The sequence below is a fragment of the Trichocoleus sp. FACHB-90 genome (genome assembly GCF_014695505.1).
GTDB lineage: Bacteria > Cyanobacteriota > Cyanobacteriia > Cyanobacteriales > FACHB-T130 > Funiculus > Funiculus sociatus.
The window spans coordinates 1-57,168 of sequence record NZ_JACJOK010000031.1 but is presented as its reverse complement, the minus strand read 5'-3'; the positions used below and the strand labels follow the sequence as shown (position 1 = coordinate 57,168).

General features: G+C 46.0%; 55 protein-coding genes and 4 pseudogenes (1 of these 59 only partly in view). 37 read left to right on the top strand and 22 right to left on the bottom strand.

Annotation, left to right across the window (positions count from 1 at the left end):
* Both H6F74_RS09495 and H6F74_RS09490 read left to right on the top strand, forming a co-directional pair.
* Positions 1-520, top strand: partial view of a hypothetical protein gene (locus H6F74_RS09495; RefSeq protein WP_199301031.1) — the final stretch only. The gene continues 554 nt to the left of window position 1, outside the view; the window shows 520 of its 1,074 coding nt (coding positions 555-1,074); the start codon falls outside the window, past its left edge; its stop codon occupies positions 518-520.
* A gap of 224 nt (positions 521-744) precedes the next feature.
* Positions 745-1,287 (top strand): hypothetical protein, encoded by a 543-nt coding sequence (locus tag H6F74_RS09490; RefSeq protein WP_206756298.1) that lies wholly within the window; start codon positions 745-747, stop codon positions 1,285-1,287.
* 395 nt (positions 1,288-1,682) lie between these two features.
* On the opposite strand, the gene H6F74_RS09485 is transcribed toward H6F74_RS09490, so the two are convergent.
* The 4 genes from H6F74_RS09485 to H6F74_RS09470 form a co-directional block, all read right to left on the bottom strand.
* Positions 1,683-2,423, bottom strand: a complete 741-nt coding sequence (locus tag H6F74_RS09485) for an alternative oxidase (protein WP_190439655.1) — start codon at positions 2,421-2,423, stop codon at positions 1,683-1,685.
* A gap of 353 nt (positions 2,424-2,776) precedes the next feature.
* Complete coding sequence (locus tag H6F74_RS09480; RefSeq protein WP_190439654.1) at positions 2,777-3,262, bottom strand: hypothetical protein; 486 nt, start codon at positions 3,260-3,262, stop codon at positions 2,777-2,779.
* 64 nt (positions 3,263-3,326) lie between these two features.
* Positions 3,327-3,674, bottom strand: a complete 348-nt coding sequence (locus tag H6F74_RS09475; RefSeq protein WP_190439653.1) for a cupin domain-containing protein — start codon at positions 3,672-3,674, stop codon at positions 3,327-3,329.
* Between the two features lie 134 nt (positions 3,675-3,808).
* Complete coding sequence (locus tag H6F74_RS09470) at positions 3,809-4,588, bottom strand: class I SAM-dependent methyltransferase (RefSeq protein ID WP_190439651.1); 780 nt, start codon at positions 4,586-4,588, stop codon at positions 3,809-3,811.
* 343 nt (positions 4,589-4,931) lie between these two features.
* On the opposite strand from H6F74_RS09470, the gene H6F74_RS09465 reads away from it, so the two are divergent.
* The 4 genes from H6F74_RS09465 to H6F74_RS09450 all read left to right on the top strand — a co-directional run bounded on the left by H6F74_RS09465 (position 4,932) and on the right by H6F74_RS09450 (position 9,409).
* Positions 4,932-5,507, top strand: coding sequence for a hypothetical protein (locus H6F74_RS09465; RefSeq protein ID WP_242021956.1), 576 nt, complete (start codon positions 4,932-4,934; stop codon positions 5,505-5,507).
* Positions 5,508-5,565: 58 nt separating this feature from the next.
* Complete coding sequence (locus H6F74_RS09460; protein WP_190439648.1) at positions 5,566-7,578, top strand: family 10 glycosylhydrolase; 2,013 nt, start codon at positions 5,566-5,568, stop codon at positions 7,576-7,578.
* A 429-nt stretch (positions 7,579-8,007) separates the two neighbouring features.
* A complete protein-coding gene (locus tag H6F74_RS09455; protein ID WP_190439645.1) occupies positions 8,008-8,790 on the top strand; it encodes an alpha/beta hydrolase in 783 nt (260 codons plus the stop codon).
* A 130-nt stretch (positions 8,791-8,920) separates the two neighbouring features.
* Positions 8,921-9,409: a hypothetical protein gene (locus tag H6F74_RS09450; protein WP_190439642.1), complete on the top strand. Its 489-nt coding sequence runs from the start codon at positions 8,921-8,923 to the stop codon at positions 9,407-9,409.
* Positions 9,410-9,599: 190 nt separating this feature from the next.
* On the opposite strand, the gene H6F74_RS09445 is transcribed toward H6F74_RS09450, so the two are convergent.
* Together H6F74_RS09445 and H6F74_RS09440 are read right to left on the bottom strand one after the other, a co-directional pair.
* Positions 9,600-10,067 carry a DUF4829 domain-containing protein gene (locus H6F74_RS09445; RefSeq protein ID WP_190439639.1) on the bottom strand — a complete coding sequence of 156 codons (468 nt, stop codon included), beginning with the start codon at positions 10,065-10,067 and terminating at the stop codon, positions 9,600-9,602.
* Positions 10,068-10,225: 158 nt separating this feature from the next.
* Positions 10,226-10,468: a hypothetical protein gene (locus tag H6F74_RS09440; RefSeq protein WP_190439709.1), complete on the bottom strand. Its 243-nt coding sequence runs from the start codon at positions 10,466-10,468 to the stop codon at positions 10,226-10,228.
* 661 nt (positions 10,469-11,129) lie between these two features.
* Here H6F74_RS09440 and H6F74_RS09435 point away from each other — a divergent pair.
* On the top strand, positions 11,130-11,870 hold the full coding sequence (locus H6F74_RS09435) for a MerR family transcriptional regulator (RefSeq protein WP_347269494.1): 741 nt from the start codon (positions 11,130-11,132) through the stop codon (positions 11,868-11,870).
* Positions 11,871-11,934: 64 nt separating this feature from the next.
* On the opposite strand, the gene H6F74_RS09430 is transcribed toward H6F74_RS09435, so the two are convergent.
* Positions 11,935-13,113: an MFS transporter gene (locus H6F74_RS09430; protein WP_190439636.1), complete on the bottom strand. Its 1,179-nt coding sequence runs from the start codon at positions 13,111-13,113 to the stop codon at positions 11,935-11,937.
* Positions 13,114-13,537: 424 nt separating this feature from the next.
* Between H6F74_RS09430 and H6F74_RS09425 the strand changes: the two genes are divergently transcribed.
* The 4 genes from H6F74_RS09425 to H6F74_RS09410 all read left to right on the top strand — a co-directional run bounded on the left by H6F74_RS09425 (position 13,538) and on the right by H6F74_RS09410 (position 17,497).
* Positions 13,538-16,021 (top strand): BsuBI/PstI family type II restriction endonuclease, encoded by a 2,484-nt coding sequence (locus H6F74_RS09425; RefSeq protein ID WP_190439633.1) that lies wholly within the window; start codon positions 13,538-13,540, stop codon positions 16,019-16,021.
* Positions 16,022-16,136: 115 nt separating this feature from the next.
* Positions 16,137-16,481 (top strand): metalloregulator ArsR/SmtB family transcription factor, encoded by a 345-nt coding sequence (locus tag H6F74_RS09420; RefSeq protein WP_190439622.1) that lies wholly within the window; start codon positions 16,137-16,139, stop codon positions 16,479-16,481.
* Entirely contained in the window at positions 16,471-16,968 is a 498-nt protein-coding gene (locus H6F74_RS09415) for an SRPBCC domain-containing protein (protein ID WP_190439619.1), read from the top strand. The genes H6F74_RS09420 and H6F74_RS09415 overlap by 11 nt, the downstream gene beginning before the upstream one ends.
* A 121-nt stretch (positions 16,969-17,089) precedes the next feature.
* Positions 17,090-17,497 (top strand): VOC family protein, encoded by a 408-nt coding sequence (locus H6F74_RS09410; RefSeq protein WP_190439609.1) that lies wholly within the window; start codon positions 17,090-17,092, stop codon positions 17,495-17,497.
* Positions 17,498-17,520: 23 nt separating this feature from the next.
* Here H6F74_RS09410 and H6F74_RS09405 read toward each other — a convergent pair whose 3' ends face one another.
* Entirely contained in the window at positions 17,521-18,078 is a 558-nt protein-coding gene (locus tag H6F74_RS09405; protein ID WP_242021953.1) for a sodium-independent anion transporter, read from the bottom strand.
* Between the two features lie 167 nt (positions 18,079-18,245).
* Here H6F74_RS09405 and H6F74_RS09400 point away from each other — a divergent pair, with 167 nt between their 5' ends.
* The 3 genes and pseudogenes from H6F74_RS09400 to H6F74_RS09390 all read left to right on the top strand — a co-directional run.
* Positions 18,246-20,645 carry an MASE1 domain-containing protein gene (locus tag H6F74_RS09400; RefSeq protein WP_190439608.1) on the top strand — a complete coding sequence of 800 codons (2,400 nt, stop codon included), beginning with the start codon at positions 18,246-18,248 and terminating at the stop codon, positions 20,643-20,645.
* A 58-nt stretch (positions 20,646-20,703) separates the two neighbouring features.
* Positions 20,704-22,020: a response regulator gene (locus tag H6F74_RS09395; RefSeq protein WP_190439607.1), complete on the top strand. Its 1,317-nt coding sequence runs from the start codon at positions 20,704-20,706 to the stop codon at positions 22,018-22,020.
* Between the two features lie 111 nt (positions 22,021-22,131).
* Positions 22,132-22,575 (top strand): annotated as a pseudogene (locus H6F74_RS09390) (class I SAM-dependent methyltransferase); the annotation flags it as partial.
* A gap of 42 nt (positions 22,576-22,617) precedes the next feature.
* Here the strand turns inward: H6F74_RS09390 and H6F74_RS09385 are convergent.
* Both H6F74_RS09385 and H6F74_RS09380 read right to left on the bottom strand, forming a co-directional pair.
* Positions 22,618-22,761, bottom strand: coding sequence for a hypothetical protein (locus H6F74_RS09385; RefSeq protein WP_190439606.1), 144 nt, complete (start codon positions 22,759-22,761; stop codon positions 22,618-22,620).
* Positions 22,758-23,375 (bottom strand): TetR/AcrR family transcriptional regulator, encoded by a 618-nt coding sequence (locus H6F74_RS09380; RefSeq protein WP_190439605.1) that lies wholly within the window; start codon positions 23,373-23,375, stop codon positions 22,758-22,760. Before H6F74_RS09380 ends, H6F74_RS09385 begins: the two co-directional genes overlap by 4 nt.
* Positions 23,376-23,544: 169 nt before the next feature.
* On the opposite strand from H6F74_RS09380, the gene H6F74_RS09375 reads away from it, so the two are divergent.
* From H6F74_RS09375 to H6F74_RS30465, 4 genes are read left to right on the top strand one after another with little or no spacing between them, the layout of a single operon-like run.
* Complete coding sequence (locus H6F74_RS09375; protein ID WP_199301033.1) at positions 23,545-24,738, top strand: ABC exporter membrane fusion protein; 1,194 nt, start codon at positions 23,545-23,547, stop codon at positions 24,736-24,738.
* Positions 24,735-25,907, top strand: a complete 1,173-nt coding sequence (gene devC / locus H6F74_RS09370) for an ABC transporter permease DevC (RefSeq protein ID WP_190439602.1) — start codon at positions 24,735-24,737, stop codon at positions 25,905-25,907. The genes H6F74_RS09375 and devC overlap by 4 nt, the downstream gene beginning before the upstream one ends.
* Before the next feature lie 9 nt (positions 25,908-25,916).
* Positions 25,917-26,624 carry a DevA family ABC transporter ATP-binding protein gene (locus H6F74_RS09365; protein ID WP_190439599.1) on the top strand — a complete coding sequence of 236 codons (708 nt, stop codon included), beginning with the start codon at positions 25,917-25,919 and terminating at the stop codon, positions 26,622-26,624.
* A 30-nt stretch (positions 26,625-26,654) separates the two neighbouring features.
* Entirely contained in the window at positions 26,655-26,789 is a 135-nt protein-coding gene (locus H6F74_RS30465) for a hypothetical protein (protein WP_277875786.1), read from the top strand.
* Positions 26,790-26,930: 141 nt separating this feature from the next.
* Here the strand turns inward: H6F74_RS30465 and H6F74_RS09360 are convergent, their stop codons facing one another.
* The gene (locus tag H6F74_RS09360) at positions 26,931-28,061 is read right to left on the bottom strand and encodes a WD40 repeat domain-containing protein (protein WP_190439595.1); all 1,131 of its coding nucleotides are present in this window, start codon (positions 28,059-28,061) and stop codon (positions 26,931-26,933) included.
* Positions 28,062-28,611: 550 nt separating this feature from the next.
* On the opposite strand from H6F74_RS09360, the gene H6F74_RS09355 reads away from it, so the two are divergent.
* Complete coding sequence (locus H6F74_RS09355) at positions 28,612-30,492, top strand: ABC transporter ATP-binding protein (RefSeq protein WP_199301029.1); 1,881 nt, start codon at positions 28,612-28,614, stop codon at positions 30,490-30,492.
* A 40-nt stretch (positions 30,493-30,532) separates the two neighbouring features.
* Here H6F74_RS09355 and H6F74_RS09350 read toward each other — a convergent pair whose 3' ends face one another.
* Positions 30,533-31,435 (bottom strand): AraC family transcriptional regulator, encoded by a 903-nt coding sequence (locus H6F74_RS09350; RefSeq protein WP_190439592.1) that lies wholly within the window; start codon positions 31,433-31,435, stop codon positions 30,533-30,535.
* Positions 31,436-31,636: 201 nt separating this feature from the next.
* On the opposite strand from H6F74_RS09350, the gene H6F74_RS09345 reads away from it, so the two are divergent.
* From H6F74_RS09345 to H6F74_RS09335, 3 genes are read left to right on the top strand one after another with little or no spacing between them, the layout of a single operon-like run.
* Positions 31,637-32,140, top strand: a complete 504-nt coding sequence (locus tag H6F74_RS09345) for an MAPEG family protein (RefSeq protein ID WP_190439589.1) — start codon at positions 31,637-31,639, stop codon at positions 32,138-32,140.
* Positions 32,141-32,174: 34 nt separating this feature from the next.
* Positions 32,175-32,885, top strand: coding sequence for a DUF4336 domain-containing protein (locus H6F74_RS09340; RefSeq protein ID WP_190439586.1), 711 nt, complete (start codon positions 32,175-32,177; stop codon positions 32,883-32,885).
* Between the two features lie 19 nt (positions 32,886-32,904).
* Positions 32,905-33,570, top strand: coding sequence for an SDR family oxidoreductase (locus H6F74_RS09335; protein WP_190439583.1), 666 nt, complete (start codon positions 32,905-32,907; stop codon positions 33,568-33,570).
* An 84-nt stretch (positions 33,571-33,654) separates the two neighbouring features.
* Here H6F74_RS09335 and H6F74_RS09330 read toward each other — a convergent pair whose 3' ends face one another.
* Positions 33,655-33,867, bottom strand: a complete 213-nt coding sequence (locus H6F74_RS09330) for a hypothetical protein (protein WP_206756297.1) — start codon at positions 33,865-33,867, stop codon at positions 33,655-33,657.
* Between the two features lie 107 nt (positions 33,868-33,974).
* Here H6F74_RS09330 and H6F74_RS09325 point away from each other — a divergent pair, with 107 nt between their 5' ends.
* From H6F74_RS09325 to H6F74_RS09315, 3 genes are all read left to right on the top strand, one after another.
* Positions 33,975-35,093, top strand: a complete 1,119-nt coding sequence (locus H6F74_RS09325) for an AAA family ATPase (protein ID WP_190439576.1) — start codon at positions 33,975-33,977, stop codon at positions 35,091-35,093.
* Complete coding sequence (locus H6F74_RS09320) at positions 35,080-35,640, top strand: hypothetical protein (protein ID WP_190439571.1); 561 nt, start codon at positions 35,080-35,082, stop codon at positions 35,638-35,640. The genes H6F74_RS09325 and H6F74_RS09320 overlap by 14 nt, the downstream gene beginning before the upstream one ends.
* Positions 35,641-35,867: 227 nt before the next feature.
* On the top strand, positions 35,868-37,061 hold the full coding sequence (locus H6F74_RS09315; protein WP_190439568.1) for a GUN4 domain-containing protein: 1,194 nt from the start codon (positions 35,868-35,870) through the stop codon (positions 37,059-37,061).
* A 202-nt stretch (positions 37,062-37,263) separates the two neighbouring features.
* Here the strand turns inward: H6F74_RS09315 and H6F74_RS09310 are convergent, their stop codons facing one another.
* Positions 37,264-37,848, bottom strand: coding sequence for an alpha-ketoglutarate-dependent dioxygenase AlkB (locus H6F74_RS09310; protein WP_190439565.1), 585 nt, complete (start codon positions 37,846-37,848; stop codon positions 37,264-37,266).
* Positions 37,849-38,144: 296 nt separating this feature from the next.
* Between H6F74_RS09310 and H6F74_RS09305 the strand changes: the two genes are divergently transcribed.
* From H6F74_RS09305 to H6F74_RS09290, 4 genes are all read left to right on the top strand, one after another.
* Positions 38,145-38,990 carry an aldo/keto reductase gene (locus H6F74_RS09305; protein WP_347269495.1) on the top strand — a complete coding sequence of 282 codons (846 nt, stop codon included), beginning with the start codon at positions 38,145-38,147 and terminating at the stop codon, positions 38,988-38,990.
* A 314-nt stretch (positions 38,991-39,304) separates the two neighbouring features.
* Positions 39,305-42,835, top strand: coding sequence for a class I SAM-dependent DNA methyltransferase (locus H6F74_RS09300; protein WP_190439563.1), 3,531 nt, complete (start codon positions 39,305-39,307; stop codon positions 42,833-42,835).
* A 178-nt stretch (positions 42,836-43,013) separates the two neighbouring features.
* Positions 43,014-43,610, top strand: a complete 597-nt coding sequence (locus H6F74_RS09295) for a Uma2 family endonuclease (RefSeq protein WP_190439560.1) — start codon at positions 43,014-43,016, stop codon at positions 43,608-43,610.
* Positions 43,611-43,760: 150 nt separating this feature from the next.
* Positions 43,761-45,005, top strand: a complete 1,245-nt coding sequence (locus H6F74_RS09290) for a family 1 glycosylhydrolase (protein ID WP_190439557.1) — start codon at positions 43,761-43,763, stop codon at positions 45,003-45,005.
* Between the two features lie 18 nt (positions 45,006-45,023).
* Here the strand turns inward: H6F74_RS09290 and arfB (H6F74_RS09285) are convergent.
* Positions 45,024-45,341, bottom strand: a pseudogene (arfB, locus tag H6F74_RS09285) (alternative ribosome rescue aminoacyl-tRNA hydrolase ArfB); the annotation flags it as partial.
* A 279-nt stretch (positions 45,342-45,620) separates the two neighbouring features.
* Between arfB (H6F74_RS09285) and H6F74_RS09280 the strand changes: the two are divergent.
* Positions 45,621-46,370, top strand: coding sequence for an alpha/beta hydrolase (locus tag H6F74_RS09280; RefSeq protein ID WP_190439554.1), 750 nt, complete (start codon positions 45,621-45,623; stop codon positions 46,368-46,370).
* 5 nt (positions 46,371-46,375) lie between these two features.
* Positions 46,376-46,969 carry a TetR/AcrR family transcriptional regulator gene (locus H6F74_RS09275; protein ID WP_190439551.1) on the top strand — a complete coding sequence of 198 codons (594 nt, stop codon included), beginning with the start codon at positions 46,376-46,378 and terminating at the stop codon, positions 46,967-46,969.
* Between the two features lie 14 nt (positions 46,970-46,983).
* On the opposite strand, the gene arfB (H6F74_RS09270) is transcribed toward H6F74_RS09275, so the two are convergent.
* Both arfB (H6F74_RS09270) and H6F74_RS09265 read right to left on the bottom strand, forming a co-directional pair.
* On the bottom strand, positions 46,984-47,400 hold the full coding sequence (gene arfB / locus H6F74_RS09270) for an alternative ribosome rescue aminoacyl-tRNA hydrolase ArfB (protein ID WP_190439548.1): 417 nt from the start codon (positions 47,398-47,400) through the stop codon (positions 46,984-46,986).
* A gap of 123 nt (positions 47,401-47,523) precedes the next feature.
* On the bottom strand, positions 47,524-48,714 hold the full coding sequence (locus H6F74_RS09265; protein ID WP_190439544.1) for an RNA-guided endonuclease TnpB family protein: 1,191 nt from the start codon (positions 48,712-48,714) through the stop codon (positions 47,524-47,526).
* A gap of 222 nt (positions 48,715-48,936) precedes the next feature.
* On the opposite strand from H6F74_RS09265, the gene H6F74_RS09260 reads away from it, so the two are divergent.
* Entirely contained in the window at positions 48,937-49,686 is a 750-nt protein-coding gene (locus tag H6F74_RS09260) for a L,D-transpeptidase (protein ID WP_190439542.1), read from the top strand.
* Between the two features lie 70 nt (positions 49,687-49,756).
* On the opposite strand, the gene H6F74_RS09255 is transcribed toward H6F74_RS09260, so the two are convergent.
* Entirely contained in the window at positions 49,757-49,957 is a 201-nt protein-coding gene (locus H6F74_RS09255; RefSeq protein ID WP_190439539.1) for a hypothetical protein, read from the bottom strand.
* 155 nt (positions 49,958-50,112) lie between these two features.
* On the opposite strand from H6F74_RS09255, the gene H6F74_RS09250 reads away from it, so the two are divergent.
* From H6F74_RS09250 to H6F74_RS09230, 5 genes are all read left to right on the top strand, one after another.
* Complete coding sequence (locus tag H6F74_RS09250) at positions 50,113-51,843, top strand: ABC transporter ATP-binding protein/permease (RefSeq protein ID WP_190439536.1); 1,731 nt, start codon at positions 50,113-50,115, stop codon at positions 51,841-51,843.
* 173 nt (positions 51,844-52,016) lie between these two features.
* The gene (locus tag H6F74_RS09245) at positions 52,017-52,292 is read left to right on the top strand and encodes a hypothetical protein (RefSeq protein WP_190439534.1); all 276 of its coding nucleotides are present in this window, start codon (positions 52,017-52,019) and stop codon (positions 52,290-52,292) included.
* Positions 52,293-52,416: 124 nt separating this feature from the next.
* Positions 52,417-52,683, top strand: coding sequence for a Precorrin-3B methylase (locus tag H6F74_RS09240; protein ID WP_190439531.1), 267 nt, complete (start codon positions 52,417-52,419; stop codon positions 52,681-52,683).
* Positions 52,684-53,012: 329 nt separating this feature from the next.
* Positions 53,013-53,588, top strand: coding sequence for a hypothetical protein (locus H6F74_RS09235; protein WP_190439529.1), 576 nt, complete (start codon positions 53,013-53,015; stop codon positions 53,586-53,588).
* Positions 53,589-53,591: 3 nt separating this feature from the next.
* Entirely contained in the window at positions 53,592-55,307 is a 1,716-nt protein-coding gene (locus tag H6F74_RS09230; protein WP_190439526.1) for a hypothetical protein, read from the top strand.
* 285 nt (positions 55,308-55,592) lie between these two features.
* Here the strand turns inward: H6F74_RS09230 and H6F74_RS09225 are convergent, their stop codons facing one another.
* From H6F74_RS09225 to H6F74_RS09210, 4 genes and pseudogenes are all read right to left on the bottom strand, one after another.
* The gene (locus H6F74_RS09225) at positions 55,593-56,000 is read right to left on the bottom strand and encodes a type II toxin-antitoxin system VapC family toxin (RefSeq protein ID WP_190439522.1); all 408 of its coding nucleotides are present in this window, start codon (positions 55,998-56,000) and stop codon (positions 55,593-55,595) included.
* A gap of 3 nt (positions 56,001-56,003) precedes the next feature.
* Entirely contained in the window at positions 56,004-56,246 is a 243-nt protein-coding gene (locus H6F74_RS09220) for a hypothetical protein (protein WP_190439519.1), read from the bottom strand.
* Positions 56,247-56,263: 17 nt separating this feature from the next.
* Positions 56,264-57,055 (bottom strand): annotated as a pseudogene (locus tag H6F74_RS09215) (N-6 DNA methylase); the annotation flags it as partial.
* A 23-nt stretch (positions 57,056-57,078) separates the two neighbouring features.
* Positions 57,079-57,168, bottom strand: a pseudogene (locus H6F74_RS09210) (IS1 family transposase); the annotation flags it as partial.

The following is a 57,168-nucleotide window of genomic DNA, read 5'->3' as shown; positions in this document are numbered from 1 at the left end:
AAAAGAAGCTTCAAACGGTATCTTCGAGAACTTCCGAATCAACCGATCTCGTGGTGGAATTGATATGACTCCTGAAGAACTTGCAGCAGCACGTAAGGTACTTGGCGATGCAGCTTTCAAAGCAAGTGTAGAGCAAGTGATTGGAGCTGCTGTTCAAGGTGCTTTGGTAGCGGCAGTTATTGAACTTATATTCTCAACTCTAGAAAATTCGCTGTCCTTTGCTGAAGGGAAAATTACGCAAGAAGAGCTAATTGGTAACGTTGCAGTTGCAACAGCAAAAGCTGGAGTGGCTGGTGGCGTAATTACAGCTATTTTGATGTGCATCTGTATGCTTTTCCCACCAATTGCTGCTCTACTTGGTTACGCTGCCGTTCCTCTTGCAGTGATTGGTATCGGCTTCATGTGCGTTCGTGCCTGGGAAATCTTCATCCGTGCTGATAAACTTTTTGGAATTACTGAAGAACTGGTAAAATTTACCCAAAACATTGAGGAAACAATTTTAAATTTTGACGCTTTGTGATAAGCGATTGCTCTTTGTCAAATTCAGTTTATACGCGCTTAGCTCCTACCAAAAAATCCCCAGCTTAGAATAAACGGTGGGAGCGATCGCGTTTATCGTTGCAGAAGATTGGCAACTCAGTTATCCTTGTGGTTGATTGTGTATTCCGCTCTTGAAGATCGCACCCTACAAGACCGATGCGATCGCGCTAATTAGTTAACCGATAATCCTAGAATTGTTTAAATATGATAGAAAATATGGTTGCTGGCGCATTTTATCCTTTAACTGGCTTGTTTGAGACTATTATCAAAGAAGTTTATGCTGAAAAACAAAGAAAGCATGAACAACGGATGAAAGAACTTCAAATTATTGCTGATTCGAGCCTTCGTGATGCCTATGTGCAGCAGCTTTTACTGGATAAATTTCTTGCTCCTGTTGACAATGCACAGCATCAAATTCAAAATACAGCTAAACACGCACAGTATTTAGCGGAAACTTTTAGCTATTACTATCAAGATCATGGTGCAACAAAAGAAGAAGCAAAAGAAATATGTCACCAACTTCGGATTTTAGCAATTAAGATATCTCAAGTTGATTCACTCTATGAATTAAAAGTTATTTATCAAGCAGCTACTTTGTTTGTTTATCAAATGTCAAATTTTCAACACCAGGAGCGTAAATACTCTTTAGAGAGAGCAATCCGAAAAAATATATTAGATGTATTAAATACTTGTATTGCTGTCGAGACAAATTTTCAAAGACGAGTTGATTTTATGAGAGTTGATTGAGGCGTAAATTGCCAGAACAAGTTAGAGTGGTTAAGCTTTTGATGAGTGGTTTGATTCCCTTTGAGATGCCAAAACGAGAAGCTAATCAATAAGAGACTCAACCGAGTTAGTCTTAGAGAATATCTGAAAAGTCATAATCGAGACGCTTAGGCAGTCGAGATCCCCCTTACATCCCCCTTGAAAAGGGGGACTAAGACTTGATTCTCCCCCCTTTTCTCTAGCGCAGCGGCTGGGGGGATAAAACTAACTTTTGAGACTTCTGGGGCATCCTCTTAGCAATTTGGGAGATTATCGCTAATTATCGGTAACAGATACCGAAAAACTCCCCTTATCAAGGGGAGCAAACTTGCGATACCAAACAATTGAACTGGTAGTAGAAATATTCTGGATGCTGATTACGACATTTCTACTGGCTCTTTTTCTGTCTGCTGTGCAATGTTAGCAGTATGCTCGTCAATGGCAGCTCTAATTGATTCTGGTAGAGGTAGTTTGTTGACGCTGTGAGGACTTTGGAAAGTTTGTTGAGCGTTGGGTTGCTGACAAGCAATCATTGTTTTGACGTGTTCTAATTCGTCATCTCGGATAGCAAAAAACACATCATAGAGATTTTCGATGTGGGGACGACGTTGTTGGGGATCGCTCATAGTTTGAAATTCATCAAATAAATACAGGTCGCCGTTATGGTAGTAATCGATGGCTACTTCCGGGGCTGGCAAAGTTTTAAGTTCCTCACCATGCTCTTTCAGAAAAGTGTCATAAGTGTGGTAGGCGTGTTCTTCCACCTGTTGCATGAAGTTATAAGCAGACCGGCGAGACACCATATATACCAAGACAATAATCCAGTAGTAAACGAAGGCTCCCGTATGAGCAACAAAGCGATCAATCCAGTATTTATTACCACCAAGTGACTCGGCAATTAGCAGGTGATGTAATTCGTTCCAAGATTCGGCAAAGTGGACTTTTAACCAGTCAGCCTTACGCCACCAACCCATAGTTTCATATAGGTGCAGGACTGAGGTGTAGGCGAAGTAGGGAACGCGAGCAACTGTTTCTAAGACAAAAAATCGCGGATATACACGAGTGCGATAAAAAGTGTTCAACAGTGCTTCTAGAAAATTCACGAGGAGTCTGATCATTTTGGTATCCTCTTAATCTTTTTCAATGGAAATACTTGCATTTAGTATCGCCCTCCCCCTTCAGAATGAACTAACAATGAAATGGTACATTTTATACAGTAGAGGACGATAGTAATTAGACTTGCGATCGCATGGTACACCTTCCCTAAAGAACATAGATTTATTAACCCCAATTTATGGCTCCTGGGCATGGCATTGCCATGCCCCTACAGAGCGCGAATGAATGTAAGTTATTTAATCCACGTTCTTAAGATTGTAGAGACTAGATTAACAGTGTCTCTATACTTTGCTTACGCAGATTGACGGTGAAAATACTGCTGGAAAAGTACCAGTGCAACAGTCTTCAACAAAAATTAGACAGCAACTAAACGAGACTGAGCCTCTTCACGGGCGGCGACAACTAGAACTAGACAAAGGGCTGCGATCGCTTGTTGCCATTCTTGACGCACTTGGGCATCTTCTACACCGTCAAACAACCCCACTAAGCGAGGAATTGAGGCTTCCAAAGCCGGACGCGGAACTGGACGATGCAGTTCCACCAAGCGCGTCAGACTTTCCTCCTGTTTAAGAAAATTAACAACCCATTTGGTAGTATGGTCAGGGCTATCTGGAACGCGCTTTAGTCCTAATTCGTTTTTCAGCCAATTATAAAAGGGTGGCAATTCATCGGCTAAAACGGCGGCGGCGGTGGGTAAAGTTTGTTGCAGCAACCCAATATTCAAACTATCGAGTTTCTCCTTAAAATTAGGTGTGTTGATTAACTCCGGCAACCTTAATGAAAGCAGTTTTTCTAGTTCGGTTTGGGAGAGATTGAGGTGTTCAGTAAAAGTGTTGAGCATGATTGTCTATTGTGCTACTACAGATATTATGGTGTTTGAGAAGAGTTGGCAACTATGAGCTACCTCAGTTTTCATGGGAAGGATGTTCAGAAAGTGTTAGCAAAAACGCTAGATTTTCCTGAGCTTGTAAAGCATGGGGTGCATTAGCAGGCATAAAGACGAATACACCTGCTTCGAGGGAAATTTCTCTTCCCTCCAAAGTTAGAATTCCTCGTCCTTCGATAACCGTAACGGTGGCATTGCGAGTTGATGTGTGTTCGGCAATCTCAGTTCCGGTTGCTAAACAAAAAAACGTATGTTGGCAGTTGTTATCTTTTATCAGTACCTTGCTTAAAACTCCGGATTTAGGATACTCAATCTGCTCTCGAAGATTACTAACTAAAGATGTGCTATTTGTTGTTATAGAAGCCATAATTAACTTTCCACCTGATAGTTGATTTGGTTAATGAACAAAGAATGGGGATTGGGGACTAGGGACTAGGGGCTGGGGACTAGGGACTAGGTAAGATTCTTCCCAATCCCCAATCCCCAGTCCCCAATCCCCAGCTACGCGATCGCGCACACAGCGATATATCCCAACTCTTGCTGGTATTGGCTGAAAACGCGACGCATTTCCAGAACTCGGCTGCGAATAGCAGGTTTAGTTAACACATTCCACAAAATACGTGCCGTATTCAGCAACCCTTCATCTCGCAACATTTGCCGCAGATTTAGCAATGCCATTGCTCCAGTTTGATGCTGCTGTACCTCTAAACCAGCGCTGGAAAAAGCGGCTATCCAATTGGTTTCTGATAGAGGTGTGCTATTCATGCGAATTACCTGCGCTAAATCGCGGTGAATTTGTTCTTCGCGATCGCGTGCTAAAAGTTCATGAGAGAGAAATTTTCCTCCCGGTTTCAGACGGTCGTGGATGGAACGCAGAATTTTAGCTTTCCCTGGTGGCGATTGCATCGTCAGAATTGCTTCTGCTAAGACGTAATCAAATTTCTCAGATATTGCATCCAGGCGGAAAATATCGCCCTCAATGACCTCCACCTGACCCACCAAACCCGCCGCCGCAATGTTGGCACGCGCACGCGCCACGCTGTCGGGGTTTTTCTCCACACCGACCACTCGCACGCCGTAGCGTTGAGCTAATGCGATCGCGCTGTAGCCAAAACTAGAAGCTAATTCTAGAACTGTCTCGCCTGCTTTGAAGTCAGCCCATTGAAACAGTTTCTCTGTGGCAATTCCTCCCCCCGGACGCAACATTTTCTTCCCAGCTGCTGCTAAAACTTGATGCCCCGGAGCCGTTTTAAAATTGAGGGTAGTAGTAGTATTGGTCATATCCTTGACCCTCCCGATTGCTGATATCTCCACTCTGACAGAGGTTCAAGAGTACGAATATGAGCCAGCTCATATTTATACCACTAGAATCAATTTGCTGGTACCAGCTACTCTTACGAACCCCCCTCAGTCCCCCCGTTTCAGCAGGGTGGTTTCATTTATTAAAAGAAAATTCTGTAACGTTGATTTTGGTTGGCGGTAGGGGCTTTTTGATTGCCATGCCCCTACAAAATGTCACAATTTTCGATATTTTCTAAGGGTTGTATGAAACCACCCTGAACCAACCGGGTTGGGGAGCAGTTCTTTGAGAATTACCTAATGGGTACTCTAGCACTACCCGAAATTGGCTATCATCGCAGGAGAAAGAGTTTCAGGCACGATGATGAGCGAATTTGCGTTTACAGTTCCAGAAACAGTCACATTTGAGGAAGCGATCGCCCTCACCCAATCAATTCTCGATAAGATGCAAGCGGGTGAATTATCGCCAGACGCGATCGCCGCAGCAATCTCAGAATTAGTGAAAACTAAAAATGGTGCCAGAGGCTTTTTTGTCAACTATCTAACATCAGAAAGCACAATTGCAGACAATCCTAGTCAGGAAGTCGTGCAGGCATTGCAATCAAATCCAGACACAGTTTCCGAATTATTAGTGAAAAATCTGGCAATGTCTGCGGGGATGGCAATTACCCATCGTCGCAATGATAATCAAGAGATGGCTGAGGGTTCGGATAGAGTGCGATCGCGTACTGCCCGTATCATAGAACTGGTTAAACTTCCCCAAGTGTACCAACAGGCTCAAAGCTTGCTGGAAAGTGCCATTACTGGCGAAGGCGAATACAAACCTTTTTTAGCAAAATGGGGTTATGATGCCGAACAACGGCAAGTTATCTCCGAAGAATTGCAACAAATTTTGAACTAGCTAACAGCTAAGAAATCTTAAACAATTAGCAATTAGCCATTAGCAATTAGCAAAAACTATGGTAACATCCCCTCCTCAATTCTCTGATATTCAAGATCATTGGGCGCGTTTATTTATAGAAGCCCTCGCCAGACGTGGCATCATTAGCGGGTTTCCCAATGGCACTTTTCGCCCTAATCAATCAATGACCCGCGCTGAATTTGCTACTACCATTAGCAAGGCCTTTGTAAGACCTCTAAAGCGAAAATATGTCCGCTTTGCCGATGTTCCATCTGGCTACTGGGCAGGGGCGGCAATTGTAAATGCTTACGAAAGAGGATTTATCAGCGGTTTTCCTAATAATACCTTTCGTCCGACAAGCAGAATCTCCAAGCTAGAAGTTTTAGTTTCCCTAACCAGTGGCTTAGAAGTTGCCGCCAATATAAAGCCTCACCTCCAAACATCACTCCAACAAATATATTTAGATGCTGCTCAAATTCCGAACTATGCAACAGATGATATAGCCGTAGCTACCAGTGCGGGAATGGTAGTTAACTACCCGAATATAAAATTACTAAATCCCAATGGTGCAGCAACTCGCGCTGATGTTGCAGCTTTTATCTATCAAGCTTTAGTGTATCAAGATGAAGCTCCGGCAATTGCATCTCCCCATATCGTCGTTCCCCCAAGACCGGGAACTTTACCGCAAACAGTTAAAGTTAGTCATCAGCGAGAATTTCGGGGTGCGTGGGTAACAACAGTCTGGAACAGTGACTGGCCCTCCAAACCGGGATTGCCCGTTGAACAACAGAAAGCCGAATTAAGAGCAATTCTAGACCGGATGCAAGCAATGAAGCTGAATGCTTTAATCTTGCAAGTACGACCGGAAGGGGATGCCTTTTATGCTTCGCAATTAGAGCCTTGGAGCTATTGGCTCTCAGGAGCGCCGGGAAAGGCACCAAACCCATTTTACGATCCTCTGGAGTATGCGATCGCCCAAAGCCACCAGCGCAACATTGAACTTCATGCTTGGTTCAACCCCTACCGCGCCAAAGTTAGCGCCAAGCTACCGCCAAACGTCCGCCCTCACATCTCTGTCACCAATCCCGAAGCCGTTTACCCCTGGGGAAATCAGCTGTGGATGGACCCCGGACTAAAAGTAGTTCAAGACAGAGCATACAACGTAATTCTCGACGTAGTGCGTCGCTACGACATAGATGGCGTCCATTTAGATGACTACTTCTATCCCTATCCCATCGAAGGCAAATCCTTCCCCGACAACAAAACCTACGCCGCATATCAGGGGAGTGGTGGCAAACTCTCCTTGGGCGACTGGCGGCGAGAAAATGTCAATCAAATGGTTCAACGCCTCTCCACAGGCATTAAAGCAGCAAAATCCCACGTCAAATTTGGCATTAGTCCCTTTGGCATTTACCGCCCCGGACAACCGGCGCAGATTAGAGGACTAGATGCCTACAGCGTACTTTATGCCGACTCAAAAAAATGGCTAGAACAAGGTTGGATAGATTATCTAGCCCCACAACTCTATTGGCGCACCGACCAAACCGCCCAGAGTTACCCCGTCTTACTCAAGTGGTGGACTGAGAACAACCCCAAAGACCGACACATTTATGCAGGTAACAATTTAGGACAGCTGGACGGAAAAGCTTGGACACTTGACGAGATTAAAAAGCAAGTTCAAATTACCCGCAACTTGAGTGATAACTTGTCACTGGGGAATATCTTCTTCAGTATGGAAGCTTTCACCCAAAATCGTCAGGGCATTTACGACAACTTCAAAACTTCAACTTATACCCAACCAGCACTCGTTCCTAATATGTCATGGCGGGACACAATACCACCAGCCCCCCCAGCCGGAGTAGCGGTGAAAGATGGCAAACTAACGTGGAATGCTGCCAATCCCGATATTCGTTCTTGGACGCTTTATAAACAGAATGGTTCTACCTGGACGCTACAAAGAATCCTTCCAGCAGGAACCACATTTGCCACTCTGGAACCAGGAAAATATGCCTTAAGCGCAGTGGACAAAATGGCAAATGAAAGTGGAGGAGTCCTCGTTTCCGTCACTTAAAAACTTGTAGTTTCTAGCTTTGTTTGAGGCACCTCACCCGACAAATGCTTATGTTATTTTCATTCCCAGGCTGCGGTCTGGGAATGAGGATAAAGAGGTGCCTCCATTTATTGAGAACACTGCATATTCTTGAGTATTCAAACTTCAGACAGAATAGAAATCTAGGCAACTATGTTAATTTATATAAAATCTGCTTCTCACCCAATACTTCTCGGTTAGGAAAAATTGTAGGTTGGGGAACCAGCCCCGTGCGCGGGGGTGCGTGGCGTTTGAGGTGAGCGTTACCCAATGCTAAATAATATTAGGTTTGTTGGGTTTCGCTATCCCACAGGCCCAACCTACTTGATCTCAAATTGTCGCTTATCCGAGAAGTATTGCTTCTCGACCTATTTACCTAAAAATCATCTCAACAAGTTAAAGGATAATTCAATGGAGCAACAATTTATCGAAAAACAAGTTAATTTAGGGGAATGTTGCATTACCTACTTTGAAAAAGGGGTAGCATCAGGATTATCTCCCATACTATTTATCCACGGCTGGGGTGTATTAGTTGAACCTTATCAAGCCAGCTTAAATATTTTATCGGAGCGTTATCACGTTATCGCGCCTATATTACCAGGTTTAGGACAATCAACCGCGCCTGAAATTATCCAAGATTACACAGATTATGGGCGGGTGTTAATTGATTTTTTAATGGCGCTGAATCTGAAAAAGGTTCATGTACTTGGGCATTCCGAAGGCGGAGCAATAGGCATGGCATTGGCAGCTTTAATGCCATCTATGGTTCGCAGTCTCACAATAGCAGATAGTACGGGAATCCCTCTGGGTTCTGTGGCGGAAGTCGTTGCCAAAAGGGCAATTGAGATGCCTGCACAGATGTGGCAAATGAAGGTTGAACCTGTGACTGAGGTTTTTAAAAACTTGCTTTATAACAGCTTTACCAATACTCAAAATCTGATAAATATGGGATTTATTGGTATAGAAAAAGACATCAGACCGCTGTTGGCAAGTATTGAATCTCCCTGTCTAATTTTGTGGGGTAAAAACGATTTGCTTACTCCCGTTTCATTTGCTCACGAATTTTATCAAAATATTAAAGATTCGGAATTAATTGTCGTGGATGAAGTATATCACGAATGGGTACTTTTCTTCCCGGAAAAATTTGCATTTATGATTCTGAATTTTATTGATAAAATTGAAAATGTTAACTAATAGCAAGTAGCAAGTAGGTCGGTTTGAGGTGAGTGTTACCCAACGCTAATATTACGTTTCTTGGGTTTTGCTCGCGCACAGTCCCAACCTACAATTTTTACTAACCGAGAAGTATTGACATACAAACCCCATGAGTGAAGCTGTTCTAGTTAGCATAAGAAGTGCCTTTCTCAATGCGCCCGGTTTATGGGAAAGTACCCTAAAGCCACGCCAAGGTAATTGGTGCAAAATTATTGATGGTATTGATAAGACGCGAACTGATGGCTATTCCATTGAAGGGTCGTTTGTAAGTCAAATCGACTTGGTAACTTATCAACAACCAGGACTTTATCTGTTCTGCGAAAAGAAGGGACGCAAGCAGGGCAATCAGGTGCAATTATATGCCCTTTTTGCACTTGAGCCGAATGCCGAAGTTAAGGTTTTTAGGGAACTGAAAACAACTACTAAAGATTGGGCGGTGCAGTTGTGGCCTGATATTGAAGCTTATATGCAAATACAGGAAACAAGTGCAGAAATTCGTCGCCAGGAATTGTTGAGAATAATTCAATCTTTGGAATTTGAACTGAGTCAACGACGTGCTGAACTGGGGGTTTTAGAAATGCAAATTGATGAAGAGTAAGTAGATGGATCTAATTATTTGTAGGATGGGTAGAGCGTAAGCGAAACCCATCAAACCCATGTCCATGTTGGGTTTCATGCCTCAACCCAACCTACATCAGATGTTTAGTTTAATTATGTCTATCTACTTATTAAGTGTTATATAGCAAGTAATACTCCCCTCAACCCAGTCTATGTTTATTTAAAATCGATTATGGGGCTGTACCAATGCCATCGATCAGCCATTCACCAATTGAACTGTTTGGGGCAACTAAGGTGTAAAATTCGGGCAACTGCTGATCGCTGTCAGAGAAAACTGGCTGGATGTAGGAGGCGCTGTACTCCACAGCAAATTTGTGGCTGTTGTTAGTCGAGAACTCTGGCATTAGCTGCACAGACTTGATACTGACACCTTTGATGATGTAGTCTCGATACATCTTCACAAACTGCTGGTAGGATATCTGCGCCCGATAGCGGGGAGAAAGCAGATTGTAAGCTTCTTGATAGTTTCGGAGTGCGATCGCTTGAAAATATTTTTGCAGTACGCTTTCGGCACGCGCTAGAGTTAAACCAGCAGCAATTTCCCTGGAAGATTGGGTTTCAACTGTTTGCGCCTGCACTGGTGCAATAATACTGGAGGTCAGAAGCAAGGTTGCGATCGCTAGAATTGCGCGTTTCATAGTTCGCGGCTTTTAGAGGCTGGAAACAAGTAAATCCTCTGTTGTCTCTAGCTTCGCTTTTCTGACCTTGTGATGACTTCGTACAATAGGATCGCCCGATTGGGTGATTTCTTTAAAATTTGGTAATGGGTTGTTCTCTTATTCCCCATTCCCCGTCTTCAGTTGGAGTTCAGTCGCTTGGAAATTTCGCTAATCAACGCACTGAGAATTGCTCCTCCCATGAGAACGCCAAGCGCTGGGGTAAACAATGGTTGCCAAAGCTTATACCATAAATCGAGTCCAAGGGGAACCCCCACCGAGTGACCGAAGACTGCGATCGCTAACCATCCAAAGCTTAGGAATACTAAGAATACATCAGCTACTAAAATCAGGTTTAGCCAATTGAGGAGTTTATCTTTCATCATCATATTTTGTCAAAAAATTGTCCTTTAACAACGCTTTCAGGTTTTCCATCCGCAGCTTAAAGATTGTCTCCATGAGCTTACCAGACTTGTTCTACTGATAGAGCAACGGTTTCGCGCAACCTTTACAAATTAAAGCATATTTTGGCAAAATTAAATTTTATATTATGACTCTTCAGTACCTAGCATGATAAAAAGTAGTTTAGTAGGTAAATGACGGGGAATGAAAGCCTAAAAGAGTAGCGCTAAAACCTTTTTAGGGTTGACATCCAAAACTTATTTATAACTTAGTAATAGTTGAGCAAAATATAATTTTGAAGCGGCAGATAAGTCATGACTGTACAGTGCCGAATTAAATGACATCGGGACAAATTCGTGTCATCACGCAAGCCGGATCGCTGCACTCTTACAGCAATTTAGGTTGATGCTCCGCTTGTAAGTTACCTGTACTCACTTTGAGTTAAACGCTAGAAAAGCCAAGTTTCACACCCCCCATCACACTAATTTGGCATTTTGACAAATAAAGAGGCACTGTACATTCTTCAGGGTAACGAATGCAATAGCTAATTTGTTTGCTTTTCCCCTTGACTCTCACGCAGCGTGAGGCTCTTACCATGAATTTATCAATTGGAATTGTCTCGGAGCGGCAAGGAGGAAGGAAGTGAAACCCGTTGCAATGAAAGTCGGCGATCTGGCAAAACAGACAGGAGTTTCCGTTCGGACATTGCACTATTACGACGAGATTGGATTGCTCTCGCCTTCTCAACGAACTGAAACAGGCTACCGACTGTATATCGAAGATGACATCATCCGGTTACAGCAAATCGTGTCGTTACGGCAAATTGGCTTCTCCTTGGAACAAATCCGAGAGTGTCTGGAGCAAAGTCAGTTTTCGCCTCACCATGTGGTGCAATTGCACCTCTCCCGGTTGAAGGAGCAGATGGAGTTACAGCAACAGCTTTATGCGCGACTGGAAGCGATCGCCACTCATCTGCAATCCGCAGAAACAATCTCTATCCAAGAATTTATTCAATTAATCGAGGTCACGATGATGGTAGAAAACTACTACACCCCAGAACAGCTAGACTATCTCAAAGAACGGCGGGAAATGCTGGGTGAGGAACGGATTCGGCAGGTTGAAGCTCAATGGCAAGAATTGATTGATCAAGCTCGAACTGCAATGCAAAATGGCATTGACCCAACCAGCGAAGCAGTGCAGCAATTGGCTCGACGCTCACAAGAACTAATTCAAGAATTCACCGGAGGCGATGCCGGAATTGAGCGATCGCTTAGCCAGATGTATCAGCAAGAAAGCGTCGAAGTTGCCAGTCGAGGTGCGATGGATTCAGCCTTAATGGAATATATGAGCCAAGCAAGAGCAGCCCTGAAGCAACCCGAATAGCGAATATCAGATTACCACTGGCAAGACTGCGAAATGAATGCAAAGCCTGCCAGTGGTAAAGAATTCAAAAAAGCCCAATCAGTAAGGCGATGGGTGCTGCAAGTAACATCCACATCGTAGGTTGTAAACCATACTGTTGAGCAACCAAACCCAGCGCCAACGGAGCTAAACCACCCACGAAAGCCGCCAGGTTATCTAGCGTCATGACGGTACCACTCTGACCCGGCATCGCTGTGTACAATTGCCCCTGAAGAATAGAGTACCAACCCGAATTAAGGAGGCCCAGGAAGGCAAGAATGACCAACTTGATATTGATATTGGGTACAACCAAAAAAGCTGGATAAAGGCACAAAACAAGGATGGCGCTAATCCTCAAATAATCTAGTCCTCGCACCCGCTCTAGTAAGGGAATGAGAAGAAAATCTCCCAGCAAGCCAAACCCTAACCAGACCGTGAGAGCAAAACTTGCTTGCGTATTGTTTACACCCACGACATCAACAAAATACAGTGTCAAAAAGCCACGCAGAACATCCAACATCAAATCGCAAAATTGCAACAAGGTTAGCCAACGTAGCACGTTGCGTCGTTTTAAGGCGTTGATGGCATTAGAGACACCATCTTTGAAACTAAGTACAGGTTCGTCAATATGAGAAGATGTCGTTGGAATTGAAAACGGATACTTCCACAACATCCCTACAAGTAATACCGTCAGTACCGCCAATATTAAAAATACACTCCGCCAACTTTGATGGAATGCGATCGCACCCGCTAAAGCCAAAGGTCCCAGGACATTGCCAACCGAACCCGCCAATGCCCAGCGTGCCATGTTTTGTTCGTGGCGGGTTGGTTCCATGTCCATCAGCGTCGCCTGGGAAAGACTGACAAAGGCACCAGATGCTGGATAAAACAGCACAAAGGCTGCTAACAGCCAGGAAAAGTTATCGCTAAGGGAGATGAGGAGTAATGCGATCGCAAAAGCAACGCCTCCCCCCAAAATCAATTGCCGTCGCTGACCGATATCTGCCCAAATTCCCAGAATTGGCTCTATCAGGCTGCTGACCGTGTTGGGTATCGTCAGCAACAGCCCCACTTGCACATAGGAAAGATGCAGGTCATTGCGAATCAATGGATACGCAGCACCCCGTACTCCATCCACCAGTTCGTCTAATAATTCAATAACCAGGAAGATAACCGTTAATAAAATGACAGTCCTAGTCGTTTTGTTTTTACCATTCAATGACATCGTGAAATTCTCCCGTCCTCAAAATTTGATCGCCAGCGCAACATCTTCACGACGTTGGCGATCGGAGGGGGAATCCACGAACAAATTCTTCGCCTTAGTTCTAAGGCGAATCGTGCGTTGGATTGGGTTCTAGAAGCTTACCAAGGAGGAAAAATCATAGAAGCGAAGGGCAAAGAAAGGACTTGCAAATAGGTTTGTAGCCTATTGTAGGCATAACAGAAGAGATTGTCTTTTTTACGAGTTGAATAAGACTCAAAATTTGTAACAACACACATATACTGTCGAGGCGGTTGGAATGCTATATGGACAGAATCTATACAACATCCCAATTTGGAGAATTAGACAGGAGCTGTCGAATCACGAGTTAGGTGTACTACAAGACAAATATATGGTATGTCTTCATATCGAACACTAAATTGAGAGCATGACGACGTTCCTTACAGACTCGGCTGACATCGCCAGGATTCATTTCTCTTCAAAGCTGAATTTGAAACAGCGTAGTGAATTGGGACAGTTTATGACTCCTGCTCCGGTTGCTCGTTTTATGGCGAGACAATTTAGCAGTCTATCCGGCCACGTCAACCTTCTAGATCCCGGAGCCGGAGTTGGGGCATTAACGGCTGCCTTTGTAGAGCGGCTATTAGCAAATCCTAACAAGGTTGAGAGCTGCTTTATAACAGCATATGAAGTTGAATCAACTTTTCTATCATCTTTGAAAAAATGCCTCATAAAGTGTTGTGAAGCTTTAGAAAGCAGAGGGATTCAAGCAAATTACTGTTTACATGAAAAAAGTTTTATAAAGTCCTTTACTGAAATAAATTTGCCGCTTCTTAGTAAATCCTCTATTCGTTTTACTCACGCGATCCTAAATCCACCTTATAAGAAAATTAACAGGCAATCAATCGAAAAGAAAATTCTTTCAAAATTTGGGATTGAAACTGTAAATCTATATAGTGCGTTTGTTTGGCTTACTGTATTACAGCTTGCTAAGGACGGAGAGATAGTTGCAATTACGCCTAGAAGTTTCTGTAATGGTGCTTATTATCGTCCTTTCCGTAAAGCTTTTCTGGAAAAAATTGAACTTAAAAAAGTTCATGTTTTTGAGAGCCGCTCGACCGCCTTTTGCGAGGATGGCGTATTGCAAGAAAATATCATTTTTCATGCCTTAAAGTCCGGAGAAAAGCCTAATTGTGTAGAAATAAGTAGTAGTTCTGGAACCAATGCAAATGATTTTTTAGAATCAAGATTTATTCCTTATAACCAACTTGTTGAAACAAATGACTCAGAAAGCTTTATTCATATTGTCACAAACCCTCTTGAAGATGCTTTAAAAGTGCAGATGGATAAATTTTCATCTAATTTGGATGAAATTGGGTTAGAAGTTTCAACAGGCCCAGTTGTTGATTTTCGTCTCAAATCAGCTTTGAGAAATTACTTGGATGAGCAAAGTGTTCCACTACTTTACCCAGAAGCTATGAAAGCAGGGAAAGTTTTATTTCCACCCAGCAATCCTCGCAAGTCGATTGCAATTGAACAAAACCAAGAAACAGGAAAATGGTTAGTTCAATCGGGTTGGTACGTTTTAACAAAGCGGTTTTCTGCTAAAGAGGAAAAGCGTCGTATTGTTGCTGCTGTGTGTCCTCCCGTAGATGCGCCAGCACTAGGCATAGAGAATCATCTTAATTATTACCATGCTAGAGGTAAGGGAATGAATCCCGACCTTGCACGAGGATTAGCTGCATTTCTCAATTCAACTTTATTTGACAGTTACTTCCGGCAGTTTAGTGGACACACACAAGTCAACGCAACGGATTTGCGTAAAATTAAATACCCTGGCAAAGATGATCTGATGCGACTTGGAAGACAAATTAGTGATTCTCACTTTGATCAGGAGCAACTTGATACGGTTGTACACAAAACTCTGTCAATTATGAGCGAAGCAATAAATGCAGTTCAGGCTGGCAAACGAATTGAGGAAGCACTTGCAATTCTCAAAGATATTTCTGCTCCCAGAGAGCAACAGAACGAACGATCAGCACTTTGCTTACTTGCATTGGCAGACATTCGGCCTGAAACATCTTGGAATCAAGCGACAACACCAAGACGCGGAATTACAGAAATGATGGATTGGTTTCGTGATTATTACGGGAAACAATACGCACCAAATACACGCGAAACAGTTCGACGGCAGACAATGCACCAGTTTGTGCAGATGGGGATAGTTGTTGAGAATCCAGATCGACCTGATCGACCAATTAACAGCCCTAAATGGTGTTATCAACTTCATCAACAAGCATTGTCACTTCTTAAAGCCTATGGTACTGAGCAATGGGAAGAAGCCCGTCGAAATTATGCTGTTTCAGTCACAAATTTATTGCAGTATAAAAATCGAAATATCCCGACGATTCCCGTAAGTTTGCCTAATGGTCAAGCCATTCAGCTATCATCAGGTGGACAAAATATATTGATAAAAGATATTTTGGAAAGCTTTTGTCCCAGATTTACGCCTGGAGGTTTAGTTCTGTATGTTGGCGATGCCGGAAATAAGTTCATCATCAATGAAACTCAGAAATTCCGAGAAATAGGGATTGAATTAGATCCTCACGGTAAAATGCCAGACATTGTAGTTTACTATGAGCGGCAAGATTGGCTTGTATTGATAGAAGCTGTGATTAGTCATGGTCCAGTCAACTTGAAACGTCACAATGAATTAAAGCAGCTCTTTCAGTCGAGTCGTAAGGGATTAGTTTTTGTTACGGCTTTCCCAAGCCGAAAGGAAATGGCTCGGTATCTTGCTGAGATTTCTTGGGAAACAGAAGTTTGGGTAGCAGATCAACCCGATCACATGATTCATTTCAACGGGGAGAGATTTCTTGGGCCCTATGAAGATCCAGAGAATTGTTCTTAAATATGTCAGACAGTACACCTAACACGACGCAGCAAGCGATCGCTTAAATCAGCACTTGACATTCTTGGATAGTTTATTTAACTTTGTAGTTAATTAGCTGCATGGTTAAATAAAAGTGTCTTCCGATCAACTGAGCGTCACCTTTGCCGCCCTTGCTGATCCCACCCGGCGTGCCATCCTGGCCCACCTTGCCAAGGGTGAGGCATCGGTTACTGAATTAGCTAAACCCTTTGAGATGAGCCTTCCTGCCATTTCCAAGCATCTCAAGGTGCTGGAGCGTGCTGGACTGATCACGCGGGGTCGGGAGGCTCAATGGCGACCCTGCCAGCTCAAAGCGGAGCCACTTAAGGATGCGGCGGATTGGATCGAGCAATATCGCCAATTTTGGGAAGAGAGACTTAATCGGCTGGATGATTACCTGCACGAGTTACAAACCCAGGAGAAACAAGATGGGCAATAAAAATGATTCCATTGATGCTCAAAGCGATCGCGAGATCGTCATCACCCGCGTCTTCAACGCACCGCGCGAACTCGTATTCAAGGCGTGGACTGACCCGAAACACGTAGCGCAGTGGTGGGGGCCGAAAGGCTTCACGACCAAGGTGACTGAGCTGGATCTGCGTCCAGGCGGTAAATCGCGCTACGTCATGATTGGCCCAGACGGTACGGAGTACCCAGTTAAAGGTGTCTTCCGCGAAATTGTGCCTCTTGAACGGATTGTTACCACTGATGAATTTGATGAAGGCTTTGAAAAGGTCGTGAACGCCGATCTGCCAAAGGGAATCGTGATGACGGTGCTTTTCGAGGATTTGGACGGCAAGACCAAGCTCACACTCCGCATTGTGCATGAGTCTGCCGAGGAGCGCCGGAAGCATGAAGAGATGGGGGTTATTGGTGGGTGGAACTCCAGCTTTGACTGCCTTGATGAGTTCTTGGCGACGGCTTGAGTCTCCCTTGCCACCCATGAGACGGCGAACTGGTGGTCTTTTGTGAAACGACTCAAGCGGAACATTAGTGTCGCCTTGCCGATACTTCCATATATGCAATAAACTCTCAAAAGGAGAAAAGATGACTACTAAAATTTTCGTGAATCTGCCCGTAAAAGACCTGAATCAGTCGGTTGAGTTTTTTACGAAACTTGGCTTCAGTTTTAACGCTCAATTTACTGATGAAACGGCGACCTGCATGATTGTCAGCGATGACATCTTCGTGATGCTATTGACTCACGACAAGTTTAAGACGTTTACTCCGAAAGAAATTTGTGATGCAACCAAAAGCACTGAAGTGCTGGTTTGCTTATCTTCTGACAGCCGAGAACAAGTCGATGAAATGGTTCGCAAGGCAGTCGTCGCTGGTGGATCAACCTACAATGAACCACAAGACCACGGTTTTATGTACGCACATGGCTTTCAAGATTTAGATAGCCACATTTGGGAACTTGTCTACATGGAACCTAGTGCAATAAATCAAGGTTAAAAATGGAATCAGAGGAATGCTATTCACGGGTCGATCGTTGTGGTGGTGACAGGAATTTCGGGTTGAGCGATCGCTAATGCAGATTGCAACGCCTGGAAGCGGTTTTCTAGTTGGTAAATTTGTGGCGGTATGGCAGCAGTTTGTCCATTTAAGCTGTTGGCTGCTGCGGAAAATCGTTGTAATTTCAGTTTCTCAATGCGTCGCTGAACTTGTCCGGGTGTGACGACAATCCATACATGACGTTGCTGTTTTACTGCATCCTCCACCATTGTTTCGATTGCTAAGGCAGCCGTAACACCAATCGATGGGACTTCACTCAAATCCAGCACCAGCACTTGATAGTCTTTAACGATTGCCATCGCTGAGAGATAATCTTGGCGGCTCCAAAGCTCAAGGGGCCGCACAATTGGAATAGCAAAATGTCTCCCCCAGCCTGGGTTAAGGTATCTTTCTCGGCAGGAGTCAGGTTCGGAGATTGAGCCGGGTCGGTGATGGCTTGGACGCGATCGCGTCCAACATCCGCGCAAACTTATCAATAAATTAAGAGGGCAGGACTCCTCGGCAAGCTGAGTAAGTTTCAAAATGATCTGAAACGCAGGAGTCCTTGCCTTAGCCCCAATTAAGATTTCTGTAGCTTAACCTATCTCAATCTCACCCGCTGTTAACTTCAAATTTAATTTGGGAACTATAAGGGTAGCAGCCTTTCTAGAGATTGGCTGCTCTTATGGTATGTGCGCGGAGACCGGAAATGCAGCCGATAGCGATAAAGCAGAAATTCCCAGTTAAACTCGACCGCACTTTCTTGATAGCAGCACTGGTAATTCCGGCTGTTCACCTCTATTTAGGATACGTAGGATTATCCACGACATTTGTCAATGGTGCCTCCGTATTTTGGCCTTCACTCGGTGTCTTTTTGGCAGCAATGCTGATACTGGGCTATCGCGTCTGGCCGATTTTATTTGTGAGTGATTTCATTGTTAGTCATATTCTTTTTTTCCCAAACAATCTTTTAATCAGTCTGATTATTCCCGCTGTCAACCTGCTCACTCCATTCAGCGGGACTTTTCTAATTAATCGCTTCATCAAACGCCACAATTTTTTAGAGCGATCGCAAGACGTTTTTAAATTTATCATCCTGACCATCCCCACCCCCCTGCTCAGTTCTCTCCTAGCCGCCGTCACGCTTTGCACAAGTGGGATTGCTCCCTGGACAGCCTTTGCAGAAGTGTTTCGTACCTGGTTGGCATCAGATAGCACGGGCATTTTGGTCGTTACACCCCTATTGCTGGCATGGTGGCAAAAATCTGAACATCCCAAAAAATTTAACAAGCAACAAATTATAGAGTTTGTATTTGTATTGGTCTGCGTAATCGCACTCGACCATATAGCTTTTTCGGGAGGATACCCAATCGAATACATGGTGATTCCCCCACTGATTTGGTCGGCGTTTCGGTTTGAAGCGCGGATATCAACGCTACTCGTGCTAATTGTGTCAGCGATCGCAGTTTTTGGCACCGTTCGCGGTTTCGGTTCGTTTGCCAAACAAGCCTCGCCCAATGAATCGCTCATCTTGCTGCAATCGTTTATTTGCGTCATCGCAATCATCACATTTGTCATCTCTGCGGTGACGAGTGAAAACCGCAAGGCAGAAAGAAAACTCCGGCAAGCGAATGATGAATTGGAGCAACGAGTCGAAGAACGGACGACTGAACTCAATGAGGCAAAAAATTCCGCCGAAATTGCCAACCAAGCTAAAAGTGAATTTCTTGCCAACATGAGCCACGAACTACGCACCCCTCTCAACGGTGTCCTGGGGTATGCTCAAGTTCTTTCTGCTGCCCCCAACCTTACGGAACAGCAACAACACGGCATCGACATCATCTATAATTGCGGCTCTCATTTGCTAACGCTGATCGAAGACGTACTCGATCTTTCCAAAATCGAAGCCCGGAAGATGGAACTGCATCTGAGCGATGTACATCTGTCTGCCTTCCTGCAAGGAGTCGAGGAAATTTGCCGCATTCGCGCCGAGCAAAAAGGCATTCAGTTCATTTATCAGCCACCCGATAATCTGCCCACAGCGATCGCCACCGATCATAAACGCTTGCGACAAGTGCTGCTGAACCTCTTGGGCAATGCTATCAAGTTTACAGACTCCGGTAGCGTCACATTACGAGTAGAGGTGACTGAAAATTCGCTGCAACCCTCGTTGACTCGACTTCGCTTTGTTGTAGAAGACACTGGCATTGGAATGTCACCAGAGCAACTAGAACAAATTTTCCTCCCCTTCGAGCAGGTTGGTGATCTCAAGCGACAAGCGGAGGGGACTGGATTAGGACTTGCCATCAGCAAAAAAATTGTCGAGATAATGGGAGGAGACATTCACGTTAAGAGCTTACTAAATGTCGGTAGTACGTTTGAGTTTGAGATCGAGTGTGCTTTAGTAACAAACTCGATAGCAACCAACACACTGAACAAAGCAGGACGCATTACGGGTTATACAGGCGATCGCAGAAGCATCTTAATTCTGGACGATCGATGGGAAAATCGCTCGGTCTTTGTTAACTTGCTGCAACCGTTGGGATTCACCGTCATTGAAGCCAGTGATGGACGGGAAGGCTTGGAGAAGGCGCATCAAGTTCAACCAGATTTGATTATTACTGACCTACTCATGCCCAACATGAACGGTTGGGATTTTCTCGCGCTTCTGCGCCAGTCAGAAACGTTCAAGGATGTGCCAGTCATTGTGTCATCGGCAAGCGTTTACGATACCGATCGCCAGAAAAGCCTAGCAGCAGGCGGCAACGATTTTCTAGCTAAACCCTTGCAAGCCGAGGATTTATATCACATCTTGGCAAAACATCTACAACTAGACTGGATCTATGCGGAGCCAAACCCTATTGAATCAGCGATCGCAACACGCTTGGCAAACGCAACCCCAACGGAACTCGCTGTGCCACCCCTATCTGAACTGTCGAGCCTGCTGGAATGTGCCAAGCGAGGACAAATCAAAGGCATCCAACAAGAACTGGAACGACTTGCCCAGCTAGATGAAAGTTATCAGCCGTTTGTCAATAAATTAAGTTTGTTTGTAAAAGAATTTAATATTCGGAAAATTCGCCAATTTCTTCAGGAAAAGGTGGGGTGATTTTCCCGTCTTGCCCATCTATAAATACACCGAATTCGACCGCAGGAGCAATTAAATCATGTCATTTAATGCCACTCATGAAATTATTTTGGTAATTGACGACAACCCAACCAATCTAGAATTACTGCATAATGCTTTGGGTTCGTGTGGCTATGAAGTTTTGGTAGAAATGGATGGTTTTAGTGGAATTGAGCAAGCCAAGAACTATCCGCCAGACTTAATTTTGTTAGATGTTCAGATGCCAGGAATTGATGGATTTGAAACCTGCCGTAAATTGCAGTTTGATCCGTCTACAAAAAACATTCCAGTCATCTTCATGACGGCGCTGACTGATACCACAGACAAAGTCAAAGGGTTACATTTAGGGGCAGTAGACTATATTACAAAACCGTTTCGCCAAGAAGAAGCGCTTGCCCGGATTCAAACCCACTTAAAAATTCGACGTTTAAGTTTGGAACTTGAACAACAAAAACAAGAACTTGAGCAAGTTGTTCAAAAACGCACGTCTGAATTAACATTCACGCTACAAGAATTAAAAAAAACGCAATTGCAATTAATTCAAAATGAAAAACTGTCTACAATTGGTCAGTTAGTTTCTGGCATCGCTCATGAAATTAATAATCCAGTTGGTTGTATTACTGGCAATCTAGAGCAAGCTACTCTTGCTGTTAAAGATGCGGTCGATTATATCCGTCTTTATCAAACCACATTTCCTAATCCTGGCATACAAATAGAACAAAAAGCTGAAGAGATTGATATTGAATATCTTCTAGAAGATTTACCTAAAATGTTCTTGTCTATGCAGACAGGAATTGAGCGAATTCGCAACATTAGTACATCACTTAGAACATTCTCGCGTGCTGATGTAGATTGCAAGGTATCAGTTAACATACATGAGGGACTTGAAAGTACCCTGATGATTTTGCAACATCGTTTGAAAGCTCAGGATTATCGTCCAGCGATTCAAGTAATCAAAAAATATGGTGAAATTCCTAAAGTCGAGTGTTATTTAGGACAACTCAATCAGGTATTTATGAATATTTTGGCAAATGCAATTGATGCCTTGGAAGAAGCGAACCTGGGGCGCAGCTATGAAGCGATTAAAGCAAGTCCCAACCAAATTATCGTTGAAACCGAAATGAAAAATGAACAGCAGGTTGCAATCCGAATTATAGATAATGGGATGGGAATGACGAAAGATGTTAAACAACGTATCTTTGACCATCTATTCACGACTAAACCCGTTGGAAAAGGAACAGGTCTAGGACTGACGATCGCTCATCAAATTATTGTTGAAAAGCACGGAGGAACGATTGAAGTAAATTCTGAATGGGGAGGAGGCACAGAGTTTGCGATCGCGCTTCCGATTGTGTAATCTAGCCTCTAGAGGTACATCAGATTAATCAATGCCTCAATCAGATATGATTTGGCTCATCAGTGCCGACTATAAATTGATGAGTCAGACTGCTGGTGCGAAGGTGACAATATGACAGAGTGGTACAAAGAAGACCTCGCGTTTATTCACGACGTTGGTTTTAGTGACTACGCTCTTAAATCTGCTCCCGGTATATTAGAAATTTTGGATCGGAGCAATATACGAAAAGGTTTAGTGGTGGATTTGGGTTGCGGAACTGGGTTGTGGGCACAAGAACTTGAAAAGGCTCACTATCGGGTTTTGGGAGTTGATATCTCTGACTCTGCGATCGCGATCGCTCGAACACGAGTACCCAATGCGGAGTTTCGGGTCGAATCCCTGTTCAAAACCGACATCCCGCCGTGTAGCGCTGTTACCTCTATCAGTGAATGCCTTAACTACCTGTTCGATCCAGACAACGATCGCCAAACGTTAAATCAAGTCTTCCGTCGCATCTATAGCGCGTTAATTCCTGGTGGTGTCTTCGTCTTCGACATTGCAGAACCGGGACAGGTAGGGGCGGAGACAACGAAGGGGTTTAAGTCCCGCTAAAAAGAATTATTCCAGCACTGGAAACAGCTTATGCGATCGCATACCTAGCAATTTGCCCACCACTAAATCGGTAATCCCCGAATTGTCATCAATTGTTCGGGGTGAGATGACAAGGATGTGCAAACCGTTACTAATATGAACCCCGCTCAAGCCTCGGAGTCTTTGAGGAGATGCATGAGGCTATCGATCAGGCGATCGCTCTCCATCGGCAGAATATCCTGACCGTGAAGCATTTTCTGTACCATCATGAAATGAACTAATGCACCTAAAAAAATGCGTGCGGTTGCTTCAGGATCGGCAATCTTTAAGTTTGGACTCGATGCCAGATACTGACTTAATGTTTCAACGCCCGGTTTTACCAACGTGCGAACAAAGATTTGCGCCAGTTCGGGAAAGCGTCCAGACTCGCCAATAATTAGCCGCAACAGGGCAATTTCTTCACTATCGCAAATAATCTCATTCAGTGCCTTCGTTAATAGCTGCCGCAGCACGACGAAAGCATCTCCTTCCGACGGCAGGAAACGTTGGATGATGGAAAACTTTCTTTGAGCAAACCTTTGGACGAGGGCAGTGAACAGTCCTTCTTTATCTTGAAAGTAAGTGTAAACCGTTGGTTTGGATACGCCAGCCGCCTTCGCCACCCGATCCATGCTCGTGGCGGCATAGCCATGCACCAGAAACTCTTGCATTGCGCCTGTCAATATCTGTTCGGCTTTCTCTCCCAATCCATCCTGCTTCGGTTCCGTCATCTTCGTCTGTCTCATTCATTCCTGATCTGATTGTCACAGTCATTCTAGGGGTATTCGCTTTGAGGAGTTCTAGAGAATTTTCAGGACTCCCTTGACGTTACTATACTAAACCGTTTAGTTTAGTTGTATGAAAACTAAACCGTTTAGTTTAGTCCCTTCCTAGAACTGGGGAATCTGACAGATGATGCAAGAAGTGGCAGCAGGTAATCCATCCTCTAAACGTCTTTCTCGACCGCTGACTCTGCTGGCGATCGCTGCAACGCTGGCAACAAGTGGAGTGATGGCATATAGCGTTTCGCAAGGGCGTATCCAGCAATCCAGTACGACCCCATCCACAGCGATCAGTACGCCGGAAATCCAGACGGTGACAGCATTGGGACGGCTAGAGCCAGAGGGTGAAGCGATCGCGCTCTCTGCACCCACATCTGCGGAGGGGAATCGAGTGGATCAACTGTTAGTCAAGGAAGGCGATCGCGTTCGCAAAGGACAAGCAATTGCAATACTCAACAGTCGCGATCGCCTTCAGGCATCTGTGATGCAGGCACAAGAACAGGTTCGAGTTGCCCAAGCCAAACTGGATCAGGTGCGTGCAGGAGCAAAGACAGGCGAAATCCAGGCGCAACGTTCCCAGATTGCCCAACTGGAAGCTGAACGGGTTGGGGACTTGAACGCGCAAGCCGCTACCGTTGCCCGTCTGGAAGCCGAAGTGCAAAATGCACAGGTAGAGTATCAGCGCTACGCATTGCTTTACCAGAACGGAGCGGTTTCGGCATCCCAGCGCGATAGTAAGCGACTGACACTTACAACTGCCCAAAAGCAACTCCAAGAAGCGCAAGCCGCCCGCGATCGCACTCGCAATTCTCGCCAACAACAACTGAATGAAGCCCGCGCCACCCTGGAGCGAATTGCAGAGGTGCGTCCAGTAGACGTGCAGGTAGCCCAAGCCGATGTCAGACAAGCCTTAGCAGCCGTTGAGCAAGCCAAGGCAAACTTAGAACAGGCATCCGTGCGATCGCCTCAGGATGGTCAAATCCTCAAAATCTACACCCGTCCCGGCGAACTAATTAGCAATGACGGGATTGCCGAAATTGGGCGAACGCAACAGATGTTTGCGATTGCAGAAGTTTATCAGAGTGACATCAAGAACATCCGTCCAGGGCAAACGGCGCGGGTGAGTAGTGACTCGATTGACAGCGAACTCAGCGGTACTGTCGAACAGGTTGGCTACAAAGTGCTGCGCCAAGACATTGTGAATAGCGATCCGTCCGCCAATATTGATGGGCGCATTGTGGAAGTCAAAATCCGTCTGGATGCAGGCTCTAGTGGCAAGGCTGCCCGACTAACCAATCAGCAAGTTAAGGTGGTCATTGAATTATGATTGGCTTCCAACAACTCCAACGCCGGACACCTTTAGGATGGCTGCAACTGAGTCATCAAAAAGGAAAACTGGTCGTAGCGTGTGCGGGTGTTGTGTTTGCAGATGTCTTGATGTTGATGCAGTTGGGGTTTCAAAGTGCGCTATTCAACAGTGCCGTTCTTGTCCACAATAGCGTTCGCGCCGATGTCGTTCTGCTCAGCCCTCAAGCTCGCAATCTAAGCAATATGTCGTCCTTCCCGCGACGGCGTTTGTACCAGTCGATGGATATTCCGGGCGTTCAGTCTGCGGAAGCGCTCTACGCCAACATGGTGAATTGGAAGCATCCGACCACCCAGCGCGAAACGAGTATGCTGATGTTGGGATTTGACCCTAACAGCTCAGTCTTTGAGCAACCAGACATTAACCAACAATTAAACCAGATTAAGCTGCCTAACACAGTTTTGTTTGACAGTGGTAGCCGTGGAGACTACAAAGCAGCGATCGCGCAACTCGAACAAAACCAGCCACTGAAGACAGAAATTGAGCGGCATAGTGTTACCGTTGCTGGCAAAATTCGCATCGGGTCTTCCTTTGGTGCAGACGGACACCTGGTTACTAGCGACCAAAACTTTCTGCGGCTGTTTCCCCGCAGACAGGCAAGCAGCGTCAGTGTCGGCTTACTGCAACTGCAACCTGGAACCGATCCAGTGCAAACAGTACAAGCTTTGAAAGCACACTTGCCGAATGATGTTCAGGTTCTGACTCGGCAGGAATTTATCGAGTTTGAAAGAAGCTACTGGGCAAAGAATACACCAATTGGATTTATTTTTAACTTGGGCGTGACAATGGGCTTCATTGTTGGCGTCATTATTGTCTACCAAGTTCTCTCAACAGATGTGAACGCTCACATGGGAGAATACGCCACTTTCAAAGCAATGGGCTATCGCAATCGCTACCTACTCATGGTGGTGTTTGAAGAAGCCGTTATCTTGGCAATCATCGGCTTTATCCCTAGTATTGCCATTTCCGCAGGACTGTACCGCCTGACTCGTAATGCGACGAATTTGCCTCTGTACATGACTGTGGCGCGAGGAATTTTCGTACTGATGTTGACGATGGTGATGTGTACCTTGTCTGGAGCGATCGCTACCCGCAAATTGCAATCAGCTGACCCAGCTGATATGTTTTAGGTTTATATTATGTCTCTTCAACCTGTCATCTCTATTCACAACCTCGATCACTACTTTGGTCAAGGCCAACTACGCAAACAAGTTTTATTTGACATCAGTTTAAAAATCAATGCTGGTGAGATTATTATCATGACCGGGCCTTCTGGTTCCGGCAAAACCACGCTGCTAACTTTAGTTGGTGGACTGCGATCTGCCCAATCGGGTAGTCTCAAGGTATTAGGGCAAGAACTCTGTGGTGCAAATCCGACAGCACTGGTACAAGCGCGACGGCACAATGGTTATATCTTTCAGGCGCACAACTTGCACGGTAGCTTAACGGCACTCCAGAACGTCAAGATGGGCTTAGAGTTGCACAAGGATATTTCTTTGCACCAGATGCGCCAGCGCTCAGCCGAAATGCTAGAACAGGTAGGATTGGGAAATCGGATTAATTACTATCCCGCCGATCTGTCGGGTGGACAAAAGCAACGGGTAGCGATCGCCCGCGCCTTGGTAAGCCATCCTAAACTGATTCTTGCTGACGAACCGACTGCTGCTCTCGATAGCAAATCCGGTCGTGAAGTCGTTAGCTTGATGCAAATACTGGCAAAAGAACAAGGTTGCACCATTCTACTGGTGACTCATGACAACCGCATTTTGGATATTGCCGATCGCATTGTTCACATGGAAGATGGACACTTAATAAGTGATACTGCCAAGGTTGCAGCGGTTATTTAGAAATTATTTGTAACGATATTGGGCTATCTTATGGATGCCCTGCAACTGCCAGTCGGTTACATCTGCACGCCAGAGAAATTAGCTTTGTGCATCCGCATGGAGAAACTCTCCATCTCCAAGCAAAAACGCCATTTTGACAATAGCCTCTTGCAAAGTCAGCCCTGAAATAAATTTCGGGCTGAAAGCTAAAGTTAGCTAAAGCTAACTGGCAAACATCCTCAACCCGTTTTAACGGGTTTTAACTTTAAGGCTGTTTAGTTCAAGGCATTTATGCAAGAGGTAACTGATTAAAAGGCGATCGGCGCTTCAAAAAGACCCCCGCAAAACACTGATTCCAAAAGTGGACAAAACACCCCCAGAACCGATGGCAATCGTTTTGCCATCCGGACTAAAGGCAATACTGGTTGTGTATATGCGACCAAGATTTTGGTCGTTAATAGAAGGCTCAAACAGTGTTTTAAGTAGCGTTCCAGTCCGCAAATTCCACAATTTGACTGAATGATCCCAAGCCGCCGTAACCAGCTTCTGCCCATCAGGGCTAATTGAAATGGAAGCGGAACCTCCAGGTATCGTGTGGAGAAGCTGCTTTGTTCTCAGGTTCCATATCTTGATGGAATCTGCAACACTGACAAGAGTCTGCCCATCGGGAGCGATCACAATGGAACTAATTGGGCTAGTCTGTCCTTCGAGAGTACCCAGCAGTTTTCCCGTCTTGATATCCCATAGCTGAATGCTGGTGTCCTTACTGGTATTTTGATCCACACTCTCTCCACCGCCAGTCGCAAGCAGCTGACTGTTTGGGCTGAGGGCAATCGACCGAATTGGGGTTGATTGGGGATTGATGGTCTGTAGGCGTTTGCCTGTTTTCAGGTTCCACACCAACACTTTCTTGTCATTACTGGCACTTACTAAAGTTTGCCCATCGGCACTAATTTCAAGGTGATTGACTGGTTGTGAATGACCGTTCAAGGTGCGGAGAAGTTTATTAGTTTTCAGGTTCCACACCTTAATCGTTTTGCCATTAGCCTGTGCCTTATGGTCAACAGTCACCAAGGTTTGGGCATCGGGAGTAATTGCAACAACACCTGCGGCATATACGTTTTCATTCAGGGTACGCAGCAGCTTACCTGTCTTGAGGTTCCACAGCTTGATTGCCTTACCAGCGCTATGGCTGACCAGGATTTGACTATTCGGATTGAACGCCAGGAAAGTAACATCGTATTGATGCCCGCTTAAATTGTAGATTTGCTCAAAGTCTTTTTTGGAGTTAGAGGCTGTTGGTGTTGTTGAGTTGGGTTGGATTGAGGATTGGGCTGTTGATGGGAGTTTAGCGATCGCTTCCAGCGCTGCGCTCCGCGCAATCGCGCCAGTGGCAATTGTTGCCATAACAGCCAAAGCGATTGCGTTTTTCCAAGACAACTGGTTGAGATTTTTCATATAGATAGGTATGTAGCTCTAGTAGGACAACAACTCTATTACTAGCCGATACAATCCAATAAGACGGCAGTTGTATCCGCCAATGTTTCTGTCATAACAGTTACAACAGCCCGACCTTAACAAAGTTATGTGCTGCACATCACCCAGTTTATTTACCTAATTGATTGATGCTTTTTTGAACTGGCAGGAGTGAATTATCTAAGCTTCAATTGCACTTTGCAGCGAACTTAAGTTCCGGCTGAAAGCTCAAACCCGCTAAAACGGTTGAAATGGTCAACGGGTCAACACATCAGTCAGTTCTACCACCCATCGCTTGGGCAACAAGACAAACCCCTTACGCTCTTTTTGTCGCAGCACCACCAGCTTGATAACTTTTAATTAACTTCTTACACCTAACTACAAAAATGTCCTGTTGATCGGGGGATATTACAGAGGTTCGATTGAGGATTTTTGGACAGGAGTGAAAACCCAAAGTAGATTCCTGACCTCCCCAGTCCTCTGACATCACCCAATTGGTGCATTGTCCTGCTTAGAGTCACCCAGCACATTCATGACTTTTCCACTCAAAGCACGTTTAAAAACCCCTAAAAATTCACCAAAAATGGTGGTGCCGTCAATCAACCAACATTGGTTGCTGCGGATCGTCCTCCGGTCTATTTCCTACTTCCGCAAGGACTTCTGGCTGATCGTCACGCTCTTATTTTTGATCGGGGCATCGGTGCTTTTCAACCTTCTCAACGCTTGGCCTATGGCGATTCTAGTTGATACGGTTCTCTCACCAACCCCGAAACCCAACTGGGTTCATACGCTGTTTCTTGCCCCGTTCGGCGAAGGCAAGCTGAACCGAATTTTCGGAATGGCGTTCGTCGCGACGATCATCAGGATCATGAGCGATACCGTCTTCATGCTTCGTAAGATGTTGAACTACCGCATCCAGTACAACGGCACCTTGCGGGTTCGCACCGAATTATACGACAAAATGCAGGCGCTGAGTCTAGGCTGGCACGGTTCGCGATCGCAAGGTGACGCAATCTATCGGTTGAGCTACGACAGCCTCGGCCCTTGGGGGGTGATCGATACGCTCATCGGCTCTACCGCCGCATCGGTGACGCTGACGGCGATGATCTGGATCATGCTATCGCGTCACGTCCTTCTCACCGTGTTCGCACTTTCGTTCACGCCGCTTCTAATACTGGCGAATTGGTACTTTGAGGGAAGGATTCGCCGTCGGGCGTTCGAGTCGAAGCAGACGGATGCGGTGATGACCTCAACCATGCAGCAAGCGATAGAGTTGATCGGACTGATTCAGTCTTTCCGTCGAGAAGCAACGGAGTCGCGGCGCTTCACGCGGGTGGTTGAGCGGAGCGTTGGTGCTTCTATGCGGCTTCATTGGCAGGAGAACCTCTATCCGCTCACGGTTCAGGTAGTATTCGCTCTGGGAAGCGGGGTAATCTTCGGCTACGGCGGGTATCTGGTCTATCGCGACCAGTTTTTGCGCCAGGTGCCAAACGGCTTGACCCTCGGCGATCTGATCGTATTCTTGGCGTACCTTAATCAGTTCTGGGACCCGATCGGTTGGGTGTTGGGGTTCACTACCAAGATCCAGACCTTTGTAGCTTCATGCGATCGCGTCTTTACAATCATTGACGAGCCACCCACCATCAAAGACGAGCCTGATGCGCCATCGTTTCCCGTCCATCCCCGCACCCTAACCCTTGCCGACGTTAGCTTTGAGTACATCCCTGGGCGGCCTATCTTACGGGAGATCGATGCAACCATCGAACCGGGTCAGATGGTGGCGTTTTTGGGGCCTAGCGGGACGGGAAAAAGCACGCTCCTCAATCTCTTGCCGCGCTTCTACGACCCGACATCGGGGAGCGTTCAACTCGACGGCTTCGACATCCGCACCCTTAAGGTTGCCGATGTCCGCAAACACATGGCGCTGGTCACGCAAGGCAGCCCACTTTTCCCCGGAACGATTGCGGAGAATATTGCCTACGGCTGCGCGGACGCGACCTTGAACGAGATTCGGGAGGCGGCGGTGGAATCCGGGGCGGCTGAGTTCATCGAAGCCTTGCCGGATCAGTACGATACCCTACTTAGTGAGGGCGGACAGAACCTTTCCGGCGGACAGCGGCAGCGGTTAGCGATCGCACGGGCGCTAGCTACGAAGGCTCCAATACTCATCCTCGACGAACCGACGAGTTCGCTAGATTTGAAGCACGAGCAGTGGGTCATCGAAACCCTCCAGCGTCTGCGTCGCAAAAGAACCATTATCTTAGTGACGCACCGACTCGAAACCGCCGTAGACTGCGATCGCATTTTTGTCATGCAGGAGGGCGAGATTGTCGAAGAAGGCACCCATGACGAACTTCTGTCCCAACAAGGACTCTACTTCCGAATGCTGGGCTACAAGCCATCCTCGACCTGACGACCCTATAAAGCCGCCGTCATCAGTAATGCTTGCATTGTCAGAGAATGGGTAGCTGTAACCCCTTCTCCTGTCGATAACGTCTTGGGGTTGTCTGCAACATTCTCCGAAACACGGTGGTCATGTGACTCTGGTTGCCAAATCCCGCCTCCACTGCAACCTCAGCTAGTTCGCGGGTTGGGTCATGCAAAAGTTTCTGGGCATATTTCAACCGACACCGCAGCACGTATTGATAGGGTGACAGCCCGGTGGTAGCTTTGAATGCCCGCGCAAAATGGTACGGGCTAAAGCCGACCGTGGCAGCAATATCGCTCAGGTTCAATTCCTGTGACAGGTATGCCTGGATGTATTCCAGGCTAGTTTTTAACAGCTTGGGTTCCAAAAATTCTGGCGGACGTTTGAATCCAGAGAGATTCGATCTCCGGTAGATAATTTGCCCTAGCACTGCCGTTGCCACGGATTCCAAGTAGAACGCACCGCCAACCTGTCCGTTGTTAAAAAACTCCTCTATAGCGATCGCTGTACTTAAACCCCAATGCGTCTTTGGAATCTGCCCCGGCAGTAACTCAATCGTTTGCTCTTTTGTCGCTGTGCGCGACAGGAACGCTTGCGAATACCCGAAAACCACAAAACAGGAGGCCTCTTCGACAGAACGGTAAGTGCTGCCTTGAGGCACAATATCAAATCCTCCCGGCAGGGCTTCGTAAGGTCGCAGGCGATCGCTATCAAAGGCAGCAACTCCACGAGTGACGCCAAAACTGGTGACTACCAGATGAAGGGGCGATCGCAGATTCACTTCCAGATGTCCCGGTGGGATGATTGCCACCATCATCTCTGGCGTTTCCAGCCAATGTCCCCATTGCGGTAAGGTTTCCATCGGTGGCTGGTCGAGAGGAATTTTGCGATCGCTTGGGTTGAACAGAAACTCTTGCAAGAGATTCATAGGCAGGGGCGATGGATCGTTGAATTGCTACTCAGATATTCAGACTTCTTCAAGAAGTCGGGGATCTAATCCAATTTCGGTGACATTCACTCAAAATTGATTGTCCCAAAAAGCTGATGGCGATAGTCCGCAAGAATTTAAAAGACTGCGATCGCCAACATCAAATAACCTCAGTACCAGAATTGCGATTGTTGAGTATCAATGTCTGCACTGATTCCGATTTCAACCTTCTTCATTGGCTGTCACGGGTTACTGGCTCTAGGTTTGTCCTATCGGGTGGCGATGGAACGTACCCGTACTCGCATCTGGCATGGTGCAACCCCCGCAGAAATCGCCTCACAGCCCAATTATTTGAAACATCCCAACCCTTGGGCAGCGTTCGTGGAGAAACTGACGCAACAGTCCGTTGTCACGAAAGAGGTGGATGATGGCGTGTTGCAGCGGACAATCCGGGCGCATGGCAATTTCACCGAGTACGTACCCCTCGGCTTATTATTTCTGATTGCCTTGGAGTGGATGCAAGCGGCATCTGGGCTGCTGTGGCTGCTGGGTGCAACGCTGATTCTGGCGCGGATTGCTCATGCTTGGGGATTAATCCAAACCTATGGGCCATCACCGGGACGGGCAATTGGCTTTTTTGGCACCTGGTTGGTTTATATCGTCGGCAGTGTAGCCTGTCTCTACTACAGCGTGCGGCAATTCTAATCCTTCACCCACCGAATCTAATTGAATCATCACAATGCTGAGAGCTATTGATACCGACATTTGGGTTGCTGAACAACCGCTGAAATATTTTGGGTTAGAAGTTGGGACGAGAATGACGGTGATTCGTCTGAACGATGACAAATTAATGGTCATCTCGCCAATTCGCACTGATGACGCACTGATTCATCAATTGAATGAATTAGGAGACGTTGGTTACATCGTTGTTCCCAATTTGTATCATCACTTGTTCGTCGCCCAGTTCAAGCAGATTTATCCTGATGCAGAACTTTGGGCAACACCGGGTTTAGAACAGAAGCGCCCCGATTTAGTGATTGACCAGATTCTTAGCGATCGCACCAGCCAGCTTTTTGATGGCGTTGAAGCTGCAATAGTTACAGGGTTCAACACGCTGGATTTCAAAGGATACTCTCCTCTGAATGAATGGGTTTTCTTCCATGCCAAAAGCCGTACTTTGATTGTGACCGACCTGGCATTTCATTTTGATGGAAACAGTTCGCTCACCACACAATTAGTTGCCAAACTGCTCGGTAGCTACCAGCAACTTCGTCCATCATTACTGGAAAAAATCGCAACTCAGGAGAAAGACCAGGTAAAGCAGTCCATTCAACAGATTCTCACCTGGGATTTTGACCGAGCGATCGTGGCACACGGCAGCATTATAGAACACGATGGTAAGCGACAGTTTCAGGTAGGCTATGAGTGGTTTCTAGGAACGTCTCTCTAATCAAGACATTGGAGTTTGCATGGCAACTTATCTGGTTACGGGTGCTAATCGCGGGATTGGTTATGAATACTGCCGTCAACTGCAAGCACGGGGCGATCGCGTTATTGCCGTCTGTCGCAGTGCTTCTGAGGAGTTGAAGCAGCTAGGGGTGCAGGTTGAGGAGGGGATTGATATTACCTCTGATGCTTCGGTTGCTGATTTACGCGATCGCCTGGATGGTACGACCATCGATGTTCTGATTAACAATGCGGGAATTATCAAGCGCGTCACCCTGGAAGACTTAGATTTTGAAAGCATTCGAGAGCAGTTTGAGGTAAATGCTCTGGGGCCTTTACGAGTAACTCACGCGCTATTACCACTTCTCAAGACAGGCTCCAAAATCGCCTTGATGACAAGTCGGATGGGGTCAATTGCCGATAATACCTCTGGCAGTTCCTATGGCTACCGGATGTCGAAGGTGGCGTTGTCGATGGCTGGCAAATCGCTGTCCCTCGATCTCAAACCGCGTGCGATCGCGGTGGCAATTCTGCATCCAGGGTTAGTTCAAACCCGGATGACGAACTTTACATCTGGTGCCATTACGCCGGAGGAGTCGGTGAAGGGGTTGTTGGCGAGGATTGATGAGTTGACACTGGAAAATACAGGTACTTTTTGGCACGCTAATGGTGAGGTGCTGCCCTGGTAATGTGTCTTTGCTTCTAGATCACGGGTTTGTCGCGATCGGTTTCTTTTTCTCAAGCAGGGAATTATAGCGATCGCTTCTGGTATGCTATGCGATCGCTCTCCCTTCATCAACAATGCGATCGCCCAAATGCTCAAAGAAAGTTCTCAGCAGATGGAAGCGATCGCAATCTAGGAAAAATCTAACCAAGTGTTTGACTGCCTCATTGCACCTGTAGCGATCGCACTTGTTTAGTGTTGGGTAAGTGCGATCGCTCCCACCTTTCCTACGAGAAGCTGGGTGAACGTTCCCCAAGTCCAATTAATGCCCCACTTGCGGTTCAAGTTGATTACTCTGTCGATTAGGATGGATTGAGGAGAAAAGAATTAAACCCCTTTGTCTATAGTAGTTTTTACTGAAAAAAATTGATGCTGAAACGTATATATATTGATAATTTTCGCTGCCTAGTTAATTTTGAACTTAATGTTGACGCCATTAATTTATTTCTAGGTTCTAACGGAGCAGGTAAATCCACTGTTTTTGAAGTCTTGCAGAAAATTCAGGCATTTGTCAGTGGTGATAGTAAGGTAGAGGTGATTTTCAAATCTGTGGACTGCACCCGCTGGCAAACCTCTCTAATTCAACGTTTTGAGCTAGAGATTTTAGGTAATGGCGGCAGCTATAAATATGAATTGGGTATTGGTCACGAGCGGGATAGATGTCGTGTTGAGTATGAGCGCCTTTGGTTTGATAACCAGCCTTTACTGAAATTTGATTTAGGTGAAGTTCAACTCTATCGAGACAATCATTCAGTGGGGCCGCAATACTCGTTTGATTGGTCGCAGTCTATGATACCTTCATTAATGCCAAGAAATGATAACAAGAAGTTAACTTGGTTTAGAGAACGGATGGCGCGATTTATTATTGTGCGAATCATTCCTAGTTTGATGGTTGATGAGAGTAACCAGGAAGAAATGCGTTTGGTCAGCCAGGCAGAAAATTTTGTTTCTTGGTATCGCTACCTCTCTGAAGATCAAGGCAAGGTTGCTGAAATAGGAAGTATTTTAAGGAATGTATTAGATGGCTTCACAAACTTTAGATTTGAGCGAGTAAGCGAACAAAACTTAGTGCTAAAACTACGTTTTTCAGGAGGAATAGCTACCACTAAACCAATTGAATATCGCCTGGGAGAATTGTCTGATGGACAAAAAACATTAGTTGCTTTGTACACACTTCTTCATGGCACCAAATCCGAAGATTATACCTTGTGCATTGATGAACCTGAAAACTTCTTAGCGTTGCCAGAAATTCAACCCTGGCTTATTGAGCTTTACGATCTTTGTAGCGAAAGAAAACTTCAAGGTTTACTAATTTCTCACCATCCTGAATTAATTAATTACCTTTTGGCTTCACCAATCGGCTATTGGTTTGAGCGTCAAAGCAATGCCCCTGTCCGAGTAAAACGAATTAGTAGTGAAGTAGCTGAAAATTCTGGACTACCCGTTTCAGAACTAATTGCACGGGGCTGGTTGAATGAGCCAGCGTAGAGTCCAGATTGTCATCCTCTGTGAAGATAGACAGCAGGAGGTTTTTGCTCGTTATTTCTTAAAAAAACGAGGTTTTGCAGGTCGATTACGAGCTGAAATCTGTCCTCCAGGTAGCCAATCTGGGGAACAGTATGTACGCACTCAGTATCCGGCGGAAGTAAAAGCATATCGCCAGAATAAAAACCGTGTATCGATTGGATTAGTCGTGTTGATTGATGCAGATACTGACACATCGCAGGAACGACTCAATCAGTTAGCTCACGCCCTCAGCGAAGATTCCCAGGAAAATCGTCAACCAGATGAAGCGATCGCAGTATTTGTACCTAAACGCAATATTGAAACCTGGATACACTACTTGCAGGAAGAACCTGTAAACGAGGAAGATACCTATTCAAAATTTCTGAAAAATGAAGCTTCTTGCAAGCCCTATGTTGAGAAACTGGCAGATCAATGCCGTTCTCAAAACTTACCAGAAGATGCACCAGAATCACTTCAGGCAGCTTGTGGAGAATTACAGCGGCTATTACCACTTCTTTTGGAGCAATGAGTCTTAACTGGAGTGCGCTCGCTCTTCTTCTCAACCACTATTGTCAGGCGCGATCACGCTTGTATGCGATGTTGTGCGCTCGTCAAAACGGCGTATTTGCTTGCTGATGCTGGGGAAAGCGGGTCGCTATGCCTTTGTATCTCAAACTGAAACAAAGCAACCGATTCAATCGCAAACTTGCCAGACTGGAGACGAAATCAAGATCGAAGAATACTTAATCTAGCGATATGAAGCGCTCTATTGTAGTTGGGTTACTAACATTTCTGGCTATTGGCTGTAGTACGAGTCTTCCAATATCATCCACTCAATCTCCCACGCCTGAGGCGATCGCAGCCAAACCTGCGCCAAACTCCTCAATGCAAAGTCGGGATGTTTTTTACTTTAGCGATCGCTTTGGGTTTCGCTTCGTTTCCCCAAAGGGCTATGTGATTACGCCTAGCAGTACGATTCAATCGACGAAGCCAAATCCCCCGCTAGAAGTTCTAGAAGTGTGGCAGCAGCAAGATTTTCTGAATCGGGAGAGTCTACCTGAAACGCCTCCCATCATCAGCATTAGCATCTACGACAACTCTAAACGGTTGCCCCTGACAAGCTGGAAAGGTGAACTCAGCCAGAATGACGATCGTCCCCTCACCGTTGCTGGACAGAAAGCGATCGCTTACACTTCCACTGGACTTTACGAGTCTGATAACGTGCTGTTCAGCAGTCCTGATGGTCGCTATGTATTTCGTCTACAAGGAGCTTACCTGCAAAAGAACGATTCCATCCGACAGGTATATCAGGACATCGTTAAAAGCTTTACCTTCGATGCGATCGCTAGCACGGGTTCCCCTAACAAATGGCGCATCAACTACAGCCGCCTCAAAAGCCTTTTGGCTGCAAGTGACTGGCGGGGTGCGGATGTGGAGACTCGTGCCATTTTTCAGCGATTGCAGAAACTACAAGGACAGGGTGCAGACTTACTCTACGGCAGCAAAACCCTGCTCAATCGCTTTCCCTGCGAGGATTTTCGTAGCATAGACACTCTCTGGTCGCAAGCTAGTAAGGGACGCTTTGGGTACAGCGCTCAAAAGCGCATCTGGCAGCAGACAGCCTCCCAGACGAAAAATCCGAAAGCACGAGTTGAGAAGTTCGGTCAGGCAGTGGGATGGCGCAGAAGCCAACCATTACCGGAAAACAATCCTTTTGGGGTCGTGCTAGCTGGAACCAAATGGCGGTTGGATTCGGAACTCAACTCTACTGCTACGGCACCAATCGGACAGTTTCCTTGGGGAGGAATTTCCTCCAACTTACTGAGTGACATTCTCAGCGAACCTGGTTGTGGTAGTTGTACCACGGATGCCATTTATCTTGCTAGCGATCGCTATTACGACTACGTGCCTGCTTTGTTTACCAAGCTCAATCAGTGTCAAGTTCGCTAATTAAGCGAACTGACTCTTTCAGCGCAAGGCTAACGCCTCGTTTCGCTGTTTTCATGCCCCAAGGGCTGTACGCTATCAACGTTTCAGCTTACTTATTGCCCCTTCCCCTGCCAGCAGAACTACAAGCTCATCGCGTTTCCGACAACAACTGAAATTCAGCATTAACCTATCGAAGTGAATCCGTGAGGCTTATGCTCGTTGATCAGTCAATTACTCGAAAGGTCAAATTAATCCGAGGAGGAACCGGACGTTTAGTTTTAGGAATTTGATGCTGCCAGTAGTGCTGCGTTGTCCCCTGCATCAACAAGAAACTGCCAGAAGTTAACTCCAGTTGATGCTTCAAACCTTTCTCGGCTCGGTGCCGGAGCCTGAAGCGCCGTGTTCCGCCCAAACTCAGAGAACCAATGACGGGATTTTGCCCTAACTCAGGTTCATCATCGCTGTGCCACCCCATACTGTCGTTGCCATCTCGGTAGAGATTGAGCAACACACTGTTGAACACCACACCAGAAACCGCTTCAGCCTTTGCCTTGAGGTCGAGTAGCGTGCGTGTCCAGGGAGAGGGGTGCATCGTGATGCCAGAGTAAGTGTAGGATTTACCAGGATCGGCATACCAAGCCGTTAGCCTGGGTTGAGGCATTGAACGCCCGTAAATCTTAATCCAGTCCTGTCGCCAGTCGATTGTTTGAGTCAGTTGTGTGAGCAAGCGATCGCTTTCCTGCCCATCCAGCAGAGACGGGTAGAATACGATATCTGCGTCAGGCAGTTGCAGAGGCACACTGAGCATAAAACAAACACAACTGAGGGCGGCAAGAAATCAGCTTTAATTATTACTGCATCGGCTTAGCTCGCGCCTGACAGCTGCGTAATTCCTGGTACTTAATATTTACTCTCCAAGGCTTCTGCTAACCATTTCAGGCAATAATTTGTTGTAAGCCGCAAGAGTTTACCATAGTTTTGGTTGGAAAAAACTGTACTCAGAAACAACGGAAGCATCTGTCGCTCTAACAGCACTTTTCTCTACAATTGATGCCATGCCCATGCGTCAGCCAAAAATGCGCTCAAGGGCAATAGCTTGAATGGATAGAAACTGCCGTGCGAACTCTTAAACTACCTTCTGGACAATTAATTCCGGTTCTTGGCATGGGCACCTGGCAGATGGGGGAAAATGCTAGGAATCGCCAAAGCGAAATAGATGCCTTACGCCACGGACTCGATTTGGGTCTAACTCTCATTGACACCGCCGAAATGTATGGCGAAGGCGGTGCAGAAGAAGTAATCGCCGACGCGATCGCTTCTCGTCGGGCGGAAGTCTTTCTAGTCAGCAAGGTCTACCCTCATAACGCCTCGAAACGAGGGACAATTACTGCCTGCGAAAGAAGTCTCCAGCGGTTGAAAACTGATTATCTTGACCTTTACCTGCTGCACTGGCGCGGTTCTGTGCCACTGGCAGAGACGCTGGAAGCATTTCAGACGCTTCAACAATCCGGCAAAATTCGCAGCTATGGGGTGAGTAATTTTGATGCCGAGGATATGGAAGAAGCCATTGGGTTGAAGGATGGGAAAGGAATTGCTACCAATCAAGTCCTCTACAACCTGATGCGACGGGGAATTGAGTGGAATTTACTGCCCTGGTGTCGGCAACAAGGCATCCCAATCATGGCGTATTCCCCAATTGAGCAAGGGCGTTTGCTGAACAATGGGACACTCAAGACAATTGCTCAAGAACGAGAAGTCACTGCGGCTCAAGTAGCGATCGCGTGGTTGTTGCATCAGGAAAATGTAATTGTAATTCCCAAATCCAGCCGCATTAACCATGTAGAGCAGAATTATGCTGCCTTGAATTTGAAATTGAGTGCTGAAGAACTGGCTACCCTGGATGCCGCGTTTCCAGCACCAACTAAACCTGTTTCCCTAGAGATGCTGTAACGACTTGTTCAGGGGTTAGTTGCCTCACTCTGCTGGGTAGAGTGCTGCGAGGTTTCTATTGTCGCCGATTCCGCCAAGCAGACGCTATGCGATCGCTCCTCTCTCGCAAAACCTTGAGCAAGGTCGAAGTTTCGAGTTCAGAGGTGGGAAGGTGAGGGTTGGAGGGTGGAATTTCTCATAAAACCTCGACAGTCCAAGTTGAGAGTTTGTAGGTTGGAGGTGTAAGTGGGAATACTAAGCATGAGGGGATAACTTCACAATCGCCTCATAGGATTCTGTCCCCCAATTTCCCTGACCTCCAAAACAAGCCACTCATGACTCCATCCGATGCAGCCCGAATTGAGCAGTTTATTACCCGTTGGCAAAATTCTAGTGGCAATGAACGTGCTAACTATCAAATGTTCTTTTCGGAACTATGTGATGCGCTGGGAGTCAAGCGTCCGGATGTGAAGGGTAGTGTGACAGGCGATCCGTACTGTTTTGATAAAGACATCACGATTTATCATCCCAGTGGTAAGAAAACACCAGGTTATATTGACTTCTACAAAGCCGATCATTTTTTGATTGAGGCGAAGCAGGGCAGCGAAAAATCTGGCAAAGGAACGGCAAAACGCGGCACGAATACTTACCTCAAGGCAATGGAAGCAGCATTTGTGCAGGCGATCGCCTATACTCGCAATTTACTAAAGTTACCTCCATTTCTGTTGACCTGTGATATTGGCGATCACTTTGAGCTGTGGATGGGCTTCAGCGGTGACTATGGTGGATATGGGGCGCGTCAGGATATTGGACTGACTGCTCTGCGAAAGCCAGAGATTTTTGATTTATTCGTTGACATCTTTACCGATCCGCAAAAGCGCAACCCTGAAAAGATTGCGGCGAAGGTCACGCGAGAAGTAGCGGCAGATTTAGCGGAATTATCAAAGCGGTTAGAAGGTCTGCATGAACCGGAAGAGGTTGCCCATTTCCTGATGCGCTGCATCTTCACCATGTTTGCTGAAGATGTGGGACTACTGAACGAGCATTTATTCACAGAGGCGTTGGAGACGCGATGGTTGCTCAATCCTAAGAGTTTTAAGCCGGAGGTGGAAGCTCTCTGGCAGGCAATGAATGATGGGACAAGCTTTGGCTTTTATGGCAGGTTGTTGAAATTTAATGGGGGGTTATTTGCCGAGGCAAGGGCGTTTGAGTTGACGGCGGATCAGCTTCGGGTGTTGCTAACGGCAGCGAAGCGGGAATGGAAGGATGTAGAGCCTGCGATTTTTGGCACGTTGCTGGAACGGGCATTGGATTCAAAGGAACGCAGCAAACTGGGGGCGCACTATACGCCTCGATCCTATGTGGAGCGGTTGGTGCGTCCGGTGGTAATGGAACCGTTGCGGGAACAGTGGGATCTGGTGCAGGGGGAAGTGAAGCAAATTTTGGGGGATGCGGAAAAAGAGCCGACTGCTGCCCAGAAGAAGAAAGCCGTTGCAGCATTGGAAGGGTTTCTGACAGAGTTACGCCAGGTGCGAATTCTCGATCCGGCGTGTGGGTCGGGAAATTTCTTGTATGTGACGCTGGATTTGATGAAGCAACTGGAGTCGGAGGTGTTGCGCCGTCTGGAAGATGTGACAGGACAGGCACAGTTACGGTTGGATATTGCCCAGGTGAACCCATCGCAGTTTTTAGGGATTGAGCTTAATCCCCGTGCGGCGGCGATCGCTGATTTGGTGATCTGGATTGGTTATTTGCAGTGGCACTTCAGACAGTTTGGCGACATTCCCCCGGTAGAGCCTGTTTTGCGCGAGTACAAAAACATTGAATGCCGGGATGCGGTGTTGGCGTATGACGGGAAGGAGGAGGATGTTGACCCGAAAACGGGGAAGGTGAGAACGCGATGGGGCGGGCGGATGATGAAACATCCGGTGACGGGGGAAATGGTGCCCGATCCGAGCGATCAGATTCCGATTTATCGGTATATTAATCCGCGAGCTGCTGAGTGGCAGGAGGCGGATTATATAGTGTCAAATCCTCCGTTTATTGGAAACAGAGATATACGAGAAACATTAGGTGATGGTTATGCAGAAGCACTACGAAAAACCTATAATGATGTCCCCGATACAGTTGACTATGTGATGTATTGGTGGCATAAAGGAGCAGATTTAATACGTTTAGGAAAATTAAAAAAATTTGGCTTTATTACGACCAATACAATTCGCCAAATAAGACAGAGAGTAGTAATTGACCATCATCAAAATCAGAAAAATTCAATTAAATTGATATTTGCCGTTCCAGATCACCCTTGGACGAATGAAGGTGCGGCGGTAAGAATTGCTATGACTGGAGTAGAACTGAATAATTCAGGCACTACATCTCAATTTCCTTTACTGGGTAGAGTAGTAAATGAGCCTGACGCTGAAACACCAGAGGACTCCGCAGAACAAGTTAAGATTCAGTGGGAAAAAGTGGGTCAAATATTTAGTGAACTAAGAGCGGGGGTAAATGTTGCATCAGTAGTTCCTTTAAAGGCTCAAAGTGGATTGTGTTGTGATGGTGTTAAACCTTATGCATCTGGATTTGTTTTAGAGTCAAAGTGTCTCTCAAAATTTCCTGATAATGAGCGAGAACTAATTCATCCTTACAGGAATGGTAGAGACTTAGCTACATTTTCTAGAAATGTATTTATTATTGATTGCTTTAAACTGACAGAAGAACAACTTCAAAATCGATACTCTACGATATACCAATACCTGCTTGATAAAGTTTATCCAGATAGATTGGTAGAGAGGGACAATAAGATTAAAAGTAACTGGTGGCTTTTTGAGAGAAATAGACCAGAATTGCGTAAAGCCATAAAGAACATAAATCGATATATCTGTACTGTGAAAACCTCTAAACATCGTGTTTTCGCATTTCTTGAATCTCAGATTATTCCAGACCAACAGATAGTTGTTGTTGCAACGGCAAATGCTTACATTCTTGGAGTTCTTTCAAGTCGAATTCATGTAAATTGGGCACTCGCAGCAGGAGGAACACTAGAAGATAGACCACGCTACAACAATTCTGTTTGCTTCGATCCTTTCCCCTTCCCCGACCCCACACCCGATCGCAAACAAAAAATCCGCGAACTGGGCGAACGTCTCGATGCCCACCGTAAGCGTGTTCAGGCACAGCATCCCGATGTCACCATCACCGCCATGTATAACCTGCTGGAAAAAATCCGCGCAGGGGAAGAACTCACCGATAAAGACCGGGAATTTAACAACAAAGCGCTGATTTCCACGCTGAAGCAAATTCATGATGAGTTAGATTCAGCCGTGTTTGAGGCGTATGGGTGGAGTGATTTGTTAGCTCCCCCCCAACCCTCCTTAAAAAAGGGGGAGAATGCGGACGGTTCAGCTTCTCCTCTTGCTCAAGAGGGAACGGAGGTGGGAGCAATGCAGAACTTGGATGAGATGATTTTGGAACGCTTGGTCGCCTTAAACGCAGAACGCGCTGAAGAAGAACGCAATGGGTTTATTCGCTGGTTGCGTCCAGAGTATCAGGCTCCCGGTGAAGTGCATATTCAACAGGTGATTGAAGGTATCGCTGAAGTTGAAGAGGAAACAGCGATCGCCCCCGTCGAACAACAAAAATTTCCCAAAGCCTTCAAAGACCAACTCGCTGCGGTGCGCGATTTACTCCGCACTCAAGGCGGCGAATGGACAGTCGAGCAAATTGCGGCTCAATTCAAAGGTGCATCTCGACAAAAACAAATTATTCTCACCTGTCTCGAAAGCCTGGAAGCATTAGGAATTATTGCCAAGCACCAAGAAGAAGGTAGCGATCGCTGGTATCTGGCAGAGTTACAAAAGGCAAGCTAGAAATTAGCAGAACCATTAACCCTTATGGATTGGCTGAGGAAGAAGTAGCGAGTAGCGATCTCAGAGGGCAAATAATCGGTTATATGCCTTCTAGCCCCGTACCATAAAAGAAGTTACGTTAAAGCGATCGCCATCCAAACCCAATCACTCCTAATCTGGAAACAGACCAGAGACTCTTATGACTACGGCAACGATAGCAACGCCCCAAAGGGAAGAACCCCTCCTGTTTGAAGGATTGACCTGGAGAGAGTTCAAAGCAGTTGAGCAATTATTAGACCGTCCAGGATATCGGCTTTCCTTCCTGGATGGAGTACTGGAGATACGACGAATGCCAGGAGAACCCCACGAAACTGTTAAAGAAAGGATTGGTGCATTATTAGAGCTTTACCTGCTCGTGGCAGGGTTTGATTTTACTCCAACTGGTTCAATGACTTTAGAAAGTGAAGGGGTTGCCGTTAAGCGAGAGGCAGATAAATCTTATAAACTTGCCCCTGGTCGAGTGCGTCCCGATCTGGTGATCGAAGTGGTGTTTACCAGTGGCGGCATTAACAAACTAGAGGTATACAAGCGCCTGAAGATTCCTGAAGTGTGGTTCTGGGAAGACGGAGTGCTAGAGATTTATCACCTGCGGGGAGAGGGCAACACTCTGGACTACGAAAAGATTTCCAGTAGTGAGGAAATCAAAGGGATCGATCTGGATTTGTTGTTACGTTGCATCAATATGGTGAATCACGTTGATGCCATCAAGACCTTTCAGCAGGCGCTCCAGAAATAGCTGGTCAAAGGCGATCGCGGCTCGGATATTTGGTAACCGACTCTACCCAACATCAGAAATCGGGTACTCAACGGATTTATCCCACGTTAGATAGTGCCTCAAATGGGCAAGAGTACCTACGATGACGAATAACTTTACCAGAGCAAACGCATGGCTCAACGACTTGGAATCTTCCCCACCTTCTTCATCTCTGGCTTTGAGTGTTCGACGTTTCTCTGGAAAGACAAGGGACGGCGGAATCTGATTAAAGAGACACAGCACGATCGCCACGCGCTGGAAGATTACAACATCTTGCGATCGCTGGGAATTGATGTGGCGCGGGAAGGGATTCCTTGGCCGTTAGTCGATCGTGATGGCTGCTACGACTTCTCTATCATTGACCCCATGATTGAAGCAATGCAGCAGACACAAATCATTCCCATCTGGGATCTCTGCCACTACGGGTATCCAGACGATCTCGATCCATTTAGTAATGAGTTTATCGATCGCTTTGCCCGTTACTGTCGCGCCGCAGCAGAGTATGTGATTCCCCGCTTGCACGGCCCCTATTTCTTCACGCCAATCAACGAGATCACCTTTTTCTCGTTCTGCGGTGGAGAATGGGGTTGGGTGGCTCCCTATAAAACTACTAAAGAAGACCGTTTTCGCTTTCGATTGGCGTTGTGTAAGGCAGCGATCGCAGGCGTGAAAGCGATTCGGGAGGTAGAACCGCTCTCAAGGATGGTTCACATCGATCCCTTGGTTCAAATAGTTGCACCGCGCGATCGCCCGGATTTAGTTGAGGCAGCGCATCACGAAACCTATGTAGACACATTCCTAGCATGGGACATCCTTTACGGAAAAGAACACCCGGAACTCGGCGGTTCTCCTGAAATTCTCGATATCGTTGGTGCAAATAACTATTCCTTTGGCCAGATGGAATACCGGGAACAGGGGTCACATCAGTCGCTCGAACCCCACGATGATCGTATCAAGCCGCTTCATGACTTAATGCAGCGCGTCTGGGAGCGGTATCACAGACCGATGATCATTGGCGAAACCAGTGGGTTGGAAGAAGGCAGAGATGAGTGGCTAAAGGACGTAGTGGAAGAGTCTCTGGCAGCGGTTAATTCTGGCATGGATCTGCATGGCATCTGTTTATTTCCCGGTGTTGATATGCCGGATTGGCATACGGGTGAGTGGCTGCACAACGGAATTTGCGACCTGGTGGAGGAAGGGGACGACCTGAGACGTGTGCCTTACGAGCCTTATATTGCTGAACTGCGACGCTGGCAGAAGGAACTCAATCGGGTCATGACACTTGATGCCGATCCGTTCAGCGATCCAGTAGAACTGCAAGATGTGATTGACGCGGCTAAACGATTGCAGCCAGAACCCGATCGCAATTGGAGCTAAAGATTCAATCGGGCAGTGTCATTCATCCGTAACTTTTCCTCGCATCGTCTTAAGTTGCGATCGCTTAGTTTTGCTATCCAGACGCTTTCTTTGAGAACTCCGAGTCGGTTTGCTCCTTTTGCGGAGTTTGGGGACTGCGATCGCATTCTTAATCAAGTCTTGCAGCCGTTGCAACGCCTCTTCCCGATTCTGCTCTTGGCTGCGGTGTTCTTGAGCCTTGATCACAATCACGCCATCCTTGGTAATGCGCTGGTCGGAAAGCTTCAACAGCCGCTCTTTGTAGCGATCGGGCAGTGAGGAAGCCAGGATGTCAAAACACAGATGAATGGCAGAGGATGTTCCACATCTCTATTGTGTAGGAGCCGGAACCCATCCAGGAGCAGGATTACCAGGGGTTATGAGTTCCGAGAAGATTGTGGCAGAGATAATTGGTAGGGCAAGATAGTTGCGTTGTTAGGAATGTTAGGAATGTAGAGCATATTTTTTTATTGACTGATTATTCAGTCATAATTATATTGGAGATGAAACAATCGATCGCATCAGCCCAGGCTGTTGCTGGAAAATCGGGCTGAAACGTTCATTCTGACTGTCCTACAAACCTGAAAGGAGACAGATATGGATTTGCATTACGAAGTTCAAGGTAAGGGTAAGGCGGTTGTCCTGATTCATAGCGGTGGGGCAGATTTGCGGGATTGGGAGTTGATTGTCCCGCAACTAGCCCAGACGTATCAAGTCATCACTTTTGACGGACGCGGTGCCGGACAGTCACCCCCACTGCTCGAACCTGCCCACTATGTTGAGGATTTGCGGCAGTTGCTTGACCATCTCAATCTCGATCGCGTGATTTTAGTTGGACATTCGATCGGCGGTCAAATTGCAGCCGATTTTGCCCTGGCTTATCCTGATAGAGTAACCAGGCTGGTGCTGGTGGCTCCGGGATTATCAGGCTTCCAGTTCTCACCGGATGTTCAACAATGGTACGCGCAAGTCAATGCGGCAGCTCCAGATTTGGAAAAAATGGTTGAGTTGATGTTGAACCATCCTACGTACAGCGTCGTGATGTCCAGTCCACAGCGCGATCGCATGATTGAGATGACGACGCACAACACGAAACGGTATTTTGAATGGAAAACCTTTGAGATGCAATGGGCACAGCCACCGACAATCGAGCGCTTAAGTGAGCTTCAAACCAAAACGCTGTTTATCATCGGCAAACAGGATATGGCTGATAATTTGCACGTTGCAGAGTTATTCCAACAGGTGCCCGACATTCGCTTCGCGTACATTGAAGGGGCGGATCATATGCCCACATTCACCCATGCAGATGAGGTTTCCCGTTTGATCATCCAGTTTCTCAGTCAGTAGAAGCCATGCCCCGTACCCCAGCAGAAAACGAGCGCATCCGTCAGGCAACGCGGGAGCAAATCTTGAAAGCAGCGATGGATTTGTTCTTCACGAAAGGCTATCACGCCACCTCGATTGAAGATGTCGCAAGACTTGCAGAGATTTCCAAGGGACTGCTTTACCACTACTTCAAGGGTAAAGAAGACGTTTTAGCAGCACTGGTCGATGTGCGGCTCAACGATCTGTTGGTCGTCATGAATGCCGCTGCCGCAAAGCCAACACCTGCTGAGCAAATTCGCCATATTGCCGAGGGTGCGTTGGACGATGTCCGACGGCAACCAGAGGTTTTCCGATTTTATCTCAATCTGTTTACCCAACCCCGGCTCGACCCGATTGTGGCGAAATACAGCCAGAAGTTGATGGATGAGCAGGCAAAGCAGTTTGAAATCCAGACGCAGATGTTCAGCGAGTTGGGAGTTGCTAACCCACGACAGCGATCGTTCTATTTTTCCTCGACGCTTCAGGGCATCAGGCTGATGTTTTCAACCTATCCCAAAACCTATCCGTTAGATGCGGTCAAGGCACAGGTGATTGCGGAGTTTTGTGGGGAGGTAGACTGAGTGTTCACACCATCTCATTCATCTGTAACCTTTCCTCGCATCGTCTTGATTTGACTTCGCTTAGTCTTGCTATCCAGACGTTTCCGCTGAGAACTCCGAGTCGGTTTGCTCCTTTTGCGGAGTTTGGGGACTGCGATCGCATTCTTAATCAAGTCTTGCAGTCGTTGCAACGCCTCTTCTCGGTTTTGCTCCTGGCTGCGGTGTTCTTGAGCCTTGATGACAATCACCCCATCCTTAGTAATGCGCTGGTCGGAAAGCTTCAACAATCGCTCTTTGTAGCGATCGGGCAGCGAGGAAGCCACGATGTCAAAGCGCAGGTGAATGGCAGTCGCTACCTTGTTGACGTTTTGCCCGCCAGCACCTTGCGATCGCACTGCACTCATCTCAATCTCATGCTCTGGGATACTCACGGTGTTAGAAATTTGCAGCATGATTGATTCACTTGATTATAGACAGTGCAGCATTGCACGGAAATTTTTGCCTGGTTTCGCTCTATTGGTGCTGATTCCAGCTTGACATCCTCCTCGGCGTGAACGCACGAGGATTCCCAAACCTCACAATTTGGGTTTCTGCTTCCTTCCATTACTGGATTTTCGCAACTGCCCTTTAGGCTTATGCCCATCAGGTCTTACGTTCGCTCCACAGACTATTACCGCAAGCCCTGCGGCGAGAATATTTTGTGCGGCGTTGATATCTCGGTCATGGTGCGTCCCGCATTCAGGGCAGTCCCATTCTCGAACATCAAGCCGCATTTTATCGACAACGTGACCGCACTTCCCACAGCGCTTAGAGCTAGGAAACCATCGGTCAATTTTTACCAGCGTTCGACCGTACCACTGGCACTTGTATTCCAACTGACGAACCAACTCAGACCAGCTTGCATCAGCAATTGCTTGAGCCAATTTATGGTTCTTCATCATGTTCTTTACCGCCAAGTCCTCGACAGCAATCGTTTGGTTTTCACGTACTAGTCGAGTCGTCAACTTGTGAAGGAAGTCTTTACGGGCATCGGCGATAGCTGCTTGAATTCGAGCAACTTTATGCCTTGCTTTCTCTCGATTGTTAGAGCCTTTGACTTTTCGAGACAGCGCTTTTTGCGCTTTCCTCAACTTATGGCGAAGACGCTTGAAATGCTTGGGGTTGGCAATCTTCTCCCCATCGCTAGTTGCAATCAAAGAGGTGATTCCCGCATCAATCCCGACAGCTTTATCAACTTTAGGCAGAGATTTAACCGTATGATCTTCAACCAACAGCGAGACAAACCACCGCCCCGATGCATCCAGCCTTAGTGTAACTGTGGATGGTTCACATCCTTTTAGCAACGTTCGACTCCATCGAATGGGCAGAGGCTCAGAGCATTTAGCCAGCCACAATTGCCCGTCCTTCCATCGAAATGCAGCACGGGTAAATTCAGCACTGCCACCACTTCGTTTTTTCTTGAAGTTGGGATATCTCGCGTGACCTGCCCAAAAATTGGTAAACGCTTTTTGCAAGTTTCTCAAACCTTGCTGCAAAGGAACGCTGCTCACCTCGTTGAGGAATTGCAAGTCTTCTTGCTTTTTCCATTGGGTCAGCATTCCCGAAGTCTGCTTGTAATCAACCCGCTCTTGCCGCTCGTACCAGGCTTCTGTTCGGGTATGCAGCGCTTTGTTGTAGACCAACCGAACGCAACCCAACGTGCGGCGCAAGAGTTGTTCTTGTTCCTCGCTTGGGTAAAAGCGGTATCGGTAGGCTTTTGGGTTCATGCCTTACATTCTACTGCATTCCCTGTAAAAGACAAAAGGAAAGCCGTCCTAGAAGCACGGGGTTTTAAACCCAAAATTTTCGATAAAGTAGTAGCCACGCCTCTAGCTCCCTCTGTAGCTGCAACTGGTTCCTCCACTTCTGATCTTGTCCTGCGTAGAACAATTCAGAGGATCTCCCTTATATCATGAGAATTAGTTGAGCAAGCCCCACTTAGGTTAGTTGTGTTCACAACATCTCGTCTCATCTCAAACTGGCTCTTAGTTGCAGTACTACCAATAGCCCTATGCGCTTGTACATCATCTGATTCTGCCGTTCCAACTCCAAAAAACGTAACTGAAGCCAAGGCACAATCCTCCCCAGCATCCGTAAATAATGCTAATAAACTTAACAGCATTCAAGAAGAACGTTACTCGCTTCTCATTCATCGAGTAGACAAGCGCTTGGAGGTACTCAATAACCAAAGCGTTCCGATTTACAAAGCAACTATTGGCATTGGCAAGGGCGGACTCAAAGACAAACAAAACATGAATGACTTTGTTACTCCCACAGGCGACATGAGTGTAGACTTGATTCTCTACAAAAAGTCTGAGTACAACCAAATTGCCCAAGATAACGTTAAGCGTTTTGTTAAGGTTACTCAATATCGCAGCTTAGTTAACCCTCGGCAAGGATTAGCTCAGCTATTCAAGAACATGAATTCTCTTGATTTTGATGGGAACGGTAGCCCAGACAGAGCCTATGGAAATGGCTATATCGGACTCACTTCAACGACAAGCATCACGGGTCCCAAGATGAGTACATTTCAGGGAACGCCCTACTGGTTTTCAATCGCACTTCATGGTACACCCAATCCGGAGAATATTGGTCAAGCTAACTCAGGTGGCTGCATCCATCTCGACTCAAACACATTGCAGCAGTTGATTGAGAAGGGTTGGGTGAAGTTAGGTACCAAAGTAACTATTGTTGATTAATGTATTGACGTGGTTGTGTTTTCTGCAATCGGGGTAATGCTCTTTCCAAATCAAGCTGAGTATAAACAAGCTAGTTTCCGGCTAAAGTTGCCCTTTTATCACTTATTATTCGTGCCTTTGTACAGTTAGCTTTTGCAATTGGCACCGCACTCCCCACCTTTACATCTGAAGATTTGGCAGAAGTTTGTATTGATTGGCTGCAACTACGCTCAGAAGTTGCTACCTTATCGATGTTTTGCCCGCCTGTCTCTTGAGAGGGCATTGTACTCATCTCAATCTCCTACTCTGGGATACTCACCGTGTTAAAAATTTGTAGCATAATTTAACAATTGTCCAGAGATGAGTCGCACCAGTCGTTGAGCAGATTTCGCTCTGATTCGCCTTTATTAATTATCTCCTGACAGACAAAGTAAGGAAAATAAGCCGATGGATCGATTGAATTTCAATGTAGTCCAGCAGTTTTGGACAATCGCCACGTCCTATTGGTCGGGGGATGAAAAATGGCAAGCCAGAGGGTTACTGCTGGGCGTTGTGCTATGTTTGCTGGCGTATACGGGGTTGAGTGTGGTACTCAACAATAAGCGAGGGGTGCTGATTTCAGCCCTCTCAGCCCAGGATGAGCCGCGCTTTTGGCAAACCGTGATCGTTTTCGTCGGCGTGTTGGTAATTTATGCACCCCTTTTAGCAGGCTATACTTATTTGCGCGATCGCCTGAGTTTGCAATGGCGCAAATGGCTAACCCATCGATTCGTGGATAGCTACTTTCAGGATCGCTCTTACTATAATCTGCATATCTCAGGCACCGAAATTGATAACCCAGATCAGCGGATTTCGGAAGATGTTCGCAGTTTTACCCAGGAATCTCTCACCTTTTTGCTGCGGTTGGTGGAGTCGGTGCTGTCAACAATCGCCTTCAGCAGTGTCCTTTGGGGTATTTCTAAACCGCTGGTATTGTTTCTGGTGCTGTATGCCTTGATTGGCACCCTGGTGACAACGGTTGTGTTTGGGAAGCCGCTTGTCCGACTGAATTTTGAACAACTGAAGAAGGAAGCCAACTTACGTTTCGGTCTGGTGAGAATTCGGGAGAATGCAGAAGCGATCGCTTTTTACCAAGGTGAAGAACGGGAGTCAAACCAAGTTAAGCAGCGGTTTTTCGATGTGTTTGAGAATGTCAAGCGGCTGCTGGTTTGGGAATTGAACTTAAATGTTCTCACCAATGCTTACGAGTTCATCCCGTTTATCTTGCCTGCTTTAGTAGTTGCACCGGCGATTTTTGCCGGAGAAATGGAGGTGGGCAAAGTTTCTGAGGCGCAAGGCGCTTTTGTGAGAGTCTTTTTCTCGCTGAACGTTGTGGTTGCTCGTTTCCAACAATTAACCACGTTTGGCGCTGGAATTAATCGTCTCTATACCTTTGCAGAGTTTTTAGATCGGACGGAATCGAATCAGGAACAGCCCAAAATTCAAACCGTGGAAGCGGAACGCCTCGCCGTCGAACATCTCAGCCTGCAAACGCCCAACTATCAACGCACATTAGTAGAAGATTTGTCGATAGAGTTAGCTGCGGGAGAGGGACTTTTGGTGATGGGGCCAAGTGGTTGTGGTAAGAGTTCGCTGCTGAGAGCGATCGCGGGTTTGTGGGATTCTGGTACAGGAACGATTATTCGTCCTGAATCGAACCAGATCCTATTTTTGCCGCAACGTCCCTATATGGTGCTGGGTACTCTGCGCGATCAATTGCTCTATCCCAACACGCACCTTGAGGTTGATGACGAACACTTAAAGCAAGTGCTGGAACAGGTGAATTTAGCAGGTTTAGAGGAAAGATTTGGCGGCTTTGATGCCCAGGAGGATTGGGCAGATGTCCTCTCTTTGGGCGAACAACAACGGCTAACTTTCGCCCGGTTGCTGCTAAACAAACCCAAGTACGCCATCCTAGATGAAGCAACTAGCGCCCTAGATTTGGATAACGAGGAGCGGTTGTATAAACATTTGCAGGCGAAAGGGACTACTTTCTTAAGTGTGGGACATCGCGCTACGTTGGCAAATTACCATCAGTCTTTGCTGGAACTCTCTCAGGATAGGACTTGGCAGCTTAAACAACCCCTGGCTCTTGTCGAAGAACAACCGGAGTTGTTGGAACTTCCATCAACCACCTGATATTTTAAGGCGATCGGCGGAAACATCCCATTTGTGCAAAAATACCTTGTCATTGGAATAGCCAATTCAATGGAGGCTGGCAAGCACAAGTCCAGCCATAACCCAATTTATGACGATAGACAAATCAAATCGTTGGTTCAAATGCAGTGCAGTTCGCTAAAGTTTAAAAAGATATGAATAGTATTGATGGAGAACCCAAATCCCAAATGATACCGTTGTGGACTAAATCTTTTAGTGCTTTTTGCTTGGGTCTGCTTGTGATGTTCGCAGGTAATATCGTTCTGGTTGGTTGTGGTGAAGCCGCTAAAAATTCCGAACCTGTAGAAGAATCGGAAAAAGAATCCCAGAACGTTAATAAGGCTGATGATGACGATGAAGAGGGCCAAGAGGAAACTCAATCCTCTGAAAATGATGACGATGAGGAGAAGGAGGGAGAAGATAAGGATTAGCAGCGGCGATTCACTTAGCATCGTTACTTTATAGCCGCAGCCAGCGATTCGCGTGTACTTCGACAGGGAATTGCTGGTTCCTTTATTACTCAATATTCTCACCGTAAGGCGTTCTGATTGAAGTATGGCAAAGCCGGAAAATCCCCTCACGGGAGAAGCACTCATCAAGGAAGTCTGTCGGCGGATTCGGGTTGCCCGTAGTTACTGGGATGCTCACAATAATGCTGCTTGTCGGGGAGAACGCGATCGCGCATTAGCCCTTTACAACACGCTGACGAAAGAACAAAAAGACCAGATTCCACAGCAGTTGCGGGTGTGGCTTCGCTATCGCAGTGAAAAATACTTTGGCGCACACCGAACGCCGCCCAAGTCGAAACGAAAGTCGAAATAGTACTTTCCTTGGGTTGTCAGGGAAGTGCGATCGCGCTGCGTGCGAAATAGTTGTTCGCCTGGTTTTGCGATCCAAACGTTTCTTTTGAGAATTACGAGTCGGTTTGCTGGATTTGGAGAAGGCGATCGCGCTTGATTCACTCTCTTCCGTAGGTGCCGGAACTAGGGATTTCGGTAAAAAGTGCGATATTCTGAGCATTGAGGGGTTAGAGGCCGATTTCTCAAGTTCAACTAGGTCAGTAAATAAATTTTTGTGAGAATATCATAGCTATTATCTGCTTGGCATAGACGTTTTATGATGTAGCGGTTACAACTTAAGAGGAGGACAGTATGGCTAAACTAACTACAGAGCAACTCATCTATCTACTTTATGCCCGTGCATATACAGAAGGAGATACGGTAACAAAAAGCACTGTAAAGTCATATTTATCGGCTGAGTGGAAGGAAACAGTAGATAAGATATATGATGCCTTACAAGCTCAGGAACTAATCAAACAAACAGGTAAAGGGCGCTTGTCGGTTACAGAGCAAGGTGTACAAGCTCTGATCGCTAATCTAGCTACTACCGATTACAAATTTAGCTCTGTTAAAGGCCCCAAAGTATTGAATACTTTATTAACTTGTATTAAAGAAGCTGTCAATTCCCATTCTCAAGTCATGCCTTTTAAGGAAATGACTTTTGATGAATTTCAGGAGAAATTTAAAAGCCTCTATTTTGAGGAGAGAAGGAAGCAAGAGCTTCGAGGTGTTGTTGCTATTCATAGCCAAGAGCTTTGCCAGAAGTTCACGAAGCACAACTCTATTTCTCAGGAAAAATTAAGCCAATATTTTGAGTTACTTAAGTCAAATGGTAAGATTTTTGCTGTAGAAGAGAAAGGTAATGAACTGATTCAATGGGTAGAATAGAACATGCCTGAAGATGCAGGGAAAAAAAAGTTTATTAAAGATTTCCTTCAAAGAGTTAAAGCAGGTGAAGGATTTATTGAAGATATTTGGATTGAGCGTGTCGTTAGACTTCCAGGCTCAACAGGTGAGGGATCAACTGCACGAAGTTTATCTGGAAGAACAGTAAACAATATTACTGAACTACTTGAAGATGATCTTAAGCATGGTTTTGATGAGGGATATTTTACTTTTAGATTTGTTGCAGCTTTAGTGGGAAGTGGCAAAACTTCTCTACTAACTTATTTGCATGAATTAACTAAAACTAAGCTAACTTATGAAAAGTTCTCTGTTGTCAGTCGTTTTCAACTCTCTGATTTACTTACGACGGGCGGCAGTCATCGTTTTAGCGTAAAGTTGTACTGTTACATTCTAGCTCAAACTTTTTGGGGACTATTAAATAGTTCATCTCTGCCAATCCAAAATAAAGCAAAGAATATACTGAGTGATTATCTAGAGCAAGCTGAAGTTATTCAACTCACATCAGCAACTAAATTCATGCCCTTTCGTTCTAAGTTTAGTAGCTATTTTGCTAAAAGTGAAGTGGTTTTTGAAGAATTCTTTTTTGAAGTTATTCATGAAATATCAAAAATAGAGCCACGATTTACTTTTGCCTACTTAATTGATGAATTAGATTCATTGCAAAACTTCCCTAATGAGCTTCAGGAAACAAGATCTCTTATAAAAGCACTAATTAAAAGAGCATTTCAAAAATTTAGCTCAAAAATCCGTATTCTTATTTATCTTGTTGGAACATCAAATAATATAGAAACTTTTATTAGTGAAGATTCTGTAATAGAAAGCCTCGTCGGTCATTTAGTCATTAATCTAAACAAGGGATACGGAAATGAGTTTGAAATGATCAGAACTAAAATTGATGAACGAATAGAAGGAGCATTTAAAGGATATAAAAATTTTTCTCAAGCATGGCAGGAAATTAAGCGTATACCATTGAATCCAGCTCAAACCTTGAGAAGGTTTTGCCAAGAATACGCTACAGCAGTTCTTGAGATACATGAAAAGTACTTTAAAGAAGAACCTGAAAAAAGTTTTGAAGGAAATGCACGCGAATTAGTGGAAGCGCAGTGTAGGCAGAAATGGGAAAACTATCTCAGTCAAAAATCATATACTTTATCTTCAGTTTCCACTACAACTGTACTTGAAGGGCATGCTTTCGATTGTTATATAGAATTACATCACAATAATTCCTGTATTGCTAGAGGCTTTGGCGAAGCTAAAAACTATGAACTTTTAAGTAGCCATCTAGAAACTATTAAGCAATGGTTAGAGGATGTAAAATTTAAACCATCAGACACTGACGGCAGACCATCTGATCTCGCTTTTATGATCGCTCCTTCCTGCCCTTCTCTTTTACAACGCAAGCTAGAACTTAAAAACATCTATTTTGTACAGACTAATAAGGTCGTTAGCCCCCCAATCACTGGAAATGAGCCAGAACCACAACCTTCATCTGTTGATATTAATACTGCTGAAAAAAATTTGATAGTTAATGCTTTTAAGGGAACTGGAATTAAAGGAACAACAGTCGATAGGTTTATAAAACTTAGAATTAGTAAAGATTATAAAAACCTAGATGAATTTGCTTCTGATTTAAAGTTAACTCAAAACGTCAAGGAAAAACTTCAAAAAAAGGTTGATCAGGGAAAAATTCGCTTCCTTTAAGAGAGTCCGGCACCTAAGCAGCAATTGCCTTGCCAATTCAGTCTGAAGCTCTCAACCAGGCATACAATAGCCAGTAGTGTAGTTATTGCGTGGGTTTCGTTGTGACAACTATCACGATTGAAATTCCAGACGACCTCTCCGAACAACTGACCCAATTAGGCGATCGCTTGCCTGAATTATTGCGGCAGTGCGTTCACTGCCAGAGTAAAGTATCTTGTTAGAATTCCGGTATCTGTTTCCAGTGAGCAATTCCATACAAGCTTTTGAAGGTGCTGGAGCGATCGCTTACGCCTCAATTTCCCAATCCTCAACCTGCAACCCCTCAATCCGCCCAAACTCTCTTGTATTATGTGTCACCAGAGTTAGATTATTTGCCAAAGCGATCGCGGCGATGAGTAAATCACAGGCACCGATCGGCGTTCCTGCACTGGCAAGACGCGCCCGAATTTGACCACAAACAATAGCAGCTTCATCATCAAACGGAAGTGATGCAAAGCTTGCCAAAAATTCCTGCTGCCGTTCCAACGTTCGAGTTGGGTTGTTGCTCCGCATGGCACCATAAAATAGCTCAGCTTTGACAATCGAACATACAGCCATCTCTTCAAGGGAGATAGAATGCAAGCGATCGCGCACTGAAGTCGAACGACCATTTAAATACATCACACAAACATTCGTGTCGAGCAGATAACGCATTCTCTAGTCAAACGCTCCAGCAAGGTCATCATCAAGGCTTTCTGAAATTCCTGAATCATCCAGAATAATGGGGTCATCTGCACAGATACCATAGAACTGCTCTAGCGATCGCCCCGTTACTGTTGGTGATGAAAGAGGCTGATAAATGATCATCACTTCCACATCCTGTTCTGTTAGTCCGACAGGAATATCAAGATGGAGAATGCCATCTTGCCCCACATGCCGACGTACCTTGATACCTTCCATTGTCGCTACCTCCGTACTTACAAACTGATATCCTCACCCAATTCTTGCAAAATTCCCTGCAATTCGGCGATGGCTGCTTCCAATTCACCGAGCGCTTCCTGAGCAAGGATGGCAGGTTCAGGCAACTCGCCGTTTTCCTGTTCGCTCTCATCCTTGAGCCAGGAGATATCTAAATTGTCGCCCCGTTCAGCAATCCAGCCACGGGAAAACCGTCTAAAGCGTCCTTCCTCCCCCGTATCTGTGCGCTGTGCCAGACTCGCGGCACCACCCAATGGATCATCCCCAAAAGCAGCTTCAAACTCGGCAAAATACTCACGCATCAGCGAGATCCGCTTACCAAACTGGGGTGTATTAGCCCGCAGGTCATACACCCAAACTTCTTTTGTATTACCCTTTTCCTTCTTGCCACGGGTAAAAAACAGCACATTGGTCTTAACACCCTGAGCATAGAAAATACCAGACGGTAAACGCAAAATCGTGTGGAGATTACATTTGTCCATCAAGTCAGTACGGATCTGCCGTCCCACGTTGCTCTCAAACAGCACATTATCGGGAAACACGGCGGCAGCACGACCACCTGCCTTAAGCCCAAGGCAAATGTGTTGCAAGAAGCAAAACTGTTTATTGCTGGTGGGAAACTCAAAATCTGGGCGGTTGGGTACGCCCCCACCTTTTTTACTGCCAAAAGGCGGATTGGTAAGAATCAGCGTCGCTGGCGGTAGGGCTTTGCCTTCTGGCGAGAGCGTATCACCATAGCGGATACCTGCGCCTTGCGGATCGAAATCTAGTCCATGCAGCATCAAATTCATGGCGTTGCTGAAAAAGTAATGATTTAACCAGGCAGAGGAACTGTTCGATACTTCAAATAGTGCAGCAGCAAGCGAAGCGAACACTTCAACATCTCAACAGACTTGGAGTAGCA

Bases quoted from the DNA above. Each gene is read 5' to 3' on its own strand.
- H6F74_RS09490 (WP_206756298.1), top strand. From the start codon at position 745: ATGATAGAAAATATGGTTGCTGGCGCATTTTATCCTTTAACTGGCTTG.
- H6F74_RS09485 (WP_190439655.1), bottom strand. From the start codon at position 2,423: ATGATCAGACTCCTCGTGAATTTTCTAGAAGCACTGTTGAACACTTTT.
- H6F74_RS09480 (WP_190439654.1), bottom strand. From the start codon at position 3,262: ATGCTCAACACTTTTACTGAACACCTCAATCTCTCCCAAACCGAACTA.
- H6F74_RS09475 (WP_190439653.1), bottom strand. From the start codon at position 3,674: ATGGCTTCTATAACAACAAATAGCACATCTTTAGTTAGTAATCTTCGA.
- H6F74_RS09470 (WP_190439651.1), bottom strand. From the start codon at position 4,588: ATGACCAATACTACTACTACCCTCAATTTTAAAACGGCTCCGGGGCAT.
- H6F74_RS09460 (WP_190439648.1), top strand. From the start codon at position 5,566: ATGGTAACATCCCCTCCTCAATTCTCTGATATTCAAGATCATTGGGCG.
- H6F74_RS09455 (WP_190439645.1), top strand. From the start codon at position 8,008: ATGGAGCAACAATTTATCGAAAAACAAGTTAATTTAGGGGAATGTTGC.
- H6F74_RS09450 (WP_190439642.1), top strand. From the start codon at position 8,921: ATGAGTGAAGCTGTTCTAGTTAGCATAAGAAGTGCCTTTCTCAATGCG.
- H6F74_RS09445 (WP_190439639.1), bottom strand. From the start codon at position 10,067: ATGAAACGCGCAATTCTAGCGATCGCAACCTTGCTTCTGACCTCCAGT.
- H6F74_RS09440 (WP_190439709.1), bottom strand. From the start codon at position 10,468: ATGAAAGATAAACTCCTCAATTGGCTAAACCTGATTTTAGTAGCTGAT.
- H6F74_RS09430 (WP_190439636.1), bottom strand. From the start codon at position 13,113: ATGTCATTGAATGGTAAAAACAAAACGACTAGGACTGTCATTTTATTA.
- H6F74_RS09425 (WP_190439633.1), top strand. From the start codon at position 13,538: ATGACGACGTTCCTTACAGACTCGGCTGACATCGCCAGGATTCATTTC.
- H6F74_RS09415 (WP_190439619.1), top strand. From the start codon at position 16,471: ATGGGCAATAAAAATGATTCCATTGATGCTCAAAGCGATCGCGAGATC.
- H6F74_RS09410 (WP_190439609.1), top strand. From the start codon at position 17,090: ATGACTACTAAAATTTTCGTGAATCTGCCCGTAAAAGACCTGAATCAG.
- H6F74_RS09400 (WP_190439608.1), top strand. From the start codon at position 18,246: ATGCAGCCGATAGCGATAAAGCAGAAATTCCCAGTTAAACTCGACCGC.
- H6F74_RS09395 (WP_190439607.1), top strand. From the start codon at position 20,704: ATGTCATTTAATGCCACTCATGAAATTATTTTGGTAATTGACGACAAC.
- H6F74_RS09380 (WP_190439605.1), bottom strand. From the start codon at position 23,375: ATGAGACAGACGAAGATGACGGAACCGAAGCAGGATGGATTGGGAGAG.
- H6F74_RS09375 (WP_199301033.1), top strand. From the start codon at position 23,545: ATGCAAGAAGTGGCAGCAGGTAATCCATCCTCTAAACGTCTTTCTCGA.
- devC (WP_190439602.1), top strand. From the start codon at position 24,735: ATGATTGGCTTCCAACAACTCCAACGCCGGACACCTTTAGGATGGCTG.
- H6F74_RS09365 (WP_190439599.1), top strand. From the start codon at position 25,917: ATGTCTCTTCAACCTGTCATCTCTATTCACAACCTCGATCACTACTTT.
- H6F74_RS30465 (WP_277875786.1), top strand. From the start codon at position 26,655: ATGGATGCCCTGCAACTGCCAGTCGGTTACATCTGCACGCCAGAGAAA.
- H6F74_RS09360 (WP_190439595.1), bottom strand. From the start codon at position 28,061: ATGAAAAATCTCAACCAGTTGTCTTGGAAAAACGCAATCGCTTTGGCT.
- H6F74_RS09355 (WP_199301029.1), top strand. From the start codon at position 28,612: ATGACTTTTCCACTCAAAGCACGTTTAAAAACCCCTAAAAATTCACCA.
- H6F74_RS09350 (WP_190439592.1), bottom strand. From the start codon at position 31,435: ATGAATCTCTTGCAAGAGTTTCTGTTCAACCCAAGCGATCGCAAAATT.
- H6F74_RS09345 (WP_190439589.1), top strand. From the start codon at position 31,637: ATGTCTGCACTGATTCCGATTTCAACCTTCTTCATTGGCTGTCACGGG.
- H6F74_RS09340 (WP_190439586.1), top strand. From the start codon at position 32,175: ATGCTGAGAGCTATTGATACCGACATTTGGGTTGCTGAACAACCGCTG.
- H6F74_RS09335 (WP_190439583.1), top strand. From the start codon at position 32,905: ATGGCAACTTATCTGGTTACGGGTGCTAATCGCGGGATTGGTTATGAA.
- H6F74_RS09325 (WP_190439576.1), top strand. From the start codon at position 33,975: ATGCTGAAACGTATATATATTGATAATTTTCGCTGCCTAGTTAATTTT.
- H6F74_RS09320 (WP_190439571.1), top strand. From the start codon at position 35,080: ATGAGCCAGCGTAGAGTCCAGATTGTCATCCTCTGTGAAGATAGACAG.
- H6F74_RS09315 (WP_190439568.1), top strand. From the start codon at position 35,868: ATGAAGCGCTCTATTGTAGTTGGGTTACTAACATTTCTGGCTATTGGC.
- H6F74_RS09310 (WP_190439565.1), bottom strand. From the start codon at position 37,848: ATGCTCAGTGTGCCTCTGCAACTGCCTGACGCAGATATCGTATTCTAC.
- H6F74_RS09300 (WP_190439563.1), top strand. From the start codon at position 39,305: ATGACTCCATCCGATGCAGCCCGAATTGAGCAGTTTATTACCCGTTGG.
- H6F74_RS09295 (WP_190439560.1), top strand. From the start codon at position 43,014: ATGACTACGGCAACGATAGCAACGCCCCAAAGGGAAGAACCCCTCCTG.
- H6F74_RS09290 (WP_190439557.1), top strand. From the start codon at position 43,761: ATGGCTCAACGACTTGGAATCTTCCCCACCTTCTTCATCTCTGGCTTT.
- H6F74_RS09280 (WP_190439554.1), top strand. From the start codon at position 45,621: ATGGATTTGCATTACGAAGTTCAAGGTAAGGGTAAGGCGGTTGTCCTG.
- H6F74_RS09275 (WP_190439551.1), top strand. From the start codon at position 46,376: ATGCCCCGTACCCCAGCAGAAAACGAGCGCATCCGTCAGGCAACGCGG.
- arfB (WP_190439548.1), bottom strand. From the start codon at position 47,400: ATGCTGCAAATTTCTAACACCGTGAGTATCCCAGAGCATGAGATTGAG.
- H6F74_RS09265 (WP_190439544.1), bottom strand. From the start codon at position 48,714: ATGAACCCAAAAGCCTACCGATACCGCTTTTACCCAAGCGAGGAACAA.
- H6F74_RS09255 (WP_190439539.1), bottom strand. From the start codon at position 49,957: ATGAGTACAATGCCCTCTCAAGAGACAGGCGGGCAAAACATCGATAAG.
- H6F74_RS09250 (WP_190439536.1), top strand. From the start codon at position 50,113: ATGGATCGATTGAATTTCAATGTAGTCCAGCAGTTTTGGACAATCGCC.
- H6F74_RS09245 (WP_190439534.1), top strand. From the start codon at position 52,017: ATGAATAGTATTGATGGAGAACCCAAATCCCAAATGATACCGTTGTGG.
- H6F74_RS09240 (WP_190439531.1), top strand. From the start codon at position 52,417: ATGGCAAAGCCGGAAAATCCCCTCACGGGAGAAGCACTCATCAAGGAA.
- H6F74_RS09235 (WP_190439529.1), top strand. From the start codon at position 53,013: ATGGCTAAACTAACTACAGAGCAACTCATCTATCTACTTTATGCCCGT.
- H6F74_RS09230 (WP_190439526.1), top strand. From the start codon at position 53,592: ATGCCTGAAGATGCAGGGAAAAAAAAGTTTATTAAAGATTTCCTTCAA.
- H6F74_RS09225 (WP_190439522.1), bottom strand. From the start codon at position 56,000: ATGCGTTATCTGCTCGACACGAATGTTTGTGTGATGTATTTAAATGGT.
- H6F74_RS09220 (WP_190439519.1), bottom strand. From the start codon at position 56,246: ATGGAAGGTATCAAGGTACGTCGGCATGTGGGGCAAGATGGCATTCTC.